Raw genomic sequence first — 57671 nt, forward strand, 5'->3', positions numbered from 1 at the left:
CAAATTAAAATGAGGACATATAAAACAAAAAACACTTGCAAAAACGTTTTTGCAAGTGTTTAATTAAATATTTTTATCTAATAATCTGTATCGGTTATTCAGGACAAGACACAGCCGATATTTTGAGAGGTAAAATGGATGCTTCAGAATACAAAGAATTTATATTTGGAATGCTTTTTCTAAAAAGAATGTCCGATATATTTGAACAAAAAAGAGGGCAATATAAAAAAACCGATTATGCACATTTAGACGAAGAAACTCTTGCAATTGTTTTAGAAGATAAATTAACTTATAGTGATACTTTTTTTGTTCCTGCAAGAGCAAGATGGAATGAAGGTTTTATTGATGAAAATGGAAATCAACAACCACCAATAAAATATTTAAAAAGCAATATTGGTCAAATGCTAAACAAAGCATTAGATGCTATTGAAGATGCAAATTCCGAAACTTTATCAGGTATTTTTAAAGGTAGGATTAATTTCAACAAAGAAGTAGATGGAAAGGCAATTGTAAAAAACAATGACCTTATCAAGATGTTAGAACACTTCAATTCTTTTCCAGCGTTAATCAATGAAAACTTCGAGTTTCCAGATTTATTAGGTGCAGCTTACGAATATTTATTAAAACACTTTGCCGATGAAGGCGGAAAAAAAGGAGGGCAATTTTATACACCAAACCAAGTAGTTAGATTGTTAGTCCAATTGATGAAACCTGAAGAAGGAATGTCAATTTATGACCCAACAGCCGGTTCGGGAGGTATGTTGATTCAGGCGCATCAATATATTGAAGAGCAAGGGCAAGATGCTAATAATTTAGAATTGTTTGGTCAAGAAATGGACCCTACTGTAGTTGCTATTTGTAAAATGAACATTATTCTGCATAACATTTCAAAATACACAATTGAATACGGCGATACTTTAGAAGAACCATTAAATGAAAAAGATGGTCAATTATTGCAGTTTGACAGAGTAATTGCAAATCCTCCATTTTCTCAAAATTACAAAGAAGCTGAGATGAAATATAAATCTCGTTTTCCTTATGGTTTTGCTCCAGAAGATGGTAAAAAAGCTGATTTTATGTTTGTACAACATATGTTGGCAAGTTGTAAAAAGAACGGTAAAGTTGTCGTTGTAATGCCTCACGGAGTTTTATTTAGAGGTGGAAAAGAAAAGGAAATAAGAGAGGGAATGCTAAAAGATAATGTAATTGAAGGTATAATTAGTTTACCACCTCAATTGTTTTATGGTACAGGTATTCCTGCTTGCGTGATTATTTTAAATAAAAACAAACCTGACAACTTAAAGAATAAAGTATTTTTCATTAATGCTGACAAAGATTTTGCAGAAGGTAAAAAACAAAATTCTTTGCGTCCAGAGGATATTGAAAAAATCGATTATGTATTTACCAATAAAGTTGAAGAACCTAAATACTCTAAACTAGTTGATTTAAAAACGATTGAAGAAAACGAATTTACTTTAAACATTAGAAGATACGTTGATAATACTCCTGAACCTGAGCCCGAAGATGTAAAAGCACATTTAGTAGGAGGTGTTCCAATTACAGAAATAGAAGCAGTTCAAAGTTCCATTTGCAAAAAGTTTAATTATAATGGCAGTGTTTTGTTTAAAAATAAAAACGAACAGTACAAGGACTTTGCAATAACGGATAAAGCAGAAATTAATACCCAAATTGAAGAAGATAAAAATGTAGTCAATACTTTAGTAGATTTAGGCTTGCATTTAGCAGATTGGTGGCAATTGGCCAAAGAAGATTTTTCAACCTTAGCACCGGTTCAAGAAACTTCTCTAGAAAACTCAGCATCTGAAAGTATGTCATATTACGTTTCTCTCGGAGGTGATAAAATCCCAAAAGTTAGAAAAGAATTATTAGACACGATAAAAGAAAAGTTTGTTCCTGTTGGCGTATTAGATAAATTTCAAGTAGCAGGTGTTTTTGTAAATTGGTGGGATAATATTAAGTATGACCTTAAAACCATAATGCAAAACGGTTGGGATGCAGGACTTATTCCTGATGAATACCTTATCGAAGAATTTTTTACCAATGAACAAGCTGAAATTGAAAACCTTGAAATAAGCCAATCTGAAAAAGAAACCAATTTGGAGGAAGCTATTGAAGAGGCAATAAATCTTTTAGAATATGAAGCAGAGGAAGACGAAAAATTAACCAATGCTAGAGTAAAAGAGTTACTTAAAAAGAATATTGATTATTTGGTTAAAGAAAGAAAGAAGCTTAATGAAGCTAAACCATTTCAAGAAATCAATAAAACCATATTGAAATTGGAAGCTGAAATAAAAGAAATCAAAGCTACTTTAAAACTAAAACAAGCGGAATTGGAATTGAAATTAATTCTAAAACGTTACGGTTCTGGAGAAGAAAAAGAGGAAAGTGTCAAGCTTTTGAAAACAGTGAATACCGAATTGGATAAATTGAGTAGAGCAACCGATGAATTAATTTTTGAATTCAAAACTGATTTAAAAAACAGTTCCGATTTTGCGAATATTAAAAAATCAGTAACAGCATTAGAAAAAGAGCTAAAATCAAATAAAACAAAGGAAGCGGAAACACTATTGAAATTATCAAAAGTGATTGAAGCAAAAAAACAAATTGCTGAAATATCAAAACAAGTTACAGCACTAAGCAAAGACAAGGGTATCATTTCCAATAAACTAAATAAATTAGATAATTTGTTAACTGAAATTGGCGGAATGATAACTACTGATGAAGCCCAAAAGCTAATTCTTAAAAAACATTTTGCTATTATAAACAACCAATTACAACGCTACCTAAACGCTGAAAAAAGAGCTTTAATTGGTGCTTATGAAAACCTTTTCGACAAGTATTTTGTTTCGGCTGATAGTATAGAAAAAGACAGAAACAAAACAATGAAAGAATTAAACGATTTTCTAACGGATTTAAATTATTTGAATTAAGATGGAAGAAAAAATAAATGATATTCCTGATGGATGGACTAGTGAAGATTTTGGTAATTTAATTTCTGATAAAAGAAAGTCTACTTTAAAAGTTTCAGATGCAACTAATTTTGGAGTTTATCCATTTTTTACAAGCGGTGAAGCAATTCTTTTACATAACGAAAAACAAATAGATGGCGAAAATATTTTTTTAACGACTGGTGGTGTAGCAAATGTAAAGTATCATAACGGAGAAGTTGCTTATTCAACCGATACTTATGCTATCACCTCAAATGAAATAATCAATGTAAAATTCCTGTTTTATTATTCTCAAAACATAATAAGCTACATTAATCTTAATTATTTTCAAGGTAGTGGATTAAAACACCTTCAAAAAAAGGATTTAAAAAAACATAAAGTTGATTTTCCTAAAACATCAAAGGAACAAAATAAAATTGCAGATATCTTATCAAAAGTTGATAAAGCAATTTCAGAAACCGAAATAAACATTGCAAAATACAATCGAATTAAAACAGGTTTAATGCAAGATTTGTTGACCAAAGGTATTGATGAAAAAGGTAATATTAGAAGTGAACAAACACACGAATTTAAAGATAGTCCAATAGGCAGAATACCGAAAGATTGGGACGTATTAAAACTATGGGAAATCGGTTCTAAAAAAAGCCCATATTTAAAAACTGGACCATTTGGTTCTTCATTGAAAACAGAACATTGGGTAGATGAAGGTATGCCAGTTATTACTATTGGTTCTTTAGGTGATGATGATTTTATTCAAGAGAACTTGTTGTTTATTTCAGAAAAAAAAGCCAATGAATTATCAGCATATAAATTAATTCAAGACGATATACTTTTTTCAAGAGTGGCAGAAATAGGCAGGTCATTAGTAATAAAACATAAGCAATCAGGTTGGATTATGTCTTCAAATTTTATGCGGTTAAGATTAGATCAGAACACTTATTTATCTGACTTTATTTATCTTCTAATTAAATATAGTAATGCTTTTCAAAAGCAAATTACCGAAAATGTTAATGAAAGTGGTAGAAGTGTAACAAATTCTGGCATATTAAATTCTTTTATTTTTCCTAAGGTTGAAATTAATGAACAAAGGAAGATTTTAGAAAAAATTAATTTAATTAATGATTTTCTAAATAATTTAAAAATCGAATTGAACAAACTAAAATCCACCAAAAAAGGATTAATGCAAGACCTATTATCAGGTAAAAAAAGAGTAACGCATTTAATAAATTAAATAGGATTCAATGATAGTAACCAACGATAACAAGTACAGAGGAAATTTGGGTTCAAGTCTAAAACTAGACGAGTATTCACATGTTGAAAAACCTTTTTTAGAGCAACTAATTCACTTAGGTTGGGCATCAGGCAATAACGAAGTATTAGAATTAGCATTGCAGCAAACGCCACAACAAAGTTATCGTACTTCATTTTCGGAGGTGGTTTTACATCCAAAATTACGACAATCCTTAAAAACGATTAATCCTTTCTTAACAGAGCCACAAATAGACGATGTAGTTCGCAAAATAACTACGTTTGAAAAAAACAGCTTAATAGAAAGCAATCAAAAAATATTAGATTTACTATTAGAAAACACAACCGTTTCTAAAAATGAAGAAACGGGAGAACTGAGTCCAACGGTTCGTTACATTGATTTTGAAAATGTAGAAAACAATATTTTTACTGCTATATCACAATTCAAAGTAAACATTCCAGGAACTGATCATAACATTATTCCTGATATTGTTTTATTTATTAATGGTTTGCCAATAGTTATAGTCGAAGCAAAATCATCAAAAGTAAAAGAACCAATTCCAGAAGCAATTGACCAATTATTGCGATATTCAGAGCAACGTGGCGATAGCGGAGAAGGAAACAAAGAATTATTTTTTTACAATCAATTTGTAATTACAACCTGTAGTTTAGAAGCTAAATTTGGAACAATTACAACAAATATTCCAAAACATTTTTATCGTTGGACAGATCCTTATCCAAAATCATTGAATGATTTAGTTCACGGCAAATCATCACCGAACGATCAACAAAGATTAGTGGCTGGAATGTTAGACAGGAGAAATCTTTTAGACATCATTCAAGTATTTACAGTTTTTCAAATAAACGATAAAGGAAAGAAAATAAAAGTAGTTGGAAGATACCAACAATTCAGATCGGTAAAACTAACAACCAAACGTTTAATAGAGGGAAAGAATCCATTAGAACGCGGAGGTATTATTTGGCATACTCAAGGCTCTGGAAAATCATTAACGATGATGTTTTTGGTTCGCGAAATGCGTTTAAAGCCCGAATTACTTTCTTGGAAAATTGTTTTTGTTACTGATAGAACGCAATTGGAAGAACAATTATCAGAAACAGGCGGAAGTATTGGTTTCAATATTAAAACAGCTAATTTTATAAATCCAAAAGCGACACCAAATGGACAAAGTTTAAAAGAATTATTAGCAACTGATAATTCTGATTTGGTGATGGCAATGATACATAAGTTTCAAGAAAACGGAGATTTAAGCGGGTTGCAAATATTTCCTGAACTTAATCCAAATGCTAATATTTTGGTAATGACAGATGAGGCTCATCGTTCTCAATATTCATTATTAGCTGCTAATTTAGATAAAGCATTACCCAATGCAACTTCAATAGGTTTCACAGGAACACCAACAGGAAAAACAGAAAAAAAATACAAAGATTATATTGATAAATACACAATGCGTCAAGCTATTGATGATGGTGTAACATTAGAGATTGTCTATGAAGGATTAACACACAATGCCGAAATTCCTGATAAGTCAGGAATGGATAAAAAATTTGAAGATGTTTTTAGTGAATATACATTAACAGAACGGTTGCAAATATTAGGTTTTGGTACTCGTAACGCCTATTTAGATGCTGTTGAAACTATTAAAGATAAAGCTACCCATATGGTCAATCATTATGTAGAACATATCTTTTCAGGTGGATTTAAAGCACAAATTGTAGCTAATTCTCGTGAAGCCTGTGTAAGATATAAAGTAGCTATAGATGAAGCATTAAAAGCAAAAATAACAGCATTAGAAACATCAAATCCAATGTTGGTTAATATTGAAGTTTTAAAGCAGTTGGAAACAGCTGTTGTAATTTCGGGTGACCACAATGATAAACTTCATATTAAAGCTTTTACAAATAAAGAGTACCATAAAAAAAGTACCAAACGTTTCAAATTACCATTTGGAACTACAGATGAAGAAGATAAAGCGGTAAACGGTAACGTGGGAATTATTATTGTAAACAACATGTTATTGACTGGTTTTGACGCACCAATAGAACAAGTAATGTATCTTGATAGAGTGATTGTTGCTCATAATTTGTTGCAGACTATCGCAAGGGTAAACAGAATAGGACCAGATGGAAAAGATAGAGGTTTTATTGTAGATTATGTTGGAGTTGGTCATCATTTGAAAAGAGCATTGGATACTTATGCCGAAAAAGAATTACAAGAGATTATCGATTGTATCACAGACGATGAAACCGAATTAAATGAGTTAATAAAAGCTCACGGAGACATTTGGGATTATTTAAAAGAGCAAGGTTTAGAAGACTTAACAGACATAGATGCTTTCTTTGACGTGTTTTACGATGAAGATATTCGTTTTGAATACATCAAGCTGTATAATAAATTAACAACTTGTTTTAATAATGTTTTGCCAAGAAAAGAGGCATTGGACTTCTTTACAGATTGGAAATCATTTACAGAAATAAATGCTTTAGCTAATAAACATTTTAGAGACAATCGTTTTAGTATGAAAGGTATTCCTCCAAAATTAAGAGGGATTGCAGATGAATTTCTTAAATCAAAAGGAATTGAACAAACTATTGCACCAATTTCTATTATTGCAGATGATTTCCTCAAAAATGTAAAAAACAAGGAGAGAACAAAAACCAAGGCTGCTGCAGTAGAACATGCAATTCGTCACTTTATTGATATTAATTTAGATGAAGATCCAGAATTATTTGCATCATTTTCAGAAGCATTAGAAAAGATATTAGAGAATTTCAAAGGGAATTGGAAAGCAATCTATGAAGAATTAGAAAAACTTCGTGAGATAATTAAAAATAGAGAAAGAGAAGAAACGTATGGCTTGGACCGTAAAAAGCAAATGCCCTTATTCCGAATTTTCAAAGCAGAATTATTCGACAACAGAGAATTAACCGAAGATGAAATAGCATTAAATGTAAATTTGACACAGCACATCTTTAATCTTGTAGTAACAGAAATAAAACTAACAGGTTTTTGGGATAGTGTACCGGCACAATCAAAACTCAAAGCAGAATTACAAAAAATGCTTTTGTCTCCAGAATTCAATAAAATACCAAATATAATTACAAAGAGAAGTGAGTTAATTTCAAGAATAATGGAGCTTTCTAAAACCAATCATTTCAAAATGATAGCAGACTAAAATGCAGATAGAGTACGAAATAAAATTTAGTAAAAGAAAAACACTCAATATCACCGTTGAACGTGATAGGAAAATTATTGTCCGTGCTCCATTGAATCTGTCATTAGAGAAGATTGAAGAAATCGTACAATCAAAAAGACAATGGTTAAAAGAGAAATTGAATCATATTCAAAAATATCCTGTTGATACAAAGCCAAAAGAGTTTATATCAGGAGAAACACTATTGTATTTAGGAAGAAACTATCAATTATTAGTCGTTGATGAAACAATTGAAGGTGTTGAGTTTAACCAACGATTTAGAATTTCAAGAGAAAATCAAGAAGCAGCTAACAAATTATTTAAAGTTTGGTATATGAAACAAGCATTAAGTAAAATAGAACCATTAGCTAAAATGTATGCAACCAATTTGGGCGTTAAATTCAATGAATTTAAAACATCACAAATGAAATACCGTTGGGGTTCTTGTACACCAAACAACAATATCATTTTCAATTGGAGAATAATCAAAGCACCAATGTATGTTTTGGAATATTTAGTAGCACACGAATTAGTTCATCTAATAGAAAATAATCACACACCACGTTTCTGGAATATTCTTTCTATTCAAGTACCTAATTATCAAAAAGCAAAAAATTGGCTTAAAGTAAATGGACATTTGTTGGAAGTGGATTTTTGATTTATAAAAAATATTCACTTTTTTTTAATAAATTTGAATTATGAATTTAGAAAGTATTATAGCAACAATTGCTTCTTTAGTATCCATTGTAGTGGCTGCTAAAAATGATACACCTTTATTCTCCCTTTTTAAAAAAAAACTGTTTTTAACTTTTTTTGACCCACAACTTTTTAATGGGTCACTTTAAATCGATTAAAATCAATTGTTTAAGCACAAAAAGGATTAGAACCTGTGACCCTCGTTTTTAAATTGATATAAAAAAAAGGCTTTTAGAGAGTGGTGTGCGGAAGATTTTTTCTTCCGACCACCACTTGATTAACCAGACTTTGAAACTCCAAGATAAATATTTGAAATCAATATAATTATTAATCTTATCCTTTATACCTTTTAACTGTTTTGAATCTTTTAAAAAATGGTTCGTAAATAGTTCCTCAAGAACCACCATAATTTACAAACCTCCAAAATAATTTGATTTTGGAGGTTTTTTTTGTTCAAAAATTGACTGGTAATTTATAAAATTTTCCAAAACCATACATTACTAACAATAGTACGTTTCCATTGCGTAAGGTGTAAGATATAATTCAATATCAATACTAGTTTTTTGATTGTCCGTAATTACCAATAATTAAATTTAGTTTAGTATTTTTGATAAAAAATCAGATATGAATTTATTCAGTTTTACGGCAAATTTTGAAAGTGAAGAAGCTTGCAGGCTTCATTTTAAGGAAGAAAGCGATAAGATTGGTGTTCAATGTAAGTGTGGTAGCAAAGAACATTTTTGGATAAAAAGTGTTTGGAGTTATGAGTGTAAAAAATGTAGAAGCAGAATCTCATTACGAAGTGGAACCATTATGCAAAGTTCTAATTTGTCATTTTTGATTTGGTATAAAACTATGTTTTTGATGACAGCTACAAAAAAAGGTTTTTCCAGTAAAGAAATTCAAAAACAGCTTGGATTGAAACGTTACGAACCCGTTTGGGCAATGGTTCATAAGCTACGAAAAGCAATGGGAAATAGGGATGCCCGCTATACATTGGAAGGAATGATAGAGTTTGATGAAGGTTATTTCACTGTTGAATCTTCAGAAAAAGAAAAAGAAAAAGGAGTTCGAGGTCGTGGAGCTGCGGGAAAAATAAATACAGCAATTATGGCGGAATCAACACCGCTTGAAGATATTGAAACAGGAAAAAAATCAAACCAGTGTAGATATTTTAAAGCTAAAGTTTTGACTGATCATACTGCTGAACAAATTAATGAAACTATTCAAGAATCAATTTCTGAAAGGAGTATTCTTTTTACAGATAAAAGTACATCTTATATTGATATTGCAGACTTTGTTGAGATTCATATAACAGAGAAATCTAATAAAGAAACAACAACAGAAACTTTAAAATGGGTACATATTGCAATAAGTAATGCTAAACGTAATTTTTTAGGAAATTATCACAAAATCAAAGGGAAATATCTTCAATTATATCTAAATGAGTTTGTTTATAAACTCAATCGAAGATATTTTGAAGAAAAATTATTCGATAGGCTAGTAATAGCAAGCATTACGGGATTATGAATAAAAACGGACAATCAATAATATATTTTTTACATCCATAATGTTTTTATTTACGTTTGGCAAAATTGCATACAACGTCAGTCTGTGAAAAAACCTTCATTGTATTATCACCAAATATAACAAAATACTTGTGTAAAAAGAAGATTATTCTTATTTTTAAGAATGCAACACATCACCGGAATTTCCCGTCAACAAATGCGTTTTTCAAGTTTAGAAGATACTATAAGCCCGATAATTTGGTGCGATTAATATATGCCTTTGTCGAATATATTGACATCTCTAAACTTGATTTTGCTATAAAAATGCTCAAGACCGAAGGTCGCCCGAGTTTCAATAGTAAAGTATTTCTAAAGATCTATTTATACGGTTATCTCAATGGAATCAGGAGTGGTCGAGATATAGAAAAGAAATGTTTCAGAAACATTGAAATACAACGGCTTTTAGAAGGTATTCGTCCCAATTACCACAACATTACAGCTTTCAGAAAAATAACGCAATCGCATTAAAGAAAACTTTCAAACTATTTGTTTAGTCATTGAAAGATGCTGATTTGAAAAGTGGCGAAACCAGAGTTATCGATGGTTTTTTGGGGGTAGCCAAAACACAATTTCCTATCAAAACTAATTTTATGGGTAAGGTAACTTGTGTTCAAAAGTGAACGAAAATACGAAACTAAACCCAAAATCCTTCTCAAAAAAAATAGGACACTAAATCCTCTTGACATTTTCTCTCAAAACTTTACGAAAACTCCATAGTACCTGCCAGTGACCGGTTCCGTTTAACAGAAATTTCATTGTTTGTGCTACGCACGCAACGAAATTCTAGCTGTTGGTGGCAGTTTTTATTTTTTCGTGTAATAATCCCAAGTTGCTTTTGTTATGTCTGCAATTATTTTTTCAGTATTTTCTTTTGTTTCTGTTATATTTTTCAAGTAAACTGAAATAATTAAATGTTTACCGTTTGGAAGTTTTACAATTCCAACATCGTTCAATGCAACTCGCAGATTATCATTATTAGTTCCTGAAATTCCTGTTCGGTGTGCTAATTCCGTTCCTTCGGGAAGTCCTGCTTTCATCCAGGTATTTCCTCTCGAACATTCTACCATAATTTGATACAAATAGTTTGTGGATTCTTTTTTGAGAACTTGTCCTTTGTAGAATTTCTCTAATATTTCAGTAGTTGCCAATGCTGTTGTAGTGTTGATATATAAGTTCTCCCAAGTTTGCATTTCTTGTTCGTTTACCTTTATCACAAAATCTTGTATACCTTGTTTACGGATAAATTTTTGAACGGTTTTTGTACTGCCAATTAATTCTAAAAGAATATCACAACCATTATTATCGCTATGTGAAATGGTATATCTCAACAATTGGTCTAATGTCAAATGCATATTTCCGTTTGGATATTCGTCTCTTATTGGACTCCAAGTATCTTCGTGCAAATCTTCTTTTTTTATAAAAAATTTCTGATTTAAAGATATTTTGCCTTTATCAACTTCATTCAAAACCGCCAATGCAATATGGAATTTGAAAACGCTCATCATCGGCATTTTCATATTTCCATTGATACTCAAAGTGTCTTTGTCTTCAATTCCTTTTATTGAAACTCCAATGGTTACATTTTTGGTTGAGATGATTTGATTAAGTTCTTTGCCAAGTTCATTCATGTTTTGGGCAAATAGTTGAACGGAAAAGAGAGAAAGGCAGAGTAGGAATATTATTTTTTTCATAATTAAATTATTATTTTAACCATTTTACAATTGTGTTAATAAATATTTGTTGTTGGTCTACAAACATATAATGTGAACAATTTTCTATGATTTTGAAATTTTGTTTTTTTACTATTTTCTCCAAATCAATTAATTGCTTTTCTGAAAAAACACCGTCTTGTTGTCCGTAAATCCCAAATAATTTTACCTGTTTTATTAGATTTTTTAAAATTGGTTTTGTGTCAATATTATTTTTGCTTTCATTTTTATAGAATAAAATAGGTGCATTGTCATTTCTAATGTTTTTTTTACCAAATTCACTCAATTCATAATTTTCACGAAGTTTGTTCGCATCTGCCGTTGGAAAAGGCATTTTGAAATAGTTATTCTTGCTTGCAACTTCATAACATTGTTTTCTGTATTGTGCAGAGTTTTTTGGAAGCTTCTCAATTTTAGAAATTTCAGAGAGCATCAAACTATCTTTTTTTTCTTTATAATTTTTCCGGGATGTTTTCAAAATATGATCATACGTTTCTTGTTGAGAAAACAAAGCACCTGCAAGTATCAGTGAATTTACTTTTTCAGGATTTTGCTCGGTAAAAAGCGTTCCAACTAAACCACCAAAACTGTGAGCAATAATAGTTGCTTTTTTAAGGTTGTAGTTTTTGTAAAGTTCATTCAAATCTTTAATCGCTTCTTGATAAGTAAATGTGGCACTAGTATCAATGGAACGACCTTCGCCACGCCTGTCATAAACAATTACATAAAACCCTTTTTCGGCTAATTTTTGGGCAGTTGTTCCTTCAAAAAGTGTCGAATTTCCTCTCGGTCCACCGTGAATAAAAAGGATTGCAGGATTTTCACTTTGCCCATACGTTTTTGAGTAAATAGTGTAATTTGTTTGTGCATTTACTATAGATGATATTATACTGCAAAACAGCAATAGTACTTTTTTCATTGAAGCGATTTATTTCAAAAGTTTACTTTCTTTAACTATTTTTCTAATTTCCTGCTCGAAGTAATAAGCAATTTCAAAGTTTTCATTGGCTTGATTTTCCATCACTATGACACTTGTTTTGGTTTTAGGGTAGTATAAATTTACTGCTGTAAATCCTTCGCTTGGATGAAAACCAGTATGTCCAATTTCGTAGATATTGGCTTTATCGTTAATTCGCAAACCATAACCATAACCAATAGGATTTTTACTAAAAAGTTGATGTTTGTTGGTAATAGAATAATTAGTCATCAGTTTGTAAGTGGCAGTTTTTAATAGTTTTCCATTATGCAAACATTCGTTCCATTTAGCTAAATCTGTTGCGGTAACAATTAAATGACTTCCCCAATACTTGTCAGGTGTAAAGCTGATTTTGTCAAATTGCGTTATCGTTCCCTCTTTTTTTACAAGGTGTCCTTTAGTCAAAAAAATACTATTGGTTTCGTTAGGATAATAGCTGTTGTTCATTTTGCATTTCTTAAATAATGCCGTTACTAACGTTTCAAAACCTTTCCCACTTTGCTTTTCCAATACCATTCCAGCCACATAATAGCCAACATTTGAGTAGTTGAATGCAGTACCTGGTTTAAATTTCAAAGGCTTGTCTATGCTTTCGCTGTACAAACCTGAAGTGTTGTTAAGTAATTGATGAATAGAAACGGTGTCTGCCCAAGAATATTTTAAATCGGGTAAATATTTACGAATTGGTGTCTGCAAATCAATCGTTCCTTTTTCAACTTCTTGTAAGATAAGCGTAGCCGTAAATTGTTTTGCTATCGACATTGTAGAGAATTTGTCGTCGATTTTTAGAGGTGTTTTTTTGTTTAAATTAGCAAATCCGTATGCTTTAACATATTTCAATTTTCCGTTTTGTTGAATGTAAATTACTCCGTTAAAATCTCTTGGATTTTTAGTTTGTAGTAAACTGTCAATTTTTGTTGAATAGTTTTCTTTTTTCTGTGCTGATAAATTGCAACTTGTAAATAGAATTGTTGTTGTAAGTATTGTTAGTCTAAAAAATTGTTTCATTTATGTTCTGAAAATTATTAAATATTTGTGTCTGTCTAGTGGTTATGATCGGTTCGGTAAAATTGCCACCAAATTCAGTTCGTCTAAAAACCTCCAAACGAACTCAATTTTGTTAATTAGAAAGTAAATATATAGGATTTAAACTACAATTAAGATTCTTTCTGTAAAAAAGCGGCTGTTTTATTTCCTCGCTTGTAGCTTCTTTAGTTTCTTTCTAGTTTCGGACGCTTCTTTCAAGGACAATGCCTTTTCAAATGATTTTATTGCATTTATGGTATCATTCTTTTCAACATAAAAGTCTCCCATAGAATCATAGGCGTTTGCACTTGCGGGATAATTATCGATATTCATCTTGAAAAAGCTATATGCTTTGTCATAAAGTTTGCCTGACAGATTATTATATCCTAAAAAATTGATAGTGCTTTGTGGTGGTAGCACAGAATAACCTACCATTACAGAAATATTTTGATAATGATTTTGAATATACTCTGCATTTATCGAACGATCGTCCAGTTCCTTGGGTAATTCATAATTTTTAAAAAAGTAACGCAAAGCATCATATTCAGCAATAAGTGGTACAGATGGATGATTATCATCAGTATAATACTTCCACTTCCAGTCCAGCTTTTTATTTTTACTTTTGTTCAGTATTTCGCGGAATTGAAGATTATGCCTCACATGTAAATTGCCATTTGCCGTATCCTTTGCCACTCTGATAGTATCCATTTCCTTATTCATAGTATTTGCTGACGCAAAGAATAGTTTCTTCCCTGTATATTCTTTTTGTTCCAAAACAATCGCAGCTTGTTTCATGATGGTTTTATTATCCCACCAGATAGTCGGGTCAATTGCTACATAAGAATTGAATAATTTGGGATTATTAATAAGGGTATTTATCACCATTAATCCTCCCAAAGAATGACCAACAAACATGCGGTAGGGTTCAGTTTTATAGTGAGAATCGATATAAGGGATTAATTCTTTTTCGATAAATGAGATGAATTTTTCACCACCTCCTGAATTTTTAAAATGAGCCGTATCTTGTTCTCCATTCGACCATGACGTGCTATGGGTAGGTGTTAAATCCCTAACTCGATCGGTATTAACTATTGCCACTACTATCATTTCGGGCATCTTACCAATGGCACTTAAATATTGTACCATACCAGTTGTTGAATGAAAAAATGAGTAGCCATCTAAGAGATAAATTACCGGATAACGGGTTTTACTGTCAACACCTCCTGAAGTAGGTGTATAAACCAATATGTCTCTTTTCTCATTTAATATGGTAGAATGAATGGTCTCCATAGTACCGATAGAGATTTTGTTATCGTTTTGGTTGGAAGCTTGCCCGAAAATAAATAGAGGAAGAAAAAGAAGAATGTAAATAATAGTTCTCATAATTTTTTATGGTTTGTTATAGACGCTAACGTCGTTCTGGCGCTTTGAGATTGTGGGGAATTCGTAACCGAGTATTTTCTGCTTAACGGAAACGCGATGCGAAATGGTAATTCCACTAAAACTCCACTATATCAAAACGCCTGTTAGCGGTATGCTTTTATCTCGATTTGGTTTTTAATACTTTGTTTTACATTTTCCCATTCACTATCCAAAATACTATAAAAAGCAGTATTTCTAGGTACTCCATTCAGTTCTATTTTATCTTTTCTCAAAATTCCTTCAAATAGACCTCCAATTTTTTCAATTGCTTTTCTTGAGCGTAAATTATTATCTTTTGCTCTAAATTGAACTCTGTTAATTTTTAAAGTTTCGAAACAATAGTTGAGTAATAATAATTTACATTCTAGGTTTACAGTTGTTCCCCAATATTCTTTCATTATCCAAGTAACGCCTATTTCTATTTTTTTTTCATTAGGATATATTTCAAGAAATCTTGTAGTTCCAATAATTTTATTCGAGTGTTTGTGAACTATAACGAAAGGATATACTGTTCCTTTTTCTCGATCATTCATTGCATTGTTTAAATTCGGATAAAATATTTTTTCAACTGAATAGTCTACAGATGTTAGTTCCCATATTTCTTTATTAGATGCAGCAAGAAATAAATCTTCTAAATGATCTTTCTCTAAAGGAAGTAGTTCTATTTCATCTCCTTTTAAAATTATGGGATGATTAATCCAATTGTTCTTCATAATTATATCTTTTTTTAAGTTTACCGCTAACGTTAGTTCGTCTAAAAACCTCTAAACGAACTCTATTTTGTTAATGAGTGAGTAAATATATGTGATTTAAACTACAATTAAATTTATTTTTGGGAAAAGTCTCTTTAAGATTCTTAAAAGAAAAAGATCAGTAAAAATCCTTAAAAAACACTTTTAAAATGCAAAAATACAAAGTCACTACTTTCAGATATTGTTTTAATAGATTTTGGTCTATTAAATTAAAAATTCGACGCAGATTGTAAACTGTGAAAATCAATCCAACATCAGCCAAGGCGTGTTTGATGCTTTTCTTTGTCATGATATAATAAAAATCCCATTGGCGTTTTATTACTCTGTATGGATGTTATACTATGGCTTGCCGTCTGCGATAGATTTCATAATTGTTTTCGATTCTAATTTTGTTTTGATAAATCAAATCTGCATATTGGGAACGTTCGATTAGTCTGCTTTTGGCATTTTTCGTGCATTTTGTAAAGAGTTTGTAATTCAAGCAAGCGCTAGTTTTGTAATGCTTCATCTGGGTTATTGATTTACCGTTCTTTTTCACATACCAATTTCCTTTGGTGGTTAATGTTTCATTAGCAGGGCATGTATAGGAATCTGTAATTTTATCATATTTAAAATATTCTACATCAAAAGCGATATCAGGTGCATGTACAGCCGCTTCAGGGATTTCAACCAGTACATCAACGCCGAGTTTATTGGCATATTCAAATTCGCTTCCGGTGTGATTATCTCTTGTCATAAATAGCAGTAAAATTAGTGTGTCCTAAAATCGTTTTGGTACGGCGTAACATTCCGCCCATTACTTTAGAACCATTTTCATTAGTTACTTTGAAATCAATAGGAATGTTGTGCAGTGCATCTACTGTGGTTTGAACCGTGTAGGCTACTTCCGAGATGTTGTTTCGAGTCCTGGTTTGGCGACTATCAGGATCTGAAGTGGAGATTTGGGTAACTCTTGTAGTATCAATTGTGTTTTGATACCCAATGTATTTTTGCTTTTGAACGATGTGTTTTTTTATCCTATTTACTATAATTTGTTTTCTAAAACATCACCATTTTATTTGGCTAAGGCCGAGTTATATTCTCCGAGTTTAGCATAGATATAAGCTATTTGACGTTCTATTTTACTAGGATTGAAATTGTTTTTCTTAGAGTTTTATGCTCTAAGTTTAGTGCTGTTTTCAGCGACCAAAGCACCACCAATGAGTTCAAAGTGCGTTGCTAGTTTTATGTTGCCCGAAAAACACGAGCAATGGCTTTAGGGTTGTTTTTTCGGAAATTAGCAATTCTATTGTGTTCCGGAACCAAACCTTTAAACAGCCACATGAGTTCAATATTTCGGCAGCATTCTTTTTCTAAAGTTCTAGAGGAACGCATGCGATTGAGATAGCCGTAAATAAAGAGTTTGAGTAAATACGAAGGATGATAAGCAGGTCTTCCATTCTAGACAAAATCGAAAGTGAATCCAAAATCAGGGAGTTTAAGACTGTCAACAAAAAGGTCAATGAGCCTGATTTCGTAGTCTTGCGTAATGGCATCATCTATCGATGATGCAAAAAGCGGGAGTTGGTTTCTGTTGGTTCCGTTCATGAATTTCATACTTGAATGTACAAAAAGGCAATCAGTAGGGCAAATATTTTGAACGATTTTAAGTACAAATAAGTCGTAGGAAAGAAAAGAGCTTATTAGACAGTTTGACGTTGCGGCGTTTGGCAAAAAAGCGGGTTCAGTACTTAAATGAAGTTTTGTACGTCGTATCAAGTTCAGTAATGATAGACAGTTTAGAGCTTCGAAATCCGCTTCTTCGCCAAGCCTGTTAGCGGTTCGGCTTTGTTTGTTCAATGATTTTCTTACACACATCAATAGCTGTTTTTTTATTACTGTAAAATTCGTGTTCCTCTTCTTTATAAATGTTTATTTCTATGTTAAGTTCTCTAAACCAATTATCTATGGGTTTGTACTTGTCATTTTCCGCATAAAATAAATTTATTACACAATCTGGACGTTTATCTTCATACCTCAATCTAGTAGAAGAAATTGCAGTTAAACTCTCAACATTCAGTCCGTCAAGTATTGCTTTCCAAGCTATAAAACCACCGATACTAAATCCCAATACATTAACAATTTTTTTTTCTTTGTCAAGTAATGCTTTTACAGCAATTTTTACTCCACCATTAGTAAATTGCTGGTGAATGCTATCTTCAAAGTATTCTGACAAATCAATCTTTGCCAATTCGCAACAGTCATAGAAAACAACTTCAAAATGATTTTCTAAAATTGTTACATAATAATTAATCCAATCTGATTTTCGCTTGCCCCATATGTCTGATAGTATTATTAATTTTTTCATCTACGATTACGTTGTTTCTTTATGCTGACCGCTAACTTGTATATATATGATAGCGTCCAACTTATCTACCCAAAATTGGGTTGCTATGTCTTACAAACATCAGCATTTATTTAAATCAAATATATAATATTATCTTATGAATCAACACATAAGCTTTTTATTCGAGTACCCAGAGATAAAGATTTGCTTACCGCCATAAAACAGAAAAAGATGCGTCCGCATCTTTTTATTTTATTTTTTTATTCGTTACAGTTCACTGTCATTGTTTGACTTATTTTACTTCCGTTTTGCATTTTCTTTAATAAACTTATCTATATTAATTTCAACGTTTAAGATATTGATAGTTTTGAGATTAAGTGCTTTTCCAAGAAAAATTAATTTTTCTAACGTAGGATTAGCGCTACCTCTTTCAATTGTACCAATTAAATGTTTTGTTAAACCAATATTTTTATCAGCAAGTTCTTGCTGAGAAATATTTCCATTATTATAGTCTGAGCTTGGTATTTTTTCACGGAGTTTTCTCATTTCTTCTCCTAACTTTTCTTTTTCAGTCACATCGTTCTTATTAGCTTTTGCTAAAATTCATGCTTATTTACGAAATTAATGGTATGATATATCATACCATGTTATTTTTTTATTATATTTGTAATATAATTGCATATTAAATGTAATTTTGCGATTCTTCATTTAAAATTATTTGAAGCATTCGCTTTGAATCTCGCGTCGAAAAACTGGTACTTTAAGCAACGAGATGATAAGTAAGATGCTCACGTCCCATGGCGTGGGCTCACTTATTGTTGCACGGTATACCAGTACCTTCGGCGCAGTAAGCTGAGTTCCATGCCATTTTTTATGCGCAAAAGTAACTCCTTTTTATTCATAGCAAATCTTCTTTTTTAAAGTATCGTAAATCAATCAATTAATTAAATTAGTTTGTTTGGAAACGCACTGCCTGAGTTGGGCTGCAACTAGCAACGGCAGTGTACTTTCCTAAAAAAAAAACATAAATTCAAAAGCCTTTGCACCCAAAAAAAGAGTGCTCTCAAGATCTTCGCTATCAGCAATAGCGCAAATCGAAATCATAAATTGAAAAACAGAAAACAACAACGAAAAGATGAAATACTATAAAACTATAAAAGTTACTTTAATTCTAGCTTTCATTACACTGGTAATTTGTTGGCTTTATGGTTCCAATGCTTTTATATAAACAGCAATAACTAAGAAAAATAACTATTTATTTTCACATAACACAGCTTGCTTCGATGTGACAACACCTAATAAAATTCAGATAACGCCTATGACTTAAAAATAAAAATCTATGCCTTAGCGCTTTCGAGGCTAATCACAAAAAAAAAGGCCCTCTAACTCTTCTTGCTGGACGAATAGAGGACCAAAGCAAACTAAACCGAAGTCTCATTTTACCAATTCAAAAGTATGAAAAAAAAATCATTTTTGAAGTTTTGGACAACAACACAACTGTCCAAACTGTACTGCATCCTTTTCCTGTGCTTCACAACAGGATTAAATGCGCAAACACGATCTATCAAAGGTAAAATTACCGATGATACCAGCACAGTTCCTGGAGTAATCATCAAGGTTAACAATAAGCCAACAACAACATTTTCTGATGAAAATGGAAATTACACCATACTAGCAGAGGAGAATGATGTTTTGGTTTTTTCCTATCTAGGTTATAAAACGATTCAAATTGTAGTTGCAAATCAAGCAACTATCAATGTAAAATTGACTGAAGATGCAACTACTTTAGAGGAAATCGTAATAAATGCCGGATATTACTCTATTAAAGAAAAAGAGCAAACGGGTAGCATTGCAAGAATGACTGCAAAAGACATCGGCAAGCAACCTGTTACAAATGTATTAGCCGCAATGCAAGGAAGAATGGCAGGTGTCAATATCATTCAAGATGGGGGAACTCCCGGCGGTGGTTTCCAAATTAAAATTAGAGGTCGCAACAGCATTCGTCTTGATGGAAATGAACCATTATACATTATTGATGGAGTTCCCTATTCTAACGAGTCCATAGGAAGTGCGAACACATCAACGGCATTACCAAGCCAAGCCAGCCCGCTCAACAGTATTAATCCCAATGACATTGAAAGCATCGAAGTATTAAAAGATGCTGATGCGACTGCAATTTACGGCTCAAGGGGAGCAAATGGTGTGGTCTTAATTACTCGAAAAAAAGGAAAATCAGGCAAAACAAACATTTCAGTAACTGCCTCTACGGCCGTTGGTACAGCGACTAAATTTTTAGATCTGATGAATACGCAGCAGTATCTTTCGATGCGTAAACAAGCATTTATCAATGATGGAATCCCAATCTCGGATACTGATTATGATGTAAATGGGGCTTGGGATCAAACTCGATATACTAATTGGCAAAAGGAATTATTAGGTGGTTCAGCAACAATTAATGACTTTAGAACCAGTATCTCTGGTGGTACTGAAACAACACAATTCTTGATTAGTGGGAATTACAGAACCGAGGGAACAGTCCTTCCGGGAGATTTCAGGTACATTAAAGGAGGGATTCTTAGCTCAATAAACCACACTTCTTTAGATAAGAAATTCAAAATCTCTTTTTCGGGAAATTACACGGCACAAGATAATCTACAAGCAGCGACAGATTTGACGTTAACAGCGCGTTATTTGGCACCAAACGCTCCCGCACTTTACGATTCAAATGGTAATTTAAACTGGGAAAATGATACCTTCGAAAACCCTTTGGCACCCCTAAAAAGCACCTACCGCGCGAACACCAATGACTTAGTAACCAACAGCGTGTTGTCTTATGAACTAATTTCAGGTTTAGAAATAAAATCAAATTTTGGTTTTACCGATTTAAAAACCAAGGAAGTTCGAACGATACCATCCACCATTTACAATCCCGTTTACGAAGTTGGGAGTGACAATTCATCAATGTACTTAAACCTTACCAGCAGACAATCATGGATTATAGAGCCACAACTAAGAGGTTTCAAAAATTTTGGAAACCACAAATTTGATGTACTACTAGGGATGACAAGCCAACAGCAACGTACAGAACGCCTATTCCAATCGGGTATTGGTTTTGCAAACAACAATCTGATTAACAACTTAGCTTCTGCAATTACAAAAAACACAACCAATAGCGATACCTTTTTATACCGTTATCAAGCTTTTTTTGGTCGCATCAATTACAGTTACAACGAAAAATACTTTTTAAACTTTACAGGTCGTCGGGATGGATCCAGCCGATTTGGACCAGGCAAACAATATGCTAATTTTGGTGCTATTGGTGCTGCATGGATTTTTAGCAAAGAAAAATTCAATCCAGAAAATAGTAAAATGAATTTTGGAAAACTCCGTTTTAGTTATGGAACTACGGGCAATGATCAAATTGGAGATTATCAGTTTTATGATACCTACGGTACAACTGGTGCAAATTATCAGGGCATAATTGGGTTACAACCTACACGACTTTATAATGCCGACTTTGGATGGGAAACCAATCGCAAACTAGAATTAGCTTTAGAAACTGGTTTTTTTAAAGACAGAATTTTTAGCACGCTAGCATTTTATAGGAATCGTTCGTCGGATCAATTGGTGGGTATTCCTATGCCAGCTACAACAGGTTTCTTGTCATTGAATGCGAATCTTGATGCTACCGTTGAAAATTCAGGCTTTGAATTTTCCGTTAGAACCCTAAATATTGATTCAAACTCTTTTAAATGGTCAACAAACTTCAATGTGGCCGTTGCAAAAAATAAACTACTTTCTTTTCCGAATCTTTCAGGTTCCACTTTTGCAAATCGGTATGTGATTGGCCAATCAATTGATATTGTAAAATTATACCAAAGCAAAGGTGTTAATCCACAAACAGGATTATACGATTTTGTAGATTTAAATGGGGATGGAAGCATAACAGCAGCTGACAAGCAAATTAGCAAGGACTTATCTCCTAAATATTTTGGAGGCATCCAAAACCAATTGGACTATAAAAATTGGCAATTGGATTTTTTATTGCAGTTCGTAAAAAGAGACAATTATGATTACATTTCAAATGTTCCGGGAGGTGGTCAAGTAAACCAAAGCAACACTAGTGGTGACGCTTGGCAGCAAATTGGGGATCAAAGCAGTTCACAACTGCACACTACAGGACTAAATGGTGCAGCGGTAAGCACGTATTATAGGTACATAGAAAGTGATGCTGTAATTACAGACGGCTCTTTTATCAGACTAAAGAATATTTCACTTTCCTATGATATTCCGTTACAAACGACCACTAATGTAAAATGCAAACTTTTTATTCAAGGTCAAAACCTACTGACATTTACATCTTACAAAGCAGGTGATCCCGAGTTTAAGTTTTCAGGATTCCTACCCCCGCTAAAAGTGATCAGCGGTGGAATGACATTAAACTTTTAATCCTCAAAAAAATAGTAATATGAAAAATTTACAATTTATAACGGTACTAACAAAGCCATTCCAGGTGTATCGCATTCTTTTGGTTTTGGCACTGATACTGTCTTCAAGTTCCTGTAGTGATTTTGTCGAGGTTCCATTGCCTAATTCTCAGCTTACAGGAACTACAGTTTTTGAAAGTGAATTGACAGCAAATGCAGCAATGGCACAAATCTATGCACAACTACGAGACGGAGGCATCCTATCTGGATTACCTACTGGTGCATCTGTCAGAATGGGATTGTACGCTGATGAATTACAAGATTATACCAACTCTACAATTTCCCTACCTATTTACAACAATGCGCTTACGGCTGACAATGCTACTGTGGCGTCACTTTGGACTTCAAGCTATAGTCAAATATATAACGCAAATTCAGTTATTCAAGGTGTTGAGAATGCGACTGGGTTAACTATTGCGGTTAAAAACAGAGTGTCGGGTGAAGCACTATTCGTTCGTGCTCTAGTGCATTTTTATCTGTTGCAAATTTATGGTAGCATCCCCTATATTACACGAACCAATTATGAATTTAATAGAAAAGTTACGCGCAGTTCTGCGGATGAAGTATATGCAGCAATCGCCAACGATTTAGAAAGTGCCAGTGCTAGATTGCCTGAAAATTATAGTTCTTCGGATCGTGCCAAACCCAATAAAATGGTGGCCAAAGCCATGCTGGCTAGAGTATATTTATATATGAATAAAAATACAGAAGCAGCAAATGAAGCAACTACTGTTATCAATAGTCCGCTTTATGCTTGGGAAACGGATTTAAACAAAATTTTTCTAAGAAATAGTAAAACTACTATTTGGCAATTAACATCAGCAACAGCGGTACGAAATAGTAATGAAGGTACAACTTTTATTTTCGTATCTGGACCGCCACCAGTTTGTGCGCTTCGTGCCGATTTTATGAATGCATTTGAAACAGGCGACCAACGCAAAGTGAATTGGACAAAGTCAGTTACCACTGGACTAAATACTTGGTACCATCCCAATAAATACAAACTACGTACCGCAACAACAAGTTCGCAGGAATATTCTATTGTGTTGCGTTTAGCAGAACAATATTTGATCAGAGCCGAGGCAAGAGCAAAACAAGGCGATTTAGCGGGTGCAAAAGAGGATTTAAATAAGATAAGAACGACCGCTGGTTTACCAATAATTACATCAACTATTGCAACTGATATTTTGTCTGAAATTCAAAAACAAAGAAGATTTGAGTTTTTTACTGAACACGGGCATCGCTTTTTTGATTTAAAGCGCAGTGGAACAGTCGATGGAATACTATCTGTTTCAAAACCAGGTTGGAACAGTTCAGATATTTTGTGGCCTATTCCAGAGCTAGAATTGAATGCAAATCCAAATTTACAACCTCAAAACACTGGATATTAAAGTTATGAAGTTATTAAAAAACAATAGTACTATTGCTTTCAGTTATTCTTATAAAAAAACAATTTTGTCATTTTGGATAGTAATATCCTGCTCTATTTACGGGCAGGATAATTCCAAAAAAAACATTGCTGAAGCAGAGTATGAAAGGTGGGGCAAATTAGAAAACAGAGCTATTTCCCAGAAAGGAAACTGGATTTCATTTGATATGCAGTACAGCAATGGTTCAGATACATTATTTGTAAAACATACAGAGAAAAATATTGGATTTAGTTTTCCACAAGGAACACAAGGCAAATTTGGCGGTGAAATTGCATTTGGTGCCTTTCAAGGAGATAAAGTAATAGTAACCAACTTAGAAAATAGTGAAAGTACTGTTATATTGAATAGTGCTGCTTTTGAATTTGCAAATAGTGGGAAAATTATTGTGAGCTATTCCAATGATAGGGAATTAATCATGAGAACAATAAAAAACAAAGAAATCATCCGTGTTCCAAATGTAACAGAATACCAATTGGACCAGCTTAATAATATACTGACTTATCTCACTAACAATAATGGGAAAAGTAGTTTCGGAACAATAAAGCTTCGGACAAAACAAAAAACAGAATATCACACAACGCAAAACAAATTATCTGGTCTGACATTAGCAGAATATGGAAAAGGTGTTTTTTGGCTCGAAGAGGCCATCAACGGGAAATACACAAAACTGAACTTCTACAAAACCCAAGATAACAGTATTCAAACCTTTGAGCCAAAATCATTCTCAAATTTTCCAGAAAAGCATGAAATTGTTACCACAAAATCTTTCAAAATTTCAAGTGATGGTAAAAGGATATTTTTTGGAATCGCAAAAGTCAAAGAAGAGGCAACACCAAAAAAAGACGATGTCGAGGTTTGGGATACAGAAGATTTATGGATTTATCCAAAAGCAAGTAGGGAAAATCTTGAGGGGTATTCCACTTTATCGGTTTGGTTTATCGAAGAAAAGCGCTGGAATACGATTACAAGTAAAGAACTTCCTTTTGTACAGCTTAACGGCAGTAAATCAGTTGCATTACTTTACAATCCCACTGCATATGCACCTCATTTTAAACGCTATGGTGAGGTTGACTATTTCTTGTACAATCTGGCTGATGGCACCAAAAAGCTATTTTTAGAAAAGCAACCCGGCGAAAATTACTTATTGTCTTTTTCTCCAAATGGAGCATACATATGCTATTTTAAAGATAAAAATTGGTGGCTGTACAATATAAAAACACAATCTACGGTGTCAATTGTGCCACCTGCAGGTTCCGAATGGGTTTCAAATGATTTAAAGTATATAACTAGACCACATGTTTTTGGAATGAAAGGATGGAGTGATGATGGAGAATACCTTTTACTACAAGATGAATTCGATATCTATCAATTTCACTTCAAAACAAGTAAACTAAAACGCATTACAAACGGACGAGAAAGCGGTACTTACTTCACTGTAGATGGTTCGAACATCAAGCAAATTGGAAATGATAATTATAATGGTTGGGCACTAACTGAAATTAATTCAGCTAATGATTTAATCGTGTCATCAAGAAATGCAACAACCAAAGCACAACAATTCAAATTAGTTTCTACATCCAACACTTTAATTCCAGTAGCAAATAATGATACAAAATCAGATGAATTGCGAAGAGCCAATAATGAAGTCTATGTGTATCGAGAACAATCACAAAATGAGTCTCCAAGAATTGTATCATTTAAAAACGGTGTAAATAAGGTTCTGTTTGAAAGTAATACCCATGATAAAAACTTTAATCAAGGAAAGGTAGAACTAATTTCATTTTCAAATTCAAAAGGAGACAAACTGCAAGGATTATTATATTATCCGGTAAATTATGAAGTAGGCAAAAAATATCCGATGGTAATCAATTTGTACTCGCAAATCACTAACGCACTTTACGAATATTGCATTCCAACTTTATACAACGATACTGGTTTTAATGTGAAACATTTTGTGCAACGAAATTATTTTGTACTAATGCCTGATGTGAAATATTATGAAGGAGAAACCGGAAATAGTGCACTGGACTGTGTTGTTGCTGCAAACAATGCCGTTGTAAAAACAGGAATGATTGACACCAAGCATATTGGCTTAATAGGGCATTCTTTCGGAGGTTATGAAACAAATTACATTATTACAAAATCGAAAATTTTTGCAGCGGCAGTATCGGGTGCAGCAATTTCAGACATGGTAAGTTGGTATTTTAGTAACTCAAAAAGTCTCAATATCCCAGAATTATGGCGAAGTGAATCGCAACAATGGAGAATAGGAAAATCTATTTTTGAAGACAAAGAGTTGTACCTAAAAAATTCACCCATACTTTATGCAGATAATGTTACTACACCATTACTTTCTTGGGTGGGTAAAATGGAGACTAATTTGCCCTACGAACAGAGTTTACTTTTTTATAATGCGTTGAGGAGAGCCAAGAAAAAGAATGTTTTATTAGTATATCCAAAAGACCAGCATGTAATTGTAATCAAGGAGAATAAAATGGACCTTACAAAACGAATTACCGATTGGTTTGACCAATATTTAAAGGAATAAAATAAATAAGTGCAGTTTGAAAAAACTGCACTTATTCGTTAATCTACGGATTAACAGTTCTAAAAAGCGGCGTAGAACAGGTCGTTTCACTATCTTTATCGAATACTTGTGAAGAACCACTCATACAAAAAGCATTTCCAGTAACATCGCAATCTACGTTTACCAGTTTACAACTGGAAGGGAGTGGTGAATGGATATAACCATTAATAATTGCCGTAGCCGTTTGGCTTTCTTTAGCCGTACTAGTGGTTACAGCAGCAGCACTAGCCAATGAGAATGCTACCATTGGAAGCACCATCAATTTTAAAAAATCTGTTTTCATAATAAAAAAATTAATAATTATTATTTCGATCTACTCTTTTCTACAGGTTTTCGATCTTACCCCTGATACCGGCCAGTATATCTTTCATTTTATTTTTTTAGTTGCGTTAACATTTGGGTCCCAAAAGTATATTTTACAATTTGATGTCCTACTATTGCATACAAGGCCTTTTCAGTTATCAATAAATCACTCATTTTCATTTTATTTTCGTGGTAGATGTAGAAACTGAATAAATAGATTTTATTGGTAATATCATAAACATCTATTATGGAGGCATAATTCCAATTTTTTTTACTTTCATAACGACCACGAAGCCCTGATTGATTAAACAAAAGTTGATTAAAGGCAGCACTTCTTAAATTAACAGTATAAGGCGGAGCTGCAAGTTTACTATCCCCTGATTTTTTGACTCTGACTACTTTTAATTTAGCTTTGGTAGTGGTGTCAATAGTCGTAACGCGATGGACAAGTTGCAAAGCTGTATCGGCTACAATAAATTGATTCCGATAGAAATACGTGTAAACGATTTTCTTTAAACCTTCGCTATAAGTCAGGGTTCCGTCCCTGTCAAAAATACCGTCTATTTGTTTTTGTAATAAGTGCTTTTGCTTTCTAATTTTTAAAGAATCATCTAAAGCTATGGTACCCAATATATTTTCGTAAGTACCTAATTGTTGTCCTCTAAATATACAAAGAGTAGAATCAATTGGTTGTAATGTAGTAAAATAAGGTTTTTTGGTAGCCCAAATGGTAGCTTTCCAATCAGAAACTAAACCCCGATAAATGATAGGAATAGAACCATCATAAAGAAAAAAATGAGCACCCACAATTTTTGTTTTAACGGCTCTAAAAGGTAAAGTATCTGGAATAAGTTGAATAGAATATTGTTTTTTATGTTGTAATGTGCTGTCAAACTCAATGATAGTTAAAGGTGAAATTGTATTTCCTAAATAGATCTTTCCTTTAGAGCGGCCGGCAAAGTAAAATCCATAATTATTTAAGTTTTTTGTTAAAGTCCTTGATGCAACGTTGGGAGTAAATCGACGAATAAATGGATTTTGCTTCTGCATCGTATCCTCTGATGATAAAAATATAAAAACAACGAAAAGCACACTTGATACTACTATCGCTAAAAGTGTGATAATCACTTTTTTGTGGAATTGACAAAGCATAAGTCCACAACTACCTATGACGATGAAAAAAAGGTTGAAAATCAAGTGTTCAGTCCATCCTAACTTTTCTAAAATTCCACCACAAGAGCATGGAATAAACGAACTAAAATTCAAAATTAAAATAATATATGTAGTAAAAAAAGTCATTAAGCCCACTGATAAATAAAGGGCCTTTATTCGACTTACTCGCAGAGATAAAGCAAGTACTAGTCCCAATTCCGCAAAAATTACAAGAAACGAGATAGAAGCAGCATAAGCACTTAAAAGTGGCGACTGGCCTAATTGTGTTTGAAAGTTTTCAAAATCAATTAGTTTACTGATTGCAGCATAGGTAAACAAAACGATATACAGGAAGCAGACCATCTCTAAAAATACATTTTGTAATTTAATATTCAGTTTCATAGTACTTTTTATTTAAAGCAAAATTCTGAATTATATAATGACTACAGTTGTCTTTTTGGGAGTAAGAGATGACTAAAACGGATAACTTTAATCCTCATCTGACGAAATAAAACCAACTTCATTTCGCTTTAATTCGTTGGGAGAAAAACCAAATTGTTTTTTAAAAGATTTTGAGAAATTTGGATAATTATTAAAACCATTCATGACAGAAATATTTTTTAACGGTATTCCAGTATGTTCAATCATAAAGAAAGCTCTTTTGAGTCGCTCTTGATTATAAAACTGATAAATACTAGTCTTAAAAAAATGGCGAAAACCATCTTTTAATTTATGTTCATTTGTTCCGAATTTAGAAGAAAGTACCTTTAAGGAGGGAAGGGGTTCTTCAAGGTGTGCTAAAATATAATCATAAAGTTTTTGAATCAATAATGCATCTGCCTTTCGAGTTTTATTATGTTTCTCGTTTTCATTCCCATACAGTAAAGGACTATAAGTATCTTGACGTGCAGGAGTAACCAGATTTATTATAATTTCCGAACGATTAACCAACCTTACAATGTTACTGGCGACCGAAATAGGTAAGTGTTTTTCAGCTGTAAAATCTAATGTAATGGTTATAGGCAAAGTACTATTTGTCTCAAGTACTTCTTGAAATTGTTCAAAAGAGGCTTTTGTAATAATATCCGCCAAAGATAAGTTTAGCAACTCCGATTCTGAATAACCCAAAAAAAGAATAACTTCAGGTGTAAAACTATTAATAAGAAAAGATGAATCTAAAACTATTGTGCTTAAAGCTGTAAATTGATTTGTCCTATGTGTATTCACGTACCCAATTTGAAAAATGGACTCTTTCATTTCTTCCGCAACCATATTAATTAAAACAACTAGCGTTTCCAATTCTTCATCATTTGAACTTAAAGGAATGCGACTGTTGAAATTGCCACGTGCCATCTCAAATAACATTTGATGAATTGTAACAATACGCTCTTCGTTGTATGTTTTATTCATAAGATTCAACTTTTAATTTTTTATCTTACACTAAACGCTAAACAAACCCTTTTAGATAAATTAAAGCGTCATCTTCTTTAGTGAAAATTTGAGTGGGTACAGAAGGCTTACTAATCTCTACATAAAAAGTACTAATAATTAAGGAAACTTTTTCATGTACAATTAGTGCTACTGCTTGCGTCAAAATAGAGCCCGACTGTGCTAAATGATCTCTTCCAGCTTTCTCAGTAGCTACAACACCTCTAATATCACATAAAATAGGATAAGTACATTCGTTTTGAAAATGGATTCTATCGGTTACTACACACTGGGATACCCTTAAATCAATAGTTGTATTAGGTTTGTATTCAAAAAAGAGAATGCCACCAGAGATCCAAAATCTGGCGAAATCATTCTCATAAAAATCATGTGCTGCAATCATGTTTTATGGATTTAATTTTTCTAATTTAACAAAAATATAAACATCTATTAATAAGTCACTTGCCAATTTGGGATTATTTGTTGCAATTTGGATGTTTTAGTTGTCAATTTGGGACTTTGACTTGTTATATTGGGAGTATTGAGGTATAAGATGAAATAACTTTAAATTTTTATGATGAATTTTAGAAATCTAATTTTTAAAACAACCTAAATAATTTGAAGATGGCAAAAATCAAGCACAACAATTTCATTGATACGGTCGATGAGGTTTTATCAGGAGCAAAAAAAGAAGGAGTACTGCATCTATATGCAGAAGACAAAAAATTGACGGGTAGGACAATCCAAATTAAGGGAAAGGAAATGTTTCATTTTGGTACAACTGGGTACTTGGGACTCGAACAAGACATTCGGTTGAAAGAGGCCGCAATAGCAGCCATAGACAATTATGGTACACAATTTCCACTTTCTAAGTCATATATTTCGCATCCGCTTTACAATGAACTAGAGCAAAAAATAGAATTAATGTATGGCGTACCTCCGATTATAACAAAGAACAGTACATTAGGACATTTAGCTGTTATTCCGACATTGTTAAGAGATGAAGATGCCGTGATAATGGATCATCAAGTACATTGGAGTGTACAAAATGCGTGTCAGCTTTTAAAGCTACGAGGAATTCCAGTAGAAATGATCCGACATAGCAATTTGGAAATGTTAGAAGATAAAATCAAACAATTAACTACCAAATGTAATAAAATCTGGTATATGGCTGATGGTGTATATTCCATGTTTGGTGATTATGCACCTATCCTAGAATTATTGGCTTTGACTCAAAAATATCCTCAGCTTCATCTCTATTTTGACGATGTTCATGGTATGAGTTGGCGAGGTAAAAATGGAACTGGTTATATTTTTGATGCGATACAAGAACTTCCCGAAAATTGTATTGTTGTGAGTACACTAAGTAAAACCTTTGGAGCCAGTGGTGCGACGGTATTTTGCAGAAATCAGAAACTAAGAGATAAAATCAAAAATTTTGGCGGACCATTAACCTTTTCCGCTCAGTTAGAACCTGCATCTGTTGCGGCAGCAATTGCTTCGGCAGACATTCATTTAACTCCAGAAATAGAATTGAAACAAAAAGGCCTAACTGATAAAATCGATTATTTTAACCAGTTACTATCAAACGGAAACCTCCCTATAATTTCAAAAAATGATTCGCCAGTGTTCTTTTTGGGTATGGGTACGCCTGTAACAGCTTATAAGTTTGTACATCGCCTATTTAAAGAAGGATTTTTTCTGAACTTGGGAATTTATCCAGCAGTTCCAATAAAGAACACAGGAATCAGAATAACATTATCGAGCCACAACCAGCTGGAAGATATTACAGCCTTAACTGATGCAATGGAATACCATTTTCCCAAAGCTTTGGAAGAAACAAATAATAGTGAAATCAAAATAAGACAGGCTTTTGGAATGGACAATAAAAAAGCAGAAAACATTTCAGAATCAAAAGAACAGGAGCTCTTTATCGAAGAAAAAAATACCATTCAGGATATCATAAAAGAAGAATGGAACCAATACATGGGAAAACAAAATATCTTTGATTGGGAAGGACTGGTTTATTTAGAAAAAACTTTCAGCCGGCATCCAGATCCAACAAACCAATGGGATTTTTATTATTTCACTATTAAAGACAACAAAGGTACCATACTGTTAATAACCTTTTTTTCCTACGGTCTTTGGAAAGATGATATGCTGGCTACTGAATCGGTCTCTATTCATTTGGAAGAAATAAGAAAGACTAATCCTTTATACCTCACCTCAAGAGTATTGGGTATGGGTTCTCTATTCACCGAAGGAAAACACTGCTACATCAATCAGGAACATCCTTTGGCAGAAAAAGCATTGAAACTATTATTGGATAAGCTGGAAGAAAAATACAATGACTTAAATGCAGACATGCTAGTTTTAAGAGATTTCGAAAAAAACAACAGCTACAACAAAACAGTAGTAGACCAAGGTTATTTCAAAATAGATATGCCGGAATCCTGTGTAATTGAAAACCAAGTTTGGCATTCATACGAAGAGTTTACAAAAACATTATCGTTGCGTTCCCGTAAACATTTCAATAAAGAGATAGAACCATATGAGCAGTACTATGATGTTGCAATAAAAGATAAATTAAGCAAATCAGAAATAGCAAGAGCATATCAACTCTACAACAATGTAAAAGACAATAATTACGCTATCAATACATTCCGATATACACAAGAAATTTTCGAAAGCATGAATGAAAGTCCCAACTGGGAGTTTATAATATTAGCCTTGATATCAGAGCCCGAAAATCCATTTGTTGGAGTTATGTTCTGCTACAAAAACGACAATTATACCTATGTCCCTGAATTAATAGGTATGGATTATAAATGGGCAAAAGAATACGAACTGTACAGGCAATTGTTATTTCAAACCATAAAAAGAGCGAATGAATTACAACTTCAAAAGATAGATTTTGGAGTGTCAGCCTCATTTGAAAAAAGAAAATTAGGAGCTAGGATAATTCCAAAAGTAGCCTATGTTCAGGCAAGAGATAATTATGCAATGGAACTTATGAATACTTTGCAAAATGATTACAAATCAATTGCAAAATGACCAAAGATATGGACAACTAATATTTAAAAAGATGTTTGAAGAAGCGATTGAATCATTTAATGCTGTCGGTAATGAAATTTTCAAGCAAACTAAACAATTCAAAATAAGGGTTGCAATGGAATTATATTGTGTAATATAACATTAACATTCTTAAAATTTGGGACCTAAATGAATTACTTATTCACTTTAATATTGTCAGTATGATGCAGTCCACTTATAAAGATGCGCTCTACAGTATACTAAAAAAAGAACAGGAAATAAGTTTGGAATCAGTGCATGTAATAGACGAATCCTATCGTATGACTAAATTCCTTCAGGATTTATTATCAGGTATGAAAAACCATGTTTTGGAACATCATTTTACAGATGAAAATGAAGAAATTGAATTCTTCAGAATCATAAAACCGCAAATTCTGGGTAAGTTAATCTATTACAACAAGATGTACAGAATAGAAACCTCTTGTCCAGTGAGTACAGGAAAAATGTATTATAAATATTATTCCAGTGAATTACAGCAGCTAAAGCAGGAATATAAGGAACATATTTGCAATTCTGATTTTTACCGATATTACCGTTCTGGAAGAACTGACAGGGACCACGATTTTTTTAAATTGGGGAAGATAAATCTTAATACGGGCCTTAACAGTTTTATCTTTGAAGTTGATATCCAATTTTCTACATATTATGATTACAAAGTTTCCCGTATTATAGCGGATGAACTGCTTTATAATTATTTAATTATCAAAATAAATCCTGTAGACAAGCCGGGTATGGCTTTACAGAATACCGAATCTACCAAAGATGTTTTCTGGACAGAATCTAAAAATGCACTGATAGAATTAATTTATGCTCTTTACGCATCTGGAGCAATTTCTAATGGTAAGGTAGGAATCCGTAAAATCAGTTTAATTTTCCAGCTATTATTTCGTGTCCAATTGGGAGATATTCATCATGCATTTCATCGCATGAAAGACCGCGCAGGTAATCGCACTTTATTTTTAGACCAACTCAAATCTTCTTTAGAGCAGTATATGGATAGAGATTTATAAATAATTATAATATTTCCACATTTAAAAGCAGTATTTTAAAATACTGCTTTTTTTGTAATAGCTACCCATATATACCCATTGGTAAAGTTCGCTCTGCACAAAACTTCACTTGTAAAAGAGTAACGTTATCATCTGATAAATAATCAACTATATATTTTTTAGAAATTTAAAAATCTTCTTTTCAATTGGCTAACCTTGGCAGAATATAGTACAAATGTATTCCAACTTTGTATAAATGATTAAAACATATCTATATGAATATCGATAGAATGGAATTTATAAGTTGGATGGAACGTATCATGGACCGATTTGATTTAATGAATGATCAAATTAATGATGTCCAAAAAAGTAGAAACAATATTGATGGAGAAGAATTGCTTGATAATCAAGACGTCCTTCAAATGTTAAAAATCAGTAATAGGTCTTTACAGCGCTATAGATCCTCAGGTAAACTGGCCTACTATACACTTAGTGGCAAAATCTATTATAAACAATCGGATTTACACCAGTTTATTCGTGAGAGTTTTAATGCCTCTTTCAAAGAAAAAAGACAAAATAGGACAAGTCAAGCCAGTTGAAGTCATTAATTGATTGGAAGGTTCTTGTCCCATTATTTTCGGGTAATGAAATTTAAAATACTGTTGTAATGAACGAACAACCTACTGATAGACCAGAATTTTCAGAACAATTTTCGGATGTCTTACTAGTACATGATACAAAAAAAAAGAAAATTGAAGTAGTTAAGGATATTGGAAAAGATCAAGAACGGGAAACGATATTGCCAAAAAAAAAGAATGAAAACCAGTTTATAAGGATAGACAAACACGGAGATCTATTAACTAATTTTTTCAGCAATTTCTACCATCAATTTAAAGATCCTACCCATTTTCTTTTTTTAAGCTTTTCAGCAAAGCAAGTAACTGCTATAGCTATTGAAATAAAAAAAGCGATAAAAAATTTTAGCAAAGATGTAGAAAAAATAATAGTTAAAAATGAAATAAAAATAAATTATAAACAAGAAAATAAGAATACTATGGAAACAACAAAATTGACAACAGAAACGGAAAACCGTTACAAAGTAGAGCAAATCGATTGGAAATCAATGTCTAATATTGGTTTGTCTAAAGAAAGACTTGAAAAAATGAATGTCCTTGAACCTTTACTAAAAGGCTACAAAACAAATGAATTAGTTCCAGTCACTCTTGATTTAGGAACTTCAATCACTAAAATGGATGCTAGGCTTTCGCTGCAAGCAAAAGAAGATGGGCAGGTAGTATTGGCAATTCACGGAATTCGAAAAGAACCTCAATTACAATTTAAGTTCTTTGGCCATGAATTTACAAAAGAGGACAAAGATAATTTGCTTAAAAATGGAAATATGGGGCGAGTAGTTGACTTGACAAACACCAAAACAGGGGAAACAATTCCATCAATCATTAGTATTGACAAGTTAACAAATGAACTTATTGCACTGCGTACAACCCTCATTAAAATTCCAGAAGAAATCAAAGGCATTAAGATTGATGGCCAACAAAAAACTACATTGTCAGAAGGAAAACCATTGTATTTAGAAGGTATGATTTCTAAAAAAGGAGAACCTTTTAATGCCTCGGTACAGTTTAATGCAGATAAGCGATATATCGAGTTTTTGTTCGATAGAGGAAGTAGCTACAAGCAAGCTGAAAAGCAAGATATTGAAGTTCCAAAAACCTTTCGTGGGAAAGAACTAGATACTGCACAATTCGAAAAATTTAAGGAAGGGCAAGCAGTTTATGTAAGCGGTTTGCTTGACAAGAAGGGAAAAGAATACCAAGGATACGTCACATTCGATAAAGATAGTGGAAAAACAAGTTTTTCTTTCGATAATCCCAATAAACTAAAAGAGAAAGCGCAACCTAAAGAAGAAAGTAAAACACAGGTTGCAGTTAATTCCGAAGGTAAAACCAACGATACGACTAAGCAAATTAAAGAGCCTTTGAAAAGCAAGCAGAATGATCCTGATAATACAAAACAGCAAGAAAAGCAGGAGAAACCCAAAGTAGCTGCTAAATCTAAAGGTAGAAAAATGTAATTATCTTAAAGACTTGTTCACATGAAAGTAGTAATTGCTGAAAAACCAAGTGTTGCTCGGGAGATTGCTCTCTTGTTAGGAGCTACAGAAAAGAAAGAAGGTTACTTGATGGGAAATGGATATCAGGTAACCTGGGCGTTCGGACATTTAGTGTCTTTAGCCATGCCGGAAGATTATGGAATTAGTGGGTTTCAAAGAGAAGCTTTGCCAATATTACCTAATCCATTCATATTGACAGTACGTAAAGTAAAAAAAGACAAGACTTATATTCGTGATCTTGGAGCATTGAAACAACTGAATACTATTGATCAACTATTTAAACAGTGCGAGAGTATCATTGTGGCCACGGATGCTGGGCGAGAGGGAGAACTTATTTTTTGGTACATCTATGAATATTTAAACTGCTCTAAACCTTTCGAACGATTATGGATTAGTTCGTTAACCGAAAAGGCTATTCTGAAAGGATTTGAGAATCTTAAATCAGGAAAAGACTTTGATAGTTTGCATGATGCAGGAGTGGGAAGGAGTCGTGCCGATTGGTTAGTAGGGATTAATGCGTCGCAAGCACTAACTGTCACGAGTGGAGGTGGTATTTTTTCATTGGGTCGGGTTCAAACTCCAACATTAGCATTAATTTGTAAACGATTTTTAGAAAACCAGTCATTCACAATTGAACACTATTGGCAAATTGAATTAGAGCATAACAAAGAATACACTGATTTTAAAAGTCTTTCTACACTTAAATGGGATGAAGGTAAAAAGGCTGAGTATGCATTGAAAACAGTGCATAAACATGGAAAGGCTTCAGTGATTGCCATAGAAACCAAAACAGTTAATGAGCAGCCTCCATTGTTATTTGATCTTACAGCATTACAGAAGGAAGCTAACATAAGGTTAAATCTAACGGCAGAGGAAACGCTCAATATCGCTCAGAGTCTCTATGAGAAGAAATTCATTAGTTACCCACGTACTGGGAGCAAATATATTCCTGAAGACATGTGGGATGAAATTCCTAAGTTGATAAGGATAATAGAAGAGATAGAGAAATTCAAAGCTGTAATTGCTAAAATGAGATTAAATCGTTTGAATAAAAGGATAGTCAATGATTTAAAAGTGACCGATCATCATGGTATATTGATCACGGATAAAATACCGTCCGCTTTGTCAGCCAAAGAGAAGGCAATTTACGAAATGATTGCCTATCGATTATTAGAATCAGTTTGTCCAGTTTGCACAAAAGAAATAACGAACATTCTACTGCAAGTTGCACACTATGATTTTGGATTAAAAGGAATTAAAATTCTCGATGCAGGCTGGAGAGTTATTAAAGGTGATTTTAGCGATGATGATAAAGATCCAATTCAAGAATTACCAGCCCTAAAAATTGGTGATGAAGTAAAGATTAAGACAGCAAAAGTATTGCTAAATAAAACCAAACCACCAATTATTCATACGGAAGCAAGCTTGCTTTCTGCAATGGAGAACGCAGGTAATCAGATTGAAAATGAGCAGGAGCGTAAAATAATACAAGGTGCAGGAATAGGTACCTCAGCTACTAGAGCAGCCATAATTGAAACACTTTTTAAGAGGGAATATGTCAAACGCGAAAAGAAACTTCTACTGCCGACAGAAAAAGGATTAAAGGTATATGAATTGGTAAAGGATAAAAATATTGCTAATGTAGAATTGACTGCAAACTGGGAACTAGCTTTGCAAAAAATTGAGAATAAGGAATTGAATTTAGTAACCTTCATGAAAGAAATAGAAACTTTCACAAGGTCTTTAACTCAAGAAATACTTGATTTAGTAATAGAAGTAGAGCGACAACCTGAACTTATTTGTCCAAAATGTAAGGTCCAAAAATTGATTATTCGGGACAAGTTGGTAAAATGCAAGGACGAAAATTGTAATTGGGTTCAGTTCAGAAATATATGTGGCATGCAGCTCAGTCTTGTGGATTTGGAAACATTAATAACTACGGGAAAGACCAATCTCTTAAAAGGGATGATAAGTAAATCAGGTAAGAAATTCGATGCTTTTATAGCTATGGATGAAGGAGGAGAAACCTCTTTTATTTTTCCCCAAAAGAAGAAAATGAAATAAATTAGTTGATGAATCTCTACTTGTTTTAGTAAAAAGTAACTATTACTGAATCTGCAATTCTCACAGAAAAGATTAATCTAAGAGATTTGAGTACCAACTCAAATTATAAAAAGAAAGGCTATAAGCAGGATAGGGCTGGAACGCAGCGGAGCGTAGGCACGGAGCGCAACGGAATGAAGCTTTATCCTGCTTATATAAGCCTGACCGAACGCAAGGAATGAACGTGCGGAGCTGAGGAACGGAAAAGCCTGAAAAAAACAGCTGCTTATTTTTAAGCTGCTGTTTTTTTTTATGGGTTGTGAAGTGCTTGCGAAGGGTAGGTGTGCCGAAAAACAGATTTCGTTTACACCTTAATCATGAAAGCATACCGACTGGAGTAGCCGAACGGAGCAAAATGAATGACTGGAGTGAGACTGATTATTTAAACTATCTCTGATAAATAAAAGCCTTTTCCATCATTTCCAACTCTGCTCTAGAAATTCCTATTTTTGTGGCTATCGCTTTCCAGTTGGTTGTAACTTGTATGACTTCTTGAATGATGTTTTCCATTTGTGAAGCATTCAATCTAAAATACTCCCCAACACTTTTAGCTAATTCAAAAACCAGCGCATTATTATCCATATCAATATTGAGAGCCAAACCATCTTTGTCTATGGATGGGTTAAGGTCGTAAGCAGGGGAGAGCATCCAACCTTCTTTGGTTAAAATAAATCCATGGTTACGCAAATGGTCATCGGTGTTAGAAATGGCTATATTAAAAACGATTCTGCGCCATAGTTGGTGAAGATTTTCTTCTACGTTTGCACCTTGATTACTAATAAATTCGGCAATATCTAAATAACTTGCGGGATTATCTCTTATAGTATCTTCATTGTTGCCTGTCATTGTCATAGCCGACGCAAAATGAATTCTTTCACCTTTCTCCCTGTCAAAGCGTTTGGTAAAGAATGTATTGTGCTTGCCCATTATTTTTTCTATTCGACAGGGCGCCATATTGATTCCGGCACTAATAGCCAATTTATAGGCTAAAAATTCCCAAGCTGCTTTGTCTACTACATCTGTTTTGGAGGGGAATTTAGCAATCCAAAGACTTTTATCGTTGTCTAAAATATTGGCTTTGGGTCTTGCTCCACCCAATGATGACCCCGGTGCCATAAGAACCGCTAACCATTTATTGACCTCTTCATTATCTTTGTCGTTTTCGAAATTAGCGGCTGCATTTTGGAGTTCTCTGATGGAGGACCAGGGCGGGGTAGAAGTAGTTTTATTGTTATCTAAGAAATCTCTATTCGGGTCGGTTTTAAATCGTAATGCACCCATACGACTTTCATCATATACACCTAATAGAAAATCAATATCATAGAGTGTTTTTGGCTTTTCGTTCCGTTCTCTAGCAAGCTGGGCTTCTCGACGTTTCATTAAGGTTTGTCCCCAAGTATCAGGCATGCTGTCTAAAAAAATACCGAAGTTTTCTTTTTGGTTTGGGTATTGTAGACCACCATATAATTGGATATCTGGATCCAAAAGGAATTTTTGTTCTGTTTTGAGCCAGTTTCTGTCGTATTCAAAACTAAATGCTTTTTTACCTTTGGCTTGTTGTGCAGATAAGACACCAATTAATTTAGGTTCCTGCATTTCTTGCCAATGGGCGTAAACGTAGATGTCGGTTTTACTTTGTGACATGTTGTGTGTTTTGAATAAGTGATCTGTTTAATTTGTTTCTAGCAAGGGATTACTTTAATAGTTCAAGGTCTTGAAGTTTTCTTCCTAGTTCGTCGTCAGCAGCTATTTTTAAAAAATCGTCTTGCAAACCGAGTACTCTCAGAACATTAAAATAGGCACCTATTGCAACACTAGAGTTTCCTTTTTCTATTTGGTATAAAGTGGTTCTAGCAATATCGGCTCTTTCGGCAATTTGTACTGCAGTGAGCTTTCTTCTTTTTCGAGCCAATTTAATATTCTCACCCATTTGCTCTAAAAGGAGTTGGTGTTTAGGGAATAAGACTTGCTTTTTTGCACTCATTTTAAAAATGTTCATTAATATGAACAAAAATAGCGAATATGTACATAATAACAAACATTTAATAAAGGTTTATTCTAATTAGGGTCATTGATTTCAACCCTCTTGCACCAAGTGTTGCAGATCAGGATCATTCTTAATGCGTTCCAATTCACTTTCTATAATAAGAACAATATCACGCTTAATCTGTTTATAATTAGCTTCAATTTCGACTTTCATTTGATCTTCACCATGTTCATCAACGAAAGATAAAATAACGGGAATCTTTTTATATGCTTTGGTTTCGGAGGCTACTTTTTCATTGTCTACCACAATTTCAGAATGGAAAATTTTCTGTTCTATGCGTTCGTCAAAGTTATCTGAAACAGCTCCCACAAACACACCTTGCGTAAGCGTAGAGATTTTTGATGCTGGTATCAAGCTGTCTAGTTGTGTAGATATTGAGGTTGATTTGTCATTTCTATTGATGGTTAGACTCTGGCGTTTCTGTAATACTTTGCCAAACCTTTCTGATAAGCTTTTGGCCGTTTCTCCCACAACCTGACCACTAAAAATATTACCCACCGTATTTTGGATCACCTTACTTTCTTTGTCGCCATAATCACGTGTCAGTTGCGAATAATCTTGAAATCCCAAACATACCGCTACTTTATTACTTCTAGCTGTGGCTATCAAATTATCTAGTCCTCTAAAGTAGATAGTTGGCAACTCATCAATTATCACAGAACTTTTTAATTTTCCTTTCTTGTTGATTAGTTTTATAATTCTAGAATTGTACAAACCCAAGGCAGCAGAATAAATATTTTGCCTGTCGGGATTGTTTCCCACGCAAAGAATTTTAGGTTCATCCGGATTATTGATGTCCAATGAAAAGTCATCGCCAGTCATTACCCAATAGAGTTGAGGTGAAATCATTCGAGACAAGGGAATTTTTGCGGAAGCGATTTGTCCTTGCAATTGATCTTGTGCGCCACCTTGCCAAGCATCCATAAACGGAGATAAATAATTTTCAAGATCAGGGTAGGAAGTAAGGATGGTAAAAACATCAACATATTTCTTGTTTAGTAACTCTATGGCATGTGGAAATGTACAATACTTTCCATTATCATAAATTTTCAGAAACCAAATAATAGCGGCTAGTAATATAATGGGAGATTCCACAAAGAAATCGCCTTGCTTTTGTATCCAACTGCGGTTAAGATTCAACATAATGGTATAGGCAGATTCATAAGCATCTGAGATGTCTGTCATAAAATCTGGATTGATAGGATTGCAACGATGACTTCTGCTAGGATCGTCAAAGTTGATGATATAGAATTTTGGTTTAACGGTATACTTGTCCGAATGTTTTAGTAAATGATTATATGCAATGGTAGAAAGATCATCGAATTTGAAATCATAGATGTACATCGAAAATCCTTTTTCGATATGCTGCTTGATATAGTTGTTTATAATGGCATAACTCTTACCAGATCCTGGTGTTCCTAAAACGATGGAAGCTCGAAAAGGATTTACAACATTAATCCAACCTTCGTTCCATGTGCCTTTGTAATAAAATTTGGTTGGCAAATTAACGGAATATTCGTTTTGCATTAATTTGGTTTCTTGCATGAAGCTTTCATTCTCATTATTAAAAACATCGCTCATAAGATTGGTACGCAGCAGTCGACTGATCCAAACGCCAGCCATCATTAACGATATATAGCCCGCTGAGGTAGACGTGATGTATAACGAAATAGCTAGATTAGCAGACAACTTCAGCAATGCTGTGTTCAGAAAGAAAAGTATAAATCCAGCGATTAAGGCAATAGCTATTTTAGACCAAGTAATTTTTTCGTTTTTGACTCCTTTTGTACCCAAACAATTTAAAGCTAACAATACCAATGCAAAAATCTTCGTGTACAAAGTGTGAGAAAATAGACTTGCAGTCCGTTGAAAATCACCTAGTATCTTGTTAATGATTTGTAGCGTCCAGCCCTTTTCTAAGAAAAAACTATAACAAAACCAGTAAAAGTGCATGAGTAGTAGAAGGATACTTACAGCGCGCATGAAAGCCATGATTTTAGCTAGTCCTCTTAGGTCGTCTTCTCCTTGCATAATTGAAAAGTTAAAAATGTAACGAGCGAAAGTAGATCGAACGTAAAAGAATCTAAGTCAATTGACTTTCGTTGGCATCCATTGGCATTGGTTGTCTCGCTAAACTATTTCTTTCCGTGATGATTGTTACGTTTTGTCTTTTTCTTTATTTGATTAGCAAATACTTGCTCTTCATAATCTTCACCTTGAGCATTTGGTAATAAAGTTACAAGGCTTTCTATAAGTCCAAAGTCAGGTATAGAGTGGGTTGAATAATTTCCATTAAGAAAATCAAAAAGTGCATGTGGTTTTTCTGTTTCTGGTAAGGATTCATTTTTACTGGTTTTTAATGAAATTGTTTTGGTATTCTGTACCTCATTTTGAACTTTTTGAGTCCCTTCATTTCTCCATAAATCATTAAAAACGTTGGCAGATAAATTTTTACTTAATTGGGATCCATTCCACACGGTGCGCGATTCATGGTCAATAAAAGTCATTCCGTATATACGCCCTTGATCATTTCTTCGGACAATTGTATTAACTCCTTGATCGACTAGTTGTTTTTTGAAATCAGTTTCATTATTCGTGGTTTGCATGGCAACCTCTATCGAATTTTTTAGGATGTCTTTAGAAGGTTCTGTTTTCATTTTTTCTTTAGATTGTTCGAAATGATTGTGCAAACTATCCATACCAGCCTGTTTTCCAAAAAGAGAGGATTTGAAAGGATTTGTTACCTTTTCTCCTTTTTCGTTCAGTGCAAAATAAATAAGACCTTGCTTAGATTGACCCTGTATTTCACCTATTATTTGCTCAGTGGTAATATTAAAAAGAGAAAGTAGTGCATTATAAGTTCCTAAACTTTGATACTGATAATACTTTGGCAGATGTCGAATTACCGATGCTATTTGACTTTTGACATTGACTTCCTTGTAATCAACAGGTTTAAAAATTACTTCCTTCGGTTTTTGATTCTGTTCAGTTGCAGGAAGTAATTGATATTTTTGCTCCAATGCACGGCAGGCATTCATGGAACGTAATTTTTCATAGGAATCAGATAATTTTTTACCGTAACGATCAACGCAGGTCGAAACGATATGAATGTGAGTTCGTTCAATATCGGTATGCTTAAAAACAACATAAGGCTGGTCGCCATAGCCCATCAGTTCCATATAATCTTCTGCGATTTTTTTAAAGTCTTCATCGCTTACACTATCTTTTGGGTTTGGGTTAAGAGAAATATGCAAAACAGGTTTTTCTGTTCGCTTGTTTGCCATTAGATACGGTTCGAACGAACTGTATAATTGGTTAACGGTAAATTGTCCATTGACTGTTTCTCTTATTCTATGAGTCGATAAAATTGATCCATTTTCTTGATCTACTTTTAGTTGGTTATAAGAAAGTGCACCAATTATATTTGCTCCACGACCAATTTTTGCTATCATTTTTCTCCTTTTTTCAAATGTTTTAATTCGAATTCTTCCGTTAATTGCGTTATGGCACGACATAATTGGGCCAATTCGATCGTTTGTTTTTCCAATTTAAAGAGATAGGCTGCCGCTTTCTTTTCAGAAAAATTGCGGTACAATATCTTGACAATTTGATTGTAATTAACGCCAACGGCACGAAACTGACCGTACAAAGTGGTTAGGCGCATGTAATAATCCATTGCTGCTAGATCTACTTTTACCGTTTTTATTTGCTTTTCAAACAAGAGAGAAGTGATAAATAGCGCTTTATTATCCGCTCCCGAAACTTCAAAAAGAGTAAGGAATTTAGCGTTTTCCTGGTCAGTTAATCGAAAAACATAACGGTGGATACTAGGATCCTTTTTAGGATTCCTACCGCCTTTGTGCTGCTTTTTGTTTTGTTGATTCTCCATTGCGATTCTAACTTTAATTTTTAGAAAACCCCGACTTCGGAGGGAGTTTTAAGCGCCCCGCCGCGGCGGGCAAGTTGTTTTGAGGCACGGAATTCATTTCGAGTGCCTCAAAACACAACTTGCTCTGTTCTGGTGAACAGATAATCCGTCCGCCTGTCGGCGGAACAGATTTAATAGAGCAGGGAAAAACGGCTTTAAGCCGTTCCTGTTCTTATTTAAATATAGATTTGGGCCTTTCATTTTTTAATTTATTTACGTCTTTAACAAAGTAAATCATTGATTTTTAGAATGGTGTAGTAGTGGGTGTAGCCAAATAATGCCATGTAACGTCAATGCATTCCTTGTTCTGAAATGGCTTGGAGTTACTTTCTTTCTTTGTTTCAAAGTTGTAAAAGGATATTTAAAAATGACTTTTTATCCAATTTCAAACACAAAAACCAAGGTTTAGGAGTAAGCAAGTATTTAGTAAAATTGTAAGGTGTAAAACGATACAGTTGTACAACTATGCAACTATAAAAGCATAAAAGCAGTAGTATAAATGAGCTTACCTATTTCCAATAAACAAGGAATAGTTGTTGGAAATTGTATGAGTATGCAATTATAGATAAGTGCATTTTTAAAGTAAATAAATAGAGCAAAAACTTGTAAAGAAATGCAAGAAGGCATGCAGCCATACAGCAAAACAATTTAGTAAATAGATAACTTTTAAATTATAAGTAATGGAAACAATAAATAAAACTTTAAAAATTAGTTTCTCTACCCAAAAGGGTGGAGTAGGGAAATCTACAATGACAACCTTGTTAGCTAGTGTGCTTCATTATCGATTGGGATTCAATGTATTGGTTTTGGACTGTGATTTTCCGCAGCATAGTCTTGGCAATATGAGAGACAGAGATCTTAAAACGGTGATGCAAAATGAATATCATAAGAGAGCGGCTATGAAACAATTTCAGTCGATTGATAAAAAAGCATTTCCTGTCATTCGTTGTAAGGCCGAGAATGCGCTAGAAAAAGCATCAGAATATATAGATCAATCCAATAGTGATTGGAATATTATTTTGTTTGATCTTCCAGGAACCGCCAACACCAAGGGGGTTTTAACAACTTTGAAAGCAATGGACTATATCTTTTCTCCCATCACAGCCGACCGTTTGGTAGTAGAAAGTACTTTAGGCTTTGCCAAAGCATTTCTACAACTTCCAGAAACAGATGGAGGCAACAAGAACTTAAAGTTTTGGTTGTTTTGGAATCAAGTGGATAGGAGGGAGAAGACTAGTTTGTATAAGGCCTATCAAGGTGTAATAGAAGAATTGGGGCTTTCTATAATGGAGTCAAAAATAATGGATAGTAAACGTTTCCGAAAAGAAACTGACGATACTAATAATTATATCTTTAGATCTAGCTTGCTTCCTGCTGAGCCTAATCTGATGAAGATAACTAAACTGGATCTTTTTGTAAATGAATTTCTCAAAATCATAAACCCTTAAATCTTTTCTTGTATGGAATCTGATAAAAAGCATAAGGGGTTTCAAAAACCAGTTGTAGATGAGGATTACCTCATGAATATTATGAGTGGGGATGAAGCAATTAACAACGATAAAAATACAAGCCAAAGTTTCGAAGCTAAAGAAAATAAGCCTAAAGAGAAAATTCGTGCAAGCGCCCCAAAGAAACGAAATTATGAAGAAGTATTTCTCACTAACAGATATCCGTCTGGTCGTAGCGGGAAGGTTGTGTATATAAGACCTGAATACCACGAACGACTCCTTCGAATTGTTCAATTGACAAGGGAAGAGAAAACAACATTGTATTCTTATATCGATAACATTTTAGAACAGCATTTTAATGATTTTGGAACCGAAATCCAGGAATTTTTTAATGAGAGAAACAAGCCGATTTTTTAATCAATGTATAGCACTAAATAGCATGGAAATCGTAATTGTAATTTGTTTGCTCATAGTCATTTTCCTTTTGGCAAAGGATAAAATTGTCATTAAAAAATATAAGGAGCAACAGCCAAGGCAAGAGAAAAATAGTTCAAGTCTCCCTGATATTATGGGACAGCCCAAGCCTGAAAGAAGCCTTTCAGTGCCAAAGAAGTCCAATGACAGTCAAGAGCAAAAAGAGAATCATTATAATGATAATTTTGATATAGAAATCGACGAAGATAAAGTCGAATTACAATTTCCACAAGAAGAGCTGGATGAAGTTTTTTTGAATGAACCTGATTTTGAGAATGAGGAGGAAGAATGGAATAGTTATGGACTATCCGATGGAGATAATGGTTTTGTCCAAGGGGTTACCTTTGAAGAATTAAGCACTGTGAAAGCGTTGTTAAAAAAAGAGAAAATGAGATCCTCTCAAAAGGAAACAGCAACAGTACTACTTCATAAAATACAAGGAACCGAATTATTCGACCTTTTGGAAAATTCCATTGAAGATGCTTCTCAAAAAATAGCAAAGCTGCTAGATGGTACACTTTCTTCAGAAACGGATTCTGGTTCTTCTATTTTGCAAAAAAATGATTTGGAAGATTTTGATATTGGGGAGTTTGTTTAAGCAAACTCCCTTTTTTTGCTGTTGAATTTTCAGGTTTTATTTGATTAATGACAGGTTATTTTGACCAGCTGAATTATTAAATGAACTCAGTTTTAATTTCATATTTATTAAGAAGAAATTCATCTATTTTATTTGAATCATCAAGATTCAATAAAAGTAGCTTATCATCTTCATTTAAATCACAAACCCCGAAGTTTTTGATATAATTTTTGGCTACTGAAAAATAATTACCTGCATAAGGTTTACTGGTCTTCTCAATATAAAACCAAAATATTTTAGACATTAAAATTTTTTGCAAAATGAGTAATTCTTCTTTTGATTCTGAAAATATGGCATATCCATTATAAAATAATAAATCTTGATTTTCAGTATATACGAAACATGGTTCACTAGTTATATAAGGTAATAGTAATTTATAACCTGATATTAATAAAGCTTGATTCCTTCCATATGCATACCATTCTTCATATTGTCTATTACCTTTGTCTCGCTTTGACAAAATTTCTTTTTGACTTGTTAAATATTTATATGTATTTGAATATTCCTTTTTTAAAGTTTTCTCGTCAATAATTTTAAGGGTTTGCTTTTTTTCTTTGAATAGATTTATTTCTAAATTTTCAATTTTATATGGGAAAATTAGTTTTTCGGTATGATTCACAATTTCTGAAGCTAACTTTAATGTATTGGGTTTGACAGCTTCTCTACAAATGTTTTTCTCAATTTTATACTCAACATTGTCCTTTATCATATAATAAACATCCTCTGATTCTTTTGTTGGTACAAATAGATATACATTATTTTTTAATGTTGCAAAACCATTACGGATTTCAAATTTCTTACCAAGAGTTTGACCTGTTGATTCAATTTTATTAATGATTTTTTTTGTCTTATTATTAATTAAAAACCAACCATCAAAGTCATTCAAATCTGAATAAGATATCATTAAGTAATTTGATTCTTTTATTCTCTGAATATCTTTACTTTGAGATTTTATGTATTTGACATTGTCAGAAATTAATTTAGAAATTAAGCAGATACATGTATATGTTGATCTGTTTTTGAAAAGTTGTTCGCCTCCAAAATCAACTATTTTTATACCAAATTTATTTTCTGAAAAGTACTTTCTTACAGACCTTCCATTTAGGCTTTTATAGAAAGTGTTTACCGTTATAAAGCCTAGAATACCATCTAAGTTTAAATTTTCAAGACCAATCTCAAAAAATGGAATATACAAATCAGACTTTCCTGATTTTGAAACCTTCCAGTTTTTTAGCAACGACTTTGTTTCATCATCAATTTTTGAAGCTCCCACATAAGGTGGGTTTCCAACTATTATATCAAAACCATTGTTATTACTTATTTTCTCATGTTCATTCCAATCGTAAGACAGAGCATTACCACAATATAAATTGAATTGAAATTCTTTGCAATCTTCGTTATTGATGATAGCAAATAGACAAAGTAAAATTTTACTTCTAATAATACTATATTCTTGAATGTCTAAACCAAAAATATTGTCTTTATAAATTTCAAAGTAGCTTTTATTTGTTTGATTCTTTAAATATTCAGTAATTGTTTTAAAGAAACCACCACATCCACAAGCAATATCTCCAAATATTAAATTATCAATATTTTTATTTTCTTGATTTTTGATTGTGTTTTCAACAATATATTTCCTGATGTATTGAGGAGTAAATACGGCCCCATTTACTTCCTTATCTTCCGGTGAAATTACAAATTCAAAAAACTCAATCAATTCTTCTATATCAAAATTTTCTTTTTTCAAAAGGTCTAAGAATTCATTAAGATGTAAAAGTTCTTCTTTTTCTTGGATTATATAGTTATTAATAAATACATTATTTACTGTGTAAATTTTATTGACAACTAAAAAAGATGATACTAAAAGACGGTTAACATCTTTAGTATCGTATGAATACTGTTTTAAATATTTAATTATGTTTTGATTCATTCTAGCTTGTGTACAAAGGAAATAGTTTGTTTATTTTATAATCACTGTGATTATAAGCTTGAGAAAAACCATTAAAATATGGCTCCCATAATCTTTTTCTCGAATTGTTTAATATCCTAATGTAAGTTGGATTTTTGTTTATTTCATCTACATAGTTGTTTACTTTTCTATCAATAAAATTATTAATGATGAAATGGAAAGCTAAAATTACGTCCATTGGAGGGTGAGGAATTCTTGGGCTACTTAATATAGCCATATCAGGATCTAAATATTCATGTTTTTTTCCAGCAAATTGAATATGATAATATGGATGTATATAAGAGAAATCTAATTCTTTTTCTTCTTTATCAAGGTGCCAAGTACAACAATATTCCTTAGATTGATTCTGTTCAGATTTATATAAACTTATCTTCAAATCTAATGAATATACAAACAATGGATCTGTAGTTTCACTTAAATCATCTTTAAGAGCAAAGCGATTTTCTAATTCAATTTTACAGAAATGCAAATTACTTGGTTTTGCCCCAGCAATTGATCCTTTTAAATAAATGCTGAAATTGTTTAACCTATAATCGATTAAATCTTTGCCATTTGTTTCAATACCTTCAATTATATTATCTAACCCTGAAAAATCACCTAATATATTATTGTCAGAAATGATTTCTTTAAGAAACTTAATTTCCTTTACGTAACTCCTTCTATTCCAAATTTCCATATCTAAGAGTATTTACGCATTTCAGTTCTATCTAAATCACTAACTATTTTACTATATTTTTCAATATCCTCTAAATATCCATCAATAGAAACATAATCGCTATCTTGCCATGGCATAAATTCTTCCTCTAGTAATTCAATTCCATCAAAAGGATCTAACGCAAGTTTAGTTTGCTTACAAATTGTCCAATAATTTGTACTCAGGTTTTTATCGCTAGAAACTGCTAATATCAAATTTAGTCCTGTTTTATTTTTTAATATTTCAACCCTCTCCTCAGCATTATAATGCCTAAATGAAAATTTTTCATCAATATTAGTATTCCACCAAGTATCAATATAAGACATCCACCATCTATTATAAGAATTGGAAAAAATACCTTTGTATTGATATTCTTGTAAAATATCTTTTAATTTTTGCCAATCATTTGATTCTTTTGATACACCTAATCTTGCAGACAAAACATCTTCTCCAATTATCATTCCCGAACACCTAATCAAATGCTCGAAAATAAATCTGCTATACTCATATGTAGATTTATTATTATCATTTAAATAAAAAAATAATTTTGAGTGTATATTTTTTTTATCAATTTGTAATATGTTTGATATATTAAAATTGACTTCTGCAATTTTATTGTAGGCTTCAATAAATGAAATACATTTATTTATAAATTTTTCTGTACAAACCTTTGTTGCATTTTGCTTTGTAATTGCATAATCAAAAAGGTCATGGCTTGTGTAATCTTTGCGATATAAATTCACAATATGATCTTGATTTGACATCAAGACAATAGGTCGCTCTTTAAACCCTTCAACTGCTGTCAAAGATCTTAATGTTGCAGCCACTGTTGGTGCATTACAAAATTTCAAACTTGAACCTTCAGTTAATATATAATCTAAAATTATCAAATCCGGATTTATCTCATTGATATCACTTATTATTTTATCAATCGAATCTGATGGAGGAATTGATATTACTTCAAAATTATCTCTTTTAAAAGTCAAATTTCTTGTTTCTGCTTCTAAATCTTCTATATATAATATTTTATAAGCCATATTTATCTAAATCTTTTTCTGTTGCTGCTGGAATTTCAATTGATATTGTTGTTGAAAATCCTTCTTTTGGTTCATCTACAAATATTCTACCTCTATAACTGGAAATTATATCTTTTACAATTTTCAAACCTAGACCAGTTCCTGTATATTCATTTTGAATGTTTAAATTATCAACTGTATTTGGAGAAGAAGTAGTGAAAAATTCTTCAAAAATTCGTTCTTTATTTTCTTCATTTATACCATCACCAGTATCTGAAAATTTCAAGTAGATTTTATTTTCAAATTTTCCACATTCAATATTAATTAGACCTAGATTATTACTTCTTTTTATAGCTTTTTTTGAATTTGTGAATAGATTAAATAAAACACTAGACCATTCAGAAGGATGCATAGGACAAGAGAACAAATAATTTCCTTCAATTTTAGGTTCATCAAGTTTTATGTTGTTTTTAATCAAATCATTTTCAATAGTTTTCCAAAAAGTATTTATTGTGTTCCTTAAATCGATTGGTTTAAGATTTCTAATTACATTTTGTGAAATTACTGCATCAAAATAAGAGGTGTAAGTGTTGAAAGACTCAATATTTGACTGGAGCAATGTTAACCTATTTAAAACCACTTTGTCGTTATTCAACTTTTCAATCAAAAAAGAAACATTGTTATCCATATTCAGAATGTAATCTTTCACTTCATGTAGAAAAAGTCCAATCGTTAAACCTACACTACTTAAAACTCGAAGCATAGATCTTTCTTTTAAAAATTGTTCTTTTTCTTCTTCTTGAGCTTTTTGTAATTCCTCAATTTCTTTTTTTACTTGATCTAATTTCTTTTTTCTACGTTTTTTAACTTCAATGTTTCCTGATTCCTTTTCTAATTCTTTGTCTAATTCCTCAAGTGTAAAAGCTATATTTTTTATTCTTAATTCTACTGATTCATAAATTCCATCTACTTGTCTTTGTCCAGAAACAATTTTTATATTTCTTACTTCAGCTACTTTTAGAATTGATGACATTATTGATCTATATACAAAATTTTTTAATTCAATCAAACCTTCATTTTCAATCAGACCTTCTCGACTAGATGTTTCATTAAATTTATTTTCTTTATCAATTAATTCTACAAAGCCGAAAAAATTCAGATTAGAATGAACAGGCAAAATAGAACGTCTTTTAGTTGATTCATCCAATCCAATCCAATCATTGTTTACTTCTCCGTAGGGTAGTACCCTAAATCCATTTCTATATAATCTAATTCCTCCTTGTTTTCTAGCCAATTTTCGAATACTGGATTCTTGCATTTTGGGAATCAAGTCACTTTGATAAATAAAGTAATAAGCTCTAAATTTAACACTCCTCAATTCTTTATAAGGAACATTTTCAATGTCTGGATCTGAACTTAAATCCTTTACTTCGTTAATATTTAATTTATTACTTTCGACTGAATAAATTCCAAATCCTTTATCATCAACATATCCATTTATAATTGCCACTGCATAATTATAAACCATAGTTTTTTCATCAGCAATATTAATTTGTCTACCGTTGATAATTTTTGAAAAATAAACTTTAAATCCTGGATCCAAGTTTAAGTCTTCTTTTTCAATTTCAGGTAATTCTTCTTCGTTAATATCGGATAATGGGAAAGGCTGTAATATGTCACCTATATACTTATAAACTCTTTTAATTGATGCTTCAGACCACTTGTCTTTTAAACCCTCAATTCTTAAGGTTGTTCCATTATCTCTAGTTTTTTGTTTTGAAAATATTTTATTTGTAATTGAATTTAGATCTAAATCATTAGCATATTCATTCCAATTAATTGATAAGACTAATGCTTCTTCATCATTTTCAGTTTGTGTTGTTATAGTCAATTTTTCTCCTAGCCTTTGAACAGCAAATCGTCCAATTCCTTTTTGACCTGATCTTTTACGCTTATAAATTTCAGATAATGGATTATGTATTTTTGAACTAGAAGAAATTCTCATAAATCCATTTATTAATTGTTCACGGTTCATTCCTGTTCCATTATCTTCAATATAGAGGGTACCTCCAACTTCATCTGAATTTTCAAACTTAATATTCACTTTCGTTGCATCAGCATCATAAGCATTTTTTACTAATTCAGATACTGCTGTTTCTTGTCTAGCAACTAACTCACTTCCAAGTCTATCAATTACACCAGCATCAACACTAAAGCGAATATTGTCATCATCAAAACTTGAAAGTTTAGCAGATAATTCTAATATTTTACCATAATTGGTTGGATCATCAACTAGGACTTTTGATAATTCATCACGTATGTTTTTTTCCTCCATAATAAAATTTAGATATAAATTATTTCACCATTGTTTTATACCAATAGTAAAAAAACTTCTGTGATGTTCCTTTATTTTGGAATAATCTCTAACTTCTCTATCAACATTTGAAATCTTTCATCATGCTATATTGCATATTGCGATTTACAATATAACATTATTGATTGCTCAAATTTAGTGATTTTTACTATCAAATAGTAAATTATCAAGTCTTCTTCTGCCAAACAACCCCACATAACGACAACATATTAAACAGCAACTGTTTCCACATGATATTTATGCTCTACTCCTGTAAAGTACAGGAATAAAGAACAATTTAATTTTTTCAAATCATGGGAAATCAAGTTAAAAAAGTAGTGTTGGTAGTGGCTGTACTATCAACAATTAGTGCAGTAGCACAAGGAAACGGAACAGCAGGAATCACGGAAGCGACACAAATGGTTACTTCTTATTTTGACCCTGCTACCCAACTTATTTATGCTATTGGAGCAGTTGTGGGACTTATTGGTGGCGTGAAGGTCTATAACAAGTTTAGTAGCGGTGATCCAGATACAAGCAAGACTGCGGCGAGTTGGTTTGGAGCTTGTATCTTTTTGATTGTAGCGGCAACTGTTTTACGCTCTTTCTTCCTTTAGTATTTGCGGTATGAATACGTATAGTATTAATAAAGGTATTGGACGAACTGTAGAGTTCAAAGGACTAAAAGCACAGTACTTGTTCATCTTCGCAGGTGGTTTGCTCGGGATGCTTATCCTGATAATGATCTTGTACATGACTGGAGTCAATTCTTATCTGTGTCTGTTTATAGGAATCGGTGGAGGATCGCTATTAGTTTGGCAAACTTTTTCATTGAACAAAAAGTACGGCGAACATGGTTTGATGAAAGTGGGAGCAAACAAAAGACATCCACGATATATCATCTGTCGCAAGCCTGTGTATCGCTATTTTCAGTCGAATTCCAAAATGCATCAGCCATGAGAAATAAATCAAAAGCGTCAACACTGGAAAGTAAGTTTCCGTTGTTAGCAGTAGAAAATAATTGTATTATCTCCAAGGATGCTGACATCACAGCTTGTTTTCGAGTACAGCTTCCAGAACTTTTCACAGTAGCCTCTGCGGAATATGAAGCCATTCATTCGGCTTGGCATAAGGCTATAAAAACCTTGCCTGATTATACGGTCGTGCACAAACAGGATTGGTACATCAAGGAAAATTATGCTCCCGATATAGCCAAAGAAGATTTGAGTTTTTTGGCAAAGTCCTACCAGCAACATTTTAATGAGCGTCCGTTTCTCAATCATTATTGCTATCTGTTCTTAACTAAAACGTCGAAAGAGCGTATGCGAATGCAGAGTAATTTTTCTTCGCTTTGCAAAGGAGTGCTTATCCCAAAAGAGCTAAGAGCTAAGGAAGTCCTTTCTCGCTTTATGGAATCGGTGGCGCAATTTGAGCGGATTGTGAACGATTCCGATTTTATAAAACTGGAACGATTAAGTGAGGAGGATATCATTGGAACAGCTGGTAAATTAGGATTATTAGAACAATACCTAAGCCTTTCAAGAGAGGAGGGGACACCAATGCAGGACATTGCTTTGGGCGGAGAAGAAGTTCGCATAGGAAATAAAAGACTTTGTTTGCATACGTTGTCCGATACCGATGATTTGCCTAGTTCAGTATCAGCAGAAACCCGTTACGAAAAATTGTCTACCGATAGAAGTGACTGTCTTTTGTCTTTTGCTGCACCAGTTGGATTGCTGTTAAGCTGCAATCACATCTACAACCAATATCTTTTTTTAGATAACAGCGAAGACAACCTGCGCAAGTTCGAAAAATCAGCAAGAAATATGCATTCCTTGGCACGGTATAGCCGAGCCAATCAAATCAATAAGGAATGGATCGAACGCTATTTGAATGAAGCACATTCTTTTGGAAATGCTTCTATTCGGGCACACTTCAATGTTATGGCATGGTCAGATAATCCTTTGGAATTAAAACAACTAAAGAACGACACCGGTAGTGCTTTGGCCTTGATGGAATGTAAACCAAGGCACAACACTACAGATGTTGCAACGCTTTACTGGGCAGGAATGCCAGGTAATGCAGGGGACTTTCCGAGTGAAGAAAGCTTTTACACTTTTATTGAACCAGCGCTTTGTTTTTTTACTGAAGAGACCAATTATAAAAGTTCACCCTCTCCTTTTGGAATCAAGATGGCTGACCGACTGACGGGAAAACCTATTCATTTGGATATTTCTGATTTGCCCATGAAGCGCGGTATTATTACCAACAGGAACAAATTCATATTAGGACCATCAGGTTCAGGAAAGTCCTTTTTTACCAATCACATGGTAAGACAATATTACGAGCAAGGGGCGCATGTGCTGTTGGTGGATACAGGTAATTCGTATCAAGGATTGTGTGAATTAATCAAAGGAAAAACCAAAGGAGAAGATGGCGTTTATTTCACCTACACCGAAGACAATCCGATAGCCTTTAACCCTTTCTACACTGATGATGGCGTGTTCGATATTGAGAAAAGAGAAAGTGTCAAAACTTTAATATTGACCTTATGGAAAAGGGATGATGAACCACCAACACGCTCAGAAGAAGTGGCACTTTCAAATTCAGTGAGTGGTTACATCGAACGAATCAAGCTGCAAGATGATTTTCCTTCTTTCAATGGGTTTTATGAATTTGTACAAGGAGATTATAGGCAAGTATTAGAAGATAAAAAGGTACGAGAAAAAGACTTTGATATTGCCAACTTCTTAAATGTATTAGAACCTTACTACAAAGGAGGTGAATATGATTATCTGTTGAATTCCGAAAAGCAACTGGATTTACTTTCTAAACGATTTATTGTTTTCGAAATAGATGCGATCAAGGATCATAAAATCCTTTTTCCAATAGTGACCATCATTATTATGGAAGTTTTTATCAATAAGATGCGTCGATTGAAGGGAGTACGAAAATTAATTCTAATTGAAGAAGCTTGGAAAGCTATCGCAAAAGAAGGGATGGCAGAGTACATCAAATACCTTTTTAAAACGGTGCGAAAGTTTTTTGGAGAAGCAATTGTTGTAACGCAAGAAGTAGATGATATCATCCATTCTCCCATTGTAAAAGAAAGTATTATCAATAATTCGGATTGTAAAATACTCCTTGACCAACGTAAGTACATGAACAAATTTGATGATATCCAGGCCATGCTTGGTTTGACTGAAAAGGAAAAGGCACAGGTACTTTCTATCAACATGAACAATGATCCCAAGCGACTTTACAAAGAAGTTTGGATTGGGCTAGGCGGCACACATTCGGCAGTATATGCTACAGAAGTTAGTTTCGAGGAATATTTAGCCTACACCACTGAAGAAACAGAAAAGTTGGAAGTCATGCAACTGGCAAGTCAATTAGATGGAAATGTAGAACAGGCCATCAAAAGGATTGCCCTTGAGAAAAGGGAAAAAGAAAACAATTAGTAAACATTTTAAAAAAGAATAGCAATGAAAAATTTAAAAATTATGGTATGTATGGTGATACTATTTGCTGTCATGCCGAATGCTAAAGCACAGTGGGTGGTCACAGATCCTACAAATTTGGCTCAAGGAATAGTCAATTCAGCGAGACAGATTATACAAACTTCGACCACAGCGACCAATATGATTAACAACTTTAAAGAAGTCCAAAAAGTCTATAATCAAGGTAAAGAATATTATGATAAACTAAAGGCAGTAAACAATCTAGTGAAAGATGCTCGAAAAGTGCAACAGACTGTGTTACTTGTTGGCGATGTTTCTGAAATGTATGTACACAATTTTGGAAAAATGTTGAACGATCCCAATTTCAATGAGCAGGAACTAACAGCCATAGCGAATGGGTATTCAACCTTACTTAATGAAAGCACAGAACTTTTGAAAGAGTTAAAACAAATTGTAAACTCTTCCAGCTTGTCGCTCAATGATAAAGAGCGAATGGACATTATTGACCAAGTGTATCTAAAAGTAAAAGAGTACCACAGTTTGGTTCGCTATTTCACGAATAAAAATATTTCGGTTAGTTATCTACGTGCCAAGAAAGCCAATAGCAGTCAAAGAGTTTTGGATTTATACGGAACAGCGAACCAAAAATATTGGTAATCATGGAATTTAATAATCTTCACGAAGTATTACGTTCGCTCTATGACGAGATGATGCCTTTATCAGCAGATATGGCAGCGGTTGCTAAGGGTTTGGCTGGATTGGGTGCATTGTTTTATGTCGCATTAAAAGTCTGGCAAGCCCTGAGTAGTGCCGAACCGATAGACGTCTTCCCGTTACTTAGGCCTTTTGCCTTGGGTATCTGTATTACATTTTTTCCAACGATTGTTTTAGGAACTCTTAACGGCGTATTGAGTCCAGTGGTGCAGGGAACGCATAGCATATTAGAAAGTCAAGTTTTAGATTTGAATGCTTTACAACAGCAGAAAGACCTATTGGAGAGAGAAGCGATGCTTCGTAATACTGAAACAGCCTATTTAGCATCGGATGAAGAATTTGATAAAAAGTTAGATGACCTCGGATGGACACCTACAGATTTGGCAACCATATCTGGGATGTATATTGAAAGAGAAATGTACGGTGTCAAGAAAATGATTCGGGATAGTTTTCGTGAATTTTTAGAAGTGCTTTTTCAAGCGGCCGCACTAGTCATAGATACGATACGAACGTTCTTCTTAATAGTGCTTTCCATATTGGGTCCTTTAGCATTTGCGATTTCAGTCTGGGATGGATTTCAGTCTACTTTAACGCAGTGGCTGACTCGGTACATTAGTGTGTATCTCTGGTTACCCGTTTCAGATCTTTTTAGTGCGATGTTGTCCAAAATTCAATCTTTAATACTCCAAAAGGATATCGACAGTTTATCCGATCCCACTTTTATCCCCGATTCATCGAGCACTGTTTATATAATCTTTATGATTATTGGCATCATAGGATATTTTACCATTCCTACGGTGACTGGATGGATAATTCAGGCTGGTGGCGCAGGAAACTTTGTTCGCAATATAAATCAAGCGACTACTAAAACTGGAAATATAGTAGGGGCTGGTACAGGCTCTGTTGCTGGAAATATAGGTGGTAGATTAATAAAATAACAATTTAAACTAAAGTAAAATGGAATTTAAAACTTTAAGAAATATCGAAAATAGTTTCAGTCAAATTAGGCTTTACGCTCTTGTATTTGCAGTACTGTGTGTTGGTATATCAGGTTATGCTGTTTGGGAGTCCTACCGGTTCGCTGAATTACAACGTCAGAAAGTCTATGTATTAGATAATGGAAAATCGCTAATGTTGGCTCTTGCTCAGGATGCTTCTATCAATAGGCCTGTAGAGGCTCGTGAGCATGTTCGTCGGTTTCACGAGCTTTTCTTTACACTAGCTCCAGATAAAAATGCTATTGAAAACAACATGAAAAGAGCATTTAATCTTGCTGATAAAAGTGCTTTTGATTATTACAAAGACTTAGCAGAAAAAGGATAT

47 protein-coding genes (1 of these 47 running past the window's edge) are annotated in these 57671 nt (G+C 33.1%); 24 read left to right on the forward strand and 23 right to left on the reverse strand.

What is annotated here, in order from left to right; genetic code table 11:
- Positions 1-122 precede the first annotated feature (122 nt).
- From ACNQGB_RS06455 to ACNQGB_RS06485, 7 genes are all read left to right on the forward strand, one after another.
- On the forward strand, positions 123-2951 hold the full coding sequence (locus tag ACNQGB_RS06455) for a type I restriction-modification system subunit M (RefSeq protein WP_472777091.1): 2829 nt from the start codon (positions 123-125) through the stop codon (positions 2949-2951).
- Position 2952: 1 nt separating this feature from the next.
- Positions 2953-4200, forward strand: a complete 1248-nt coding sequence (locus tag ACNQGB_RS06460; RefSeq protein ID WP_417944523.1) for a restriction endonuclease subunit S — start codon at positions 2953-2955, stop codon at positions 4198-4200.
- 10 nt (positions 4201-4210) lie between these two features.
- Positions 4211-7411 carry a type I restriction endonuclease subunit R gene (locus tag ACNQGB_RS06465; protein ID WP_417944522.1) on the forward strand — a complete coding sequence of 1067 codons (3201 nt, stop codon included), beginning with the start codon at positions 4211-4213 and terminating at the stop codon, positions 7409-7411.
- Between the two features lies 1 nt (position 7412).
- A complete protein-coding gene (locus ACNQGB_RS06470) occupies positions 7413-8087 on the forward strand; it encodes a M48 family metallopeptidase (protein ID WP_417944521.1) in 675 nt (224 codons plus the stop codon).
- Positions 8088-8127: 40 nt separating this feature from the next.
- Entirely contained in the window at positions 8128-8274 is a 147-nt protein-coding gene (locus tag ACNQGB_RS06475; protein WP_417944520.1) for a hypothetical protein, read from the forward strand.
- Between the two features lie 475 nt (positions 8275-8749).
- Positions 8750-9655 carry an IS1595 family transposase gene (locus ACNQGB_RS06480; protein ID WP_417944519.1) on the forward strand — a complete coding sequence of 302 codons (906 nt, stop codon included), beginning with the start codon at positions 8750-8752 and terminating at the stop codon, positions 9653-9655.
- 239 nt (positions 9656-9894) lie between these two features.
- Entirely contained in the window at positions 9895-10161 is a 267-nt protein-coding gene (locus tag ACNQGB_RS06485; RefSeq protein ID WP_472777092.1) for a transposase, read from the forward strand.
- Between the two features lie 335 nt (positions 10162-10496).
- Here ACNQGB_RS06485 and bla read toward each other — a convergent pair whose 3' ends face one another.
- The 10 genes from bla to ACNQGB_RS06535 all read right to left on the reverse strand — a co-directional run bounded on the left by bla (position 10497) and on the right by ACNQGB_RS06535 (position 18480).
- On the reverse strand, positions 10497-11384 hold the full coding sequence (gene bla, locus ACNQGB_RS06490) for a class A beta-lactamase, subclass A2 (RefSeq protein ID WP_417944517.1): 888 nt from the start codon (positions 11382-11384) through the stop codon (positions 10497-10499).
- A gap of 10 nt (positions 11385-11394) precedes the next feature.
- The gene (locus ACNQGB_RS06495) at positions 11395-12321 is read right to left on the reverse strand and encodes an alpha/beta fold hydrolase (RefSeq protein WP_417944516.1); all 927 of its coding nucleotides are present in this window, start codon (positions 12319-12321) and stop codon (positions 11395-11397) included.
- Between the two features lie 9 nt (positions 12322-12330).
- Positions 12331-13386 (reverse strand): serine hydrolase domain-containing protein, encoded by a 1056-nt coding sequence (locus ACNQGB_RS06500; RefSeq protein ID WP_417944515.1) that lies wholly within the window; start codon positions 13384-13386, stop codon positions 12331-12333.
- 180 nt (positions 13387-13566) lie between these two features.
- Positions 13567-14787 carry an alpha/beta hydrolase-fold protein gene (locus ACNQGB_RS06505; RefSeq protein ID WP_417944513.1) on the reverse strand — a complete coding sequence of 407 codons (1221 nt, stop codon included), beginning with the start codon at positions 14785-14787 and terminating at the stop codon, positions 13567-13569.
- 143 nt (positions 14788-14930) lie between these two features.
- The gene (locus tag ACNQGB_RS06510) at positions 14931-15539 is read right to left on the reverse strand and encodes a GNAT family N-acetyltransferase (protein WP_417944512.1); all 609 of its coding nucleotides are present in this window, start codon (positions 15537-15539) and stop codon (positions 14931-14933) included.
- A gap of 373 nt (positions 15540-15912) precedes the next feature.
- Positions 15913-16314 carry a transposase gene (locus ACNQGB_RS06515; RefSeq protein WP_417944511.1) on the reverse strand — a complete coding sequence of 134 codons (402 nt, stop codon included), beginning with the start codon at positions 16312-16314 and terminating at the stop codon, positions 15913-15915.
- 488 nt (positions 16315-16802) lie between these two features.
- Positions 16803-16973 (reverse strand): transposase, encoded by a 171-nt coding sequence (locus tag ACNQGB_RS06520; protein ID WP_417944525.1) that lies wholly within the window; start codon positions 16971-16973, stop codon positions 16803-16805.
- 45 nt (positions 16974-17018) lie between these two features.
- On the reverse strand, positions 17019-17174 hold the full coding sequence (locus ACNQGB_RS06525; protein ID WP_417944510.1) for a hypothetical protein: 156 nt from the start codon (positions 17172-17174) through the stop codon (positions 17019-17021).
- A 217-nt stretch (positions 17175-17391) separates the two neighbouring features.
- Positions 17392-17925 (reverse strand): alpha/beta hydrolase, encoded by a 534-nt coding sequence (locus tag ACNQGB_RS06530; protein ID WP_417944509.1) that lies wholly within the window; start codon positions 17923-17925, stop codon positions 17392-17394.
- Between the two features lie 276 nt (positions 17926-18201).
- The gene (locus ACNQGB_RS06535) at positions 18202-18480 is read right to left on the reverse strand and encodes a helix-turn-helix domain-containing protein (protein ID WP_417944508.1); all 279 of its coding nucleotides are present in this window, start codon (positions 18478-18480) and stop codon (positions 18202-18204) included.
- Between the two features lie 879 nt (positions 18481-19359).
- On the opposite strand from ACNQGB_RS06535, the gene ACNQGB_RS06540 reads away from it, so the two are divergent.
- Genes ACNQGB_RS06540 through ACNQGB_RS06550 form a run of 3 tightly spaced genes read left to right on the forward strand, consistent with a single transcriptional unit; the run spans position 19360 to position 26369 of the window.
- Entirely contained in the window at positions 19360-22353 is a 2994-nt protein-coding gene (locus ACNQGB_RS06540; protein ID WP_417944507.1) for a SusC/RagA family TonB-linked outer membrane protein, read from the forward strand.
- Between the two features lie 19 nt (positions 22354-22372).
- On the forward strand, positions 22373-23782 hold the full coding sequence (locus ACNQGB_RS06545; RefSeq protein ID WP_417944506.1) for a RagB/SusD family nutrient uptake outer membrane protein: 1410 nt from the start codon (positions 22373-22375) through the stop codon (positions 23780-23782).
- A gap of 4 nt (positions 23783-23786) precedes the next feature.
- The gene (locus ACNQGB_RS06550; protein WP_417944505.1) at positions 23787-26369 is read left to right on the forward strand and encodes a S9 family peptidase; all 2583 of its coding nucleotides are present in this window, start codon (positions 23787-23789) and stop codon (positions 26367-26369) included.
- 43 nt (positions 26370-26412) lie between these two features.
- Here ACNQGB_RS06550 and ACNQGB_RS06555 read toward each other — a convergent pair whose 3' ends face one another.
- From ACNQGB_RS06555 to ACNQGB_RS06570, 4 genes are all read right to left on the reverse strand, one after another.
- Positions 26413-26691 (reverse strand): DUF6520 family protein, encoded by a 279-nt coding sequence (locus tag ACNQGB_RS06555; protein ID WP_086452579.1) that lies wholly within the window; start codon positions 26689-26691, stop codon positions 26413-26415.
- A gap of 89 nt (positions 26692-26780) precedes the next feature.
- Positions 26781-28265, reverse strand: coding sequence for a MauE/DoxX family redox-associated membrane protein (locus tag ACNQGB_RS06560; protein WP_417944504.1), 1485 nt, complete (start codon positions 28263-28265; stop codon positions 26781-26783).
- An 87-nt stretch (positions 28266-28352) separates the two neighbouring features.
- On the reverse strand, positions 28353-29273 hold the full coding sequence (locus tag ACNQGB_RS06565; protein ID WP_417944503.1) for an AraC family transcriptional regulator: 921 nt from the start codon (positions 29271-29273) through the stop codon (positions 28353-28355).
- A gap of 37 nt (positions 29274-29310) precedes the next feature.
- Positions 29311-29694: a DUF7793 family protein gene (locus ACNQGB_RS06570; protein WP_417944502.1), complete on the reverse strand. Its 384-nt coding sequence runs from the start codon at positions 29692-29694 to the stop codon at positions 29311-29313.
- Between the two features lie 221 nt (positions 29695-29915).
- On the opposite strand from ACNQGB_RS06570, the gene ACNQGB_RS06575 reads away from it, so the two are divergent.
- From ACNQGB_RS06575 to ACNQGB_RS06595, 5 genes are all read left to right on the forward strand, one after another.
- Positions 29916-32345, forward strand: coding sequence for an aminotransferase class I/II-fold pyridoxal phosphate-dependent enzyme (locus ACNQGB_RS06575; RefSeq protein ID WP_417944501.1), 2430 nt, complete (start codon positions 29916-29918; stop codon positions 32343-32345).
- A 203-nt stretch (positions 32346-32548) separates the two neighbouring features.
- The gene (locus ACNQGB_RS06580) at positions 32549-33394 is read left to right on the forward strand and encodes an RteC domain-containing protein (RefSeq protein ID WP_472777093.1); all 846 of its coding nucleotides are present in this window, start codon (positions 32549-32551) and stop codon (positions 33392-33394) included.
- Positions 33395-33648: 254 nt separating this feature from the next.
- Positions 33649-33972, forward strand: coding sequence for a helix-turn-helix domain-containing protein (locus ACNQGB_RS06585; RefSeq protein ID WP_417944499.1), 324 nt, complete (start codon positions 33649-33651; stop codon positions 33970-33972).
- Positions 33973-34040: 68 nt separating this feature from the next.
- The gene (locus ACNQGB_RS06590) at positions 34041-35465 is read left to right on the forward strand and encodes a DUF3945 domain-containing protein (RefSeq protein ID WP_417944498.1); all 1425 of its coding nucleotides are present in this window, start codon (positions 34041-34043) and stop codon (positions 35463-35465) included.
- A 21-nt stretch (positions 35466-35486) separates the two neighbouring features.
- Positions 35487-37568 (forward strand): type IA DNA topoisomerase, encoded by a 2082-nt coding sequence (locus ACNQGB_RS06595; RefSeq protein WP_417944497.1) that lies wholly within the window; start codon positions 35487-35489, stop codon positions 37566-37568.
- 426 nt (positions 37569-37994) lie between these two features.
- On the opposite strand, the gene ACNQGB_RS06600 is transcribed toward ACNQGB_RS06595, so the two are convergent.
- The 5 genes from ACNQGB_RS06600 to mobA form a co-directional block, all read right to left on the reverse strand.
- Complete coding sequence (locus ACNQGB_RS06600) at positions 37995-39251, reverse strand: type II toxin-antitoxin system HipA family toxin (protein WP_417944496.1); 1257 nt, start codon at positions 39249-39251, stop codon at positions 37995-37997.
- 49 nt (positions 39252-39300) lie between these two features.
- Positions 39301-39591 carry a helix-turn-helix domain-containing protein gene (locus tag ACNQGB_RS06605; protein ID WP_417944495.1) on the reverse strand — a complete coding sequence of 97 codons (291 nt, stop codon included), beginning with the start codon at positions 39589-39591 and terminating at the stop codon, positions 39301-39303.
- 93 nt (positions 39592-39684) lie between these two features.
- A complete protein-coding gene (mobC, locus tag ACNQGB_RS06610) occupies positions 39685-41685 on the reverse strand; it encodes a conjugal transfer protein MobC (RefSeq protein WP_417944494.1) in 2001 nt (666 codons plus the stop codon).
- Positions 41686-41789: 104 nt separating this feature from the next.
- Entirely contained in the window at positions 41790-43106 is a 1317-nt protein-coding gene (gene mobB / locus ACNQGB_RS06615; protein WP_417944493.1) for a conjugal transfer protein MobB, read from the reverse strand.
- Positions 43103-43543 (reverse strand): conjugal transfer protein MobA, encoded by a 441-nt coding sequence (gene mobA, locus ACNQGB_RS06620; RefSeq protein WP_417944492.1) that lies wholly within the window; start codon positions 43541-43543, stop codon positions 43103-43105. Before mobA ends, mobB begins: the two co-directional genes overlap by 4 nt.
- 719 nt (positions 43544-44262) lie before the next feature.
- On the opposite strand from mobA, the gene ACNQGB_RS06625 reads away from it, so the two are divergent.
- Genes ACNQGB_RS06625 through ACNQGB_RS06635 form a run of 3 tightly spaced genes read left to right on the forward strand, consistent with a single transcriptional unit; the run spans position 44263 to position 46102 of the window.
- Positions 44263-45030 carry a ParA family protein gene (locus ACNQGB_RS06625; protein ID WP_417944491.1) on the forward strand — a complete coding sequence of 256 codons (768 nt, stop codon included), beginning with the start codon at positions 44263-44265 and terminating at the stop codon, positions 45028-45030.
- A 12-nt stretch (positions 45031-45042) separates the two neighbouring features.
- Positions 45043-45447 carry a DUF3408 domain-containing protein gene (locus tag ACNQGB_RS06630; protein WP_417944490.1) on the forward strand — a complete coding sequence of 135 codons (405 nt, stop codon included), beginning with the start codon at positions 45043-45045 and terminating at the stop codon, positions 45445-45447.
- A 22-nt stretch (positions 45448-45469) separates the two neighbouring features.
- Entirely contained in the window at positions 45470-46102 is a 633-nt protein-coding gene (locus ACNQGB_RS06635) for a conjugal transfer protein TraD (protein WP_417944489.1), read from the forward strand.
- A gap of 76 nt (positions 46103-46178) precedes the next feature.
- On the opposite strand, the gene ACNQGB_RS06640 is transcribed toward ACNQGB_RS06635, so the two are convergent.
- Genes ACNQGB_RS06640 through ACNQGB_RS06655 form a run of 4 tightly spaced genes read right to left on the reverse strand, consistent with a single transcriptional unit; the run spans position 46179 to position 52155 of the window.
- A complete protein-coding gene (locus ACNQGB_RS06640; RefSeq protein WP_417944488.1) occupies positions 46179-48071 on the reverse strand; it encodes an HsdM family class I SAM-dependent methyltransferase in 1893 nt (630 codons plus the stop codon).
- A gap of 1 nt (position 48072) precedes the next feature.
- Positions 48073-48786 (reverse strand): hypothetical protein, encoded by a 714-nt coding sequence (locus ACNQGB_RS06645; protein WP_417944487.1) that lies wholly within the window; start codon positions 48784-48786, stop codon positions 48073-48075.
- A gap of 2 nt (positions 48787-48788) precedes the next feature.
- Positions 48789-49841: a response regulator gene (locus ACNQGB_RS06650; protein ID WP_417944486.1), complete on the reverse strand. Its 1053-nt coding sequence runs from the start codon at positions 49839-49841 to the stop codon at positions 48789-48791.
- A complete protein-coding gene (locus ACNQGB_RS06655) occupies positions 49831-52155 on the reverse strand; it encodes a sensor histidine kinase (protein ID WP_417944485.1) in 2325 nt (774 codons plus the stop codon). Before ACNQGB_RS06655 ends, ACNQGB_RS06650 begins: the two co-directional genes overlap by 11 nt.
- A 332-nt stretch (positions 52156-52487) precedes the next feature.
- Here ACNQGB_RS06655 and ACNQGB_RS06660 point away from each other — a divergent pair, with 332 nt between their 5' ends.
- The 6 genes in view from ACNQGB_RS06660 to traK are tightly spaced (at most 24 nt apart) and all read left to right on the forward strand, a layout consistent with a single transcriptional unit that may run on beyond the window.
- On the forward strand, positions 52488-52790 hold the full coding sequence (locus tag ACNQGB_RS06660; RefSeq protein WP_417944484.1) for a DUF4134 domain-containing protein: 303 nt from the start codon (positions 52488-52490) through the stop codon (positions 52788-52790).
- A gap of 10 nt (positions 52791-52800) precedes the next feature.
- Positions 52801-53133 (forward strand): DUF4133 domain-containing protein, encoded by a 333-nt coding sequence (locus ACNQGB_RS06665; protein ID WP_417944483.1) that lies wholly within the window; start codon positions 52801-52803, stop codon positions 53131-53133.
- On the forward strand, positions 53130-55634 hold the full coding sequence (locus tag ACNQGB_RS06670) for a TraG family conjugative transposon ATPase (protein WP_417944482.1): 2505 nt from the start codon (positions 53130-53132) through the stop codon (positions 55632-55634). Before ACNQGB_RS06665 ends, ACNQGB_RS06670 begins: the two co-directional genes overlap by 4 nt.
- A 24-nt stretch (positions 55635-55658) precedes the next feature.
- A complete protein-coding gene (locus ACNQGB_RS06675) occupies positions 55659-56291 on the forward strand; it encodes a DUF4141 domain-containing protein (protein WP_417944481.1) in 633 nt (210 codons plus the stop codon).
- 2 nt (positions 56292-56293) lie between these two features.
- Positions 56294-57286 (forward strand): conjugative transposon protein TraJ, encoded by a 993-nt coding sequence (gene traJ / locus ACNQGB_RS06680; RefSeq protein WP_417944480.1) that lies wholly within the window; start codon positions 56294-56296, stop codon positions 57284-57286.
- 19 nt (positions 57287-57305) lie between these two features.
- Positions 57306-57671, forward strand: partial view of a conjugative transposon protein TraK gene (traK, locus tag ACNQGB_RS06685; protein ID WP_417944479.1) — the 5' portion only. Its footprint extends 258 nt past the window's final position; the window shows 366 of its 624 coding nt (coding positions 1-366); the start codon lies at positions 57306-57308; its stop codon lies off the right edge, out of view.

The organism is Flavobacterium frigidum, from assembly GCF_048286795.2.

Bases quoted from the DNA above. Each gene is read 5' to 3' on its own strand.
- ACNQGB_RS06655 (WP_417944485.1), bottom strand. From the start codon at position 52,155: ATGGAGGAAAAAAACATACGTGATGAATTATCAAAAGTCCTAGTTGAT.
- ACNQGB_RS06540 (WP_417944507.1), top strand. From the start codon at position 19,360: ATGAAAAAAAAATCATTTTTGAAGTTTTGGACAACAACACAACTGTCC.
- ACNQGB_RS06565 (WP_417944503.1), bottom strand. From the start codon at position 29,273: ATGAATAAAACATACAACGAAGAGCGTATTGTTACAATTCATCAAATG.
- ACNQGB_RS06640 (WP_417944488.1), bottom strand. From the start codon at position 48,071: ATGAATCAAAACATAATTAAATATTTAAAACAGTATTCATACGATACT.
- ACNQGB_RS06650 (WP_417944486.1), bottom strand. From the start codon at position 49,841: ATGGCTTATAAAATATTATATATAGAAGATTTAGAAGCAGAAACAAGA.
- ACNQGB_RS06475 (WP_417944520.1), top strand. From the start codon at position 8,128: ATGAATTTAGAAAGTATTATAGCAACAATTGCTTCTTTAGTATCCATT.
- ACNQGB_RS06530 (WP_417944509.1), bottom strand. From the start codon at position 17,925: ATGAAAAAATTAATAATACTATCAGACATATGGGGCAAGCGAAAATCA.
- ACNQGB_RS06605 (WP_417944495.1), bottom strand. From the start codon at position 39,591: ATGAGTGCAAAAAAGCAAGTCTTATTCCCTAAACACCAACTCCTTTTA.
- ACNQGB_RS06570 (WP_417944502.1), bottom strand. From the start codon at position 29,694: ATGATTGCAGCACATGATTTTTATGAGAATGATTTCGCCAGATTTTGG.
- ACNQGB_RS06545 (WP_417944506.1), top strand. From the start codon at position 22,373: ATGAAAAATTTACAATTTATAACGGTACTAACAAAGCCATTCCAGGTG.
- bla (WP_417944517.1), bottom strand. From the start codon at position 11,384: ATGAAAAAAATAATATTCCTACTCTGCCTTTCTCTCTTTTCCGTTCAA.
- ACNQGB_RS06575 (WP_417944501.1), top strand. From the start codon at position 29,916: ATGGCAAAAATCAAGCACAACAATTTCATTGATACGGTCGATGAGGTT.
- ACNQGB_RS06515 (WP_417944511.1), bottom strand. From the start codon at position 16,314: ATGACAAGAGATAATCACACCGGAAGCGAATTTGAATATGCCAATAAA.
- ACNQGB_RS06480 (WP_417944519.1), top strand. From the start codon at position 8,750: ATGAATTTATTCAGTTTTACGGCAAATTTTGAAAGTGAAGAAGCTTGC.
- ACNQGB_RS06600 (WP_417944496.1), bottom strand. From the start codon at position 39,251: ATGTCACAAAGTAAAACCGACATCTACGTTTACGCCCATTGGCAAGAA.
- ACNQGB_RS06625 (WP_417944491.1), top strand. From the start codon at position 44,263: ATGGAAACAATAAATAAAACTTTAAAAATTAGTTTCTCTACCCAAAAG.
- ACNQGB_RS06630 (WP_417944490.1), top strand. From the start codon at position 45,043: ATGGAATCTGATAAAAAGCATAAGGGGTTTCAAAAACCAGTTGTAGAT.
- ACNQGB_RS06590 (WP_417944498.1), top strand. From the start codon at position 34,041: ATGAACGAACAACCTACTGATAGACCAGAATTTTCAGAACAATTTTCG.
- ACNQGB_RS06635 (WP_417944489.1), top strand. From the start codon at position 45,470: ATGGAAATCGTAATTGTAATTTGTTTGCTCATAGTCATTTTCCTTTTG.
- ACNQGB_RS06660 (WP_417944484.1), top strand. From the start codon at position 52,488: ATGGGAAATCAAGTTAAAAAAGTAGTGTTGGTAGTGGCTGTACTATCA.
- mobB (WP_417944493.1), bottom strand. From the start codon at position 43,106: ATGATAGCAAAAATTGGTCGTGGAGCAAATATAATTGGTGCACTTTCT.
- ACNQGB_RS06560 (WP_417944504.1), bottom strand. From the start codon at position 28,265: ATGAAACTGAATATTAAATTACAAAATGTATTTTTAGAGATGGTCTGC.
- traJ (WP_417944480.1), top strand. From the start codon at position 56,294: ATGGAATTTAATAATCTTCACGAAGTATTACGTTCGCTCTATGACGAG.
- ACNQGB_RS06580 (WP_472777093.1), top strand. From the start codon at position 32,549: ATGCAGTCCACTTATAAAGATGCGCTCTACAGTATACTAAAAAAAGAA.
- ACNQGB_RS06465 (WP_417944522.1), top strand. From the start codon at position 4,211: ATGATAGTAACCAACGATAACAAGTACAGAGGAAATTTGGGTTCAAGT.
- mobC (WP_417944494.1), bottom strand. From the start codon at position 41,685: ATGCAAGGAGAAGACGACCTAAGAGGACTAGCTAAAATCATGGCTTTC.
- ACNQGB_RS06510 (WP_417944512.1), bottom strand. From the start codon at position 15,539: ATGAAGAACAATTGGATTAATCATCCCATAATTTTAAAAGGAGATGAA.
- ACNQGB_RS06555 (WP_086452579.1), bottom strand. From the start codon at position 26,691: ATGAAAACAGATTTTTTAAAATTGATGGTGCTTCCAATGGTAGCATTC.
- ACNQGB_RS06470 (WP_417944521.1), top strand. From the start codon at position 7,413: ATGCAGATAGAGTACGAAATAAAATTTAGTAAAAGAAAAACACTCAAT.
- ACNQGB_RS06525 (WP_417944510.1), bottom strand. From the start codon at position 17,174: ATGAAATTCATGAACGGAACCAACAGAAACCAACTCCCGCTTTTTGCA.
- ACNQGB_RS06670 (WP_417944482.1), top strand. From the start codon at position 53,130: ATGAGAAATAAATCAAAAGCGTCAACACTGGAAAGTAAGTTTCCGTTG.
- ACNQGB_RS06665 (WP_417944483.1), top strand. From the start codon at position 52,801: ATGAATACGTATAGTATTAATAAAGGTATTGGACGAACTGTAGAGTTC.
- ACNQGB_RS06460 (WP_417944523.1), top strand. From the start codon at position 2,953: ATGGAAGAAAAAATAAATGATATTCCTGATGGATGGACTAGTGAAGAT.
- ACNQGB_RS06505 (WP_417944513.1), bottom strand. From the start codon at position 14,787: ATGAGAACTATTATTTACATTCTTCTTTTTCTTCCTCTATTTATTTTC.
- ACNQGB_RS06500 (WP_417944515.1), bottom strand. From the start codon at position 13,386: ATGAAACAATTTTTTAGACTAACAATACTTACAACAACAATTCTATTT.
- ACNQGB_RS06585 (WP_417944499.1), top strand. From the start codon at position 33,649: ATGAATATCGATAGAATGGAATTTATAAGTTGGATGGAACGTATCATG.
- mobA (WP_417944492.1), bottom strand. From the start codon at position 43,543: ATGGAGAATCAACAAAACAAAAAGCAGCACAAAGGCGGTAGGAATCCT.
- ACNQGB_RS06645 (WP_417944487.1), bottom strand. From the start codon at position 48,786: ATGGAAATTTGGAATAGAAGGAGTTACGTAAAGGAAATTAAGTTTCTT.
- ACNQGB_RS06550 (WP_417944505.1), top strand. From the start codon at position 23,787: ATGAAGTTATTAAAAAACAATAGTACTATTGCTTTCAGTTATTCTTAT.
- ACNQGB_RS06595 (WP_417944497.1), top strand. From the start codon at position 35,487: ATGAAAGTAGTAATTGCTGAAAAACCAAGTGTTGCTCGGGAGATTGCT.
- ACNQGB_RS06675 (WP_417944481.1), top strand. From the start codon at position 55,659: ATGAAAAATTTAAAAATTATGGTATGTATGGTGATACTATTTGCTGTC.
- ACNQGB_RS06495 (WP_417944516.1), bottom strand. From the start codon at position 12,321: ATGAAAAAAGTACTATTGCTGTTTTGCAGTATAATATCATCTATAGTA.